Genomic DNA, 52902 nt, shown 5'->3' with positions numbered 1-52902 from the left:
TGCCTACCGATTGGGCCGAGTTTTTCACCAGTGCAAACATTCTTGGCACAGTCTCCCAGTCCGGCGGCATCCCTACCGGCGCCGTGATCGAGCGCGGCAGTAACGCCAATGGCGAGTATGTGCGCTTTGCCGACGGGACGCAGATTTGCACGGAGACTGTTGCGCCCAGCACTACGGCGGCGGACAGCACTTGGTCCTTCCCGGCTGCGTTTACAACAGCCACCGGGCTTACTGTGACCGGCGGGGGGCGGACAAGCGCAGATGCAACCTTCGTTTCAGTTCGGCCACCTACAACCTCAAGCGTTGATTTCAACCACTGGAACACCAGCGGTTCCCGAGTGGGAGGCGCCATCAGCCTGATCGCAATCGGCCGCTGGTACTAAAGGATATCATCATGAAAATTATCTGCATCTGTGTGGCCGGTCTGCCCGGCCAGTCTGAAACCAGCGCCAGCGTGAGCGGCGATGTGATCACTGTCGATGGAACGCCCTTTGATCTTTTCGATGTGCCCGACGGCGGCTTTGCTGAACCAGAGGGTGATAGCCACCCTTTCATAGGGCGCATCGAGCGGATCAACGGCGAACTGCATGTGCGGCTGCGCTGGGTCTATTCCGACGCAACGGCTGAGCCGGACCAGCCTGCTGTCCCGCCTGTGTTCACCGCCACCAGCGGCCCGGTGCCTGATCCGATTGCCCGCAAACCCCAGGCCAGCGAGGCTGAGGCATGAGCTTTTCCCTGAAAATCACCACACCGGAGCAGGTTGCGGCAGCGGCGCGCGCTGCCCTCCTGTCCGTTTTGACGGCCACCCGGTGGGACGTCCAAAACGGCGGCATCACGCTGCCCAACGGCTTCCATGCCCGCACCGACCGTCTGACCCGCGCGGACCTCACCGAAGCGCTGAGCGCTCTGCAACTGGGCATCAAGAGTGAACCGTTCTCTTGGAAAGCCCCTGACGGCTGGGTCAAGCTGACACGCTTGGATCTGGAACAGATCACAGCCGCCGTCGCAGCCCATGTGCAGAGCTGCTTTGATGCTGAAGAAGCGGTTGAGGCGCAGGTTGCGGCGCTTGGTGATGCGGAGCTGGCCGGGTTTGATGCGGTGGCTGCCTTTGCCGCCGCTCTGGCCGGTCCCGCTGCTGAAAGCTGAAACAACCCGCCTCCCGTAAACGGGAGGCCGGGGGGTGTACCATCACCCCCCAAACTCGGGGCCTTAGCTCTCACACCAGACCCCGCCGACCACTACACACTCTTGGCCGCTCCCTGTCCTCGAGGACCCGGCCTCTTTGGAGTGATTCCACTTGAAGCTGCAAGACCAGCGTTGCGGTGAATGCCGCAGATTGTTATTCAAAATTGAGCCTGGCGCCCTCAGCGGCACGCTCGCCATCAAGTGCCCCAGATGCAAGGCACATAATTCCCTGAGGCCGCAGAGCCCTTCACCAAAGCGCCCGGATACTTCCAATGAGCGCGATGGAAAGGACCCACAGTGTGGCTCTTTGTACCCCCAACCGATCTAACGACCTTCTCGGCATCAGCCTTTGCGCCGGTGTCGGAGGACTTGACCTTGGCCTGCACCTTGCAGAACCCGGATACCGAACTGTGTGTTATGTCGAGCGGAACAGTTTCTCCGCGGCCGCTCTCGTGGCGCGGATGGCGGACACGTCCCTGGCTGCGGCTCCTGTCTGGGACGATATCAAATCCTTCGACGGCAAACCGTGGCGCGGCCGCGTTCATCTCCTCTCTGCCGGTTATCCCTGCCAACCCTTCACCCTCAGCGGAGACCGCAAAGGCGACCAGGATCCCCGGCACCTATGGCCGGACGTTGCCCGCATCATCGGCGAGGTGCAGCCGGAATGGTGTTTCTTTGAGAACGTCGCCGGCCATCTCACCCTTGGCCTGCAAGACGTCGTCCGCGACCTTCAAGGCATGGGCTACCGGGTTGCAGCGCGCGTGCAATCGGCGGCTGAAGTCGGCGGGTCTCATATCAGGCAAAGGCTCTTCATTCTGGCCCACGCCGACCTACAAGCAGGGCGGCAACCGGACCTCGATCCGGATGGGGCCCGGCAGCTTCCTGTTTGTAGCCGATCAGAATCAGGCCGGGGGGCAGGTCTCGCTGCGAACGGCGGGGCTTTGCTGGACTGTGATGTGGGATCTGATGAAGGCGACCGGCTGGACGCCGGGGCCGCTGGCCTCTTCCCCCCGATGCCTGGTGACCTTGCTGGCTGGGGACGCGCACTCGAAGGGGACAGCCCTGCTGCAGCAGAACCCTGCCTTCACCGACTGGATAATGGGCTGGCCTGCGGGGTGGACCGATCCGCTGCAGCCGGTAACGGGGTGGTCCCAATGGCTGCAGCGCGCGCGTATCTCGAATTGAAGAAGGAGTTCCCGGCTTAGGCCGGGGCTCCTCCTTACGCTAGCACCGAACTTAGACCGGCCCTTGGTCCATCAGGCAGAGAACGGCGGATGCGAGCCCAATCCGACCGATGCTGCGCCATGCTTCTGCGACAGCAATGCGCAGGAAGCGCCCTTTGCAAACTCGGCGCGACCGGTCATGCCGGAAGCGCCCGACCGGCCCAGAGCTGCCACTGGCCACTAAGTGCAATTGCTGCGACGCAGCCCGTCAAAGCGGTCGTTACTGTATTGCGCAGCATTTGCGCCCGCCTAAATGCGTCACTTTATTTATTGAGAAAGAAAGCGAAGGTCATTCCCAGGCCAACCACAATCACGATAGCGCGCACAGCCTGAACTGGCAGGCGCCGGGCCAGGCGGGCACCGGCGTACCCGCCGATTGTGGCAGCAACCATCATCAGTGCCGCCTCCTGAATGTAAATGATACCTGCCAGGGCGAAGGTCGCTACCGAGGCACCCGACAGGATGAAAGAAAGGGCATTCTTCAGCCCGTTCATCAGGTTAATGTCCCGGAATCCAAGACCAGAGAACAGTGCCAGAAGCACGATCCCAAGACCGCCGTTGAAATAGCCACCGTAGGTGGTCACAGCAAGTGTGGCCGCTGTCCTGCTGAAAGGACCGCTGCCCGTCTCCCGGGTGGTCATTGCCCGCAGCTGCTTATCAAAAGCGAACAGCAGCGTGGCGAACAAAAGAAGCCACGGCACCACGAAACTGAACACTTCGGAAGGGGTCACCAGCAGCAGCAGCGCCCCCGCGATGCCACCGACGATAGACAGCCCCGTCAACGTGAACAGCGCGCGGCGGTCATAGCTGCGCAGTTCTTCCTTGAAGCCCGCGGCCCCTGACAGGTAGCCAGGGAAGACGGCAACCGCGCTGGTGGCATTGGCCGGGATCGGCGGCACGCCGGTAAAAACCAGCGCCGGAAAGGTCAGAAAACTGCCGCCGCCTGCAATGGCATTCAGGACTCCGGCCAGAAAGGCGGCCGTGAACAGGATGGTCAGATCAAGCATTGCTCACCAGGTAGTCATGCGCGGACAGGGCAAAGATATCAACCAGCGCAGTCAGCTCTTCAAGCAGGATATGTTCATCCGGCGCGCCGAGGTTAAAGGCGGTAAGGCCGCAGACCACCGAAGGCACGCCCGCATATCGATAGAGCCGCGCATCAGAGGCACCGACGCGCATGGTCACGGCAGGTTCCTCACCCAGCAGGGCGGCACAATTGGCCCTGACGGTTTCGATTACCGGGTGGTCTGGCGCGGTCCAACTGGGTTCATAGCGGCGGGTGATCTCCAGAGAGACGCCTTCGGCCTCGCCGCAGATCCTCTGCAGCTCGGCCTCGGCGCGGGCAACTGGAACCCCAACCGGCAGGCGCACGTCGCAAGTGAACTCCGCGTGGTCCGCCACAAGGTTGGACAGCCGTCCGCCGCTGATCGTGCCAAAGGTGACAGTGACGGACTTCAGCACCTGCGTTTCACCCTTGCCAGACAAGGATTCAGATTTCTCTGACCAGCGGTCGATCAGCGGCAGGACATTGCTGCCTTCACTATCGGCGGGCAGGCTGCGAATGGACTTGAATGCCTCCATCACGCCTGTCAACTTCTCGATGGCGCTTTCGCCTTTGTGGACATGGGCGGCATGGGTCGACCGCCCCCTGGCGGTGACCTTGGCCCAGATCATCCCCTTTTCCCCGAAGCGCAGCACATGGGGCGAGCCAACATCACCGCTGATCATAGCATCACCTTTGACATGCGGCACTGTATCCAGCAGAAACTGGGTGCCCAGAACCCCCATGGTTTCCTCGTCCCCGGCAAAGGTGCAGACGATTTCTCCGGGGAAGTCCGCGCCGGTTTCCGCCAAGCATTTCAAGGCCATCAGGCTGGCGGCAATCCCCCCTTTCATGTCTGAGATCCCAAGCCCATAGGCCTTACCGCCAACGATCTCGCCTTCCGGGCTGCGGCTCCAGGCGGACAGCTCGCCCGCCGGGAAGGTGTCCATATGCCCGTTGAACACAAGCCTCTTGCCTGGGCGGTTACCGCGCAACCGGAGAACCAAGTTGTGGATCGGCTCTTCCGAGATATACCGCTCGATCTCCACCCCCGGGATCTCTGCGGCGATGGCTTCGATCTCATCCGCCATGGCACGGACATCACCTTCTGGCTGCGGGCTTTTGATCTTCACCAGCCGCATAGTGGTGTCCACAACTCGCTCCCGGTGTTGATCGAGCCAGAACCAGATCCTGTTGCGCAGGTTTGTTTCGGTCAGTTTCACAGCCATTGTCACACTTCCACTGGTTTGGGATTGTTGTTTCTCATCCTGCGCCGCTGCATCAGAATGACGCCCGCATAGGCCAGCAGACCGAAAATATAGATGATCTCCTTGGGCGGCCGGCCCGACTGCTCCAGCCCGACGGCTGTCACATAGTCGCCCCAGGTGATGCCGATCTGTTCGGCAGGTGCGTTAAAGGCAACATCGGTCACGCTGGCACGCCCATCCGGCTCTGCGGTGAGGTCCAGACCGATCGCCGCTGTCATATTCTCCGCCGCCTGCGGAACGGTGACGGTAAAGAGCTTGTAGCGGTCACCGTACTCGGTCTCGCGCGTCACGTAGACGCGGATCTTCTGGCCTTCATCGACGGGCAATGTTCCGTCCACAACGGTCTCAAGCGGCGCATCCGCAAAGGCCGGGCTGAACCGGTCCAGCACAAAATCAGGGCGAAACAGGCTGACGACGACAAAGACCAGCAGCACCGCCTCCACCAGTTTGAGGCGTACGAACATCCACTGCAGCGTCAAAGACGAGAAGGCGAAGATCGCAATCAACGACACGATAAAGACCAGAATGGCGTGCCAAATGCTGTCGACTCCGACCAACAGAAGTTCAGGGTTGAAGATGAAGACAATCGGCAGAATCGCAGTGCGGATCGCATATTTGAACGACTGCACACCTGTCTTCATTGGGTCAGCACCGGAGATGGCCGAAGCCGCGAAGGCCGCCAGGCACACCGGCGGTGTCGCGTCCGCCATCAGTCCGAAGTAAAAGACATAGAGATGCACGGCGATCAGCGGCAGCACAAGGCCCGAGGCATTGCCCAATTCCACCATCACACCGGCCATCAGCGAGGCCACCACGATGTAGTTCGCAGTGGTTGGAAGGCCCATGCCCAGCACGATGCTGACACCAGCCACCAAGCCCAACAGGATATAGATATTGCCCTGCGACAGCGCTTCGACAATTCCCAGCATTGCGTTGTTCAACCCGGTGGACGACACAATGCCGACGATGATGCCGGCAGCCCCAACAGCAGCTGTCACCGCAGTCATCGACTTTGCGCCTGCCACCAGCGAATAGAAGACAATGATGCCACCGGACCGGATTCCCTTAGCGACGGACAGCCCGTGTTCGCGTGCCAGCACAACCTGCTGGGCAACGATGATCCCCGCCATCATCAGGATTGACCAGAACACTGCACTGCCTGGGCTCCAGCGTTCGACAAGCAGCAGGTAAACCAGCATGCCGATCGGGACCAGGAAATAGGCGCCTTCTTTCAGCGTCTTGCGAATTGCCGGCAGGTCGGCTTTGGGCAGGCCTTCCAGGCCCAGCTTCAGGCTCTCCAGATGCGAGATGTAGAACAGCGAGAGATAGGCGATGAAGGCCGGGATCATCGCATGCACGATCACATCGTAATAGGAGATGCCGATAAACTCCGCGATGATAAAGGCCGAGGCGCCCATGATCGGCGGCATGATCTGGCCGTTGATCGACGCGGATACCTCGATCGCGCCGGCCTTGTCGCCAGGGAAGCCGGTCTTTTTCATCACCGGAATGGTAAAGGCGCCTGTTGTCACCGTGTTGGCAATGGATGAGCCCGAGATCATCCCCGTTAGGCCGGATGCCAGAATGGCTGCCTTGGCCGGCCCGCCGCGGTACTTGCCAACAGCAGCAAAGGACAGATCCAGAAAGAACTTGCCGGCGCCCGCGGTATCCATGAAGGCGCCGAACAGCACAAACAGGAACACGTAACTGACGGAGACCGCAATCGGGATCCCGAAGATCGCCTCGCTGGTCAGCCAGTTGTAACCCGTCATCCGCGAAATCGACACGCCGCGGTGGGCGATGATCTCGGGCATGTAGGGACCAAACAGCGAGTAAACCATGAAGATGCCGCAGACGATCACCAGCGGCAGCCCCACGCCCCGGCGCGTGGCCTCCAGCAGCAGCGCCATGCCAACGGCGGACAGGATGGCTTCAAACGGGACGGAGACTCCGAGAATGTCCAGGTCGAGCAGGATGCCCGCCCGCAAGACGATACCATCATACCCCAGCCAGACATACAGCGCACAGGCGGCCGAGATCCCTGCCAGGATCAGGCTGAACCATGCCTTCCCGGCCCGCTCCTGCTCAAATTTGGCAGGAAACAGCAGGAAGCACAGGAACAGGCCAAAAGCCAGGTGAATGCCGCGGGCGGGCAGGTCCACGAAGATGCCCCAGCCAAGTGCATAGGGAACCGGGGACGCGATCCACAGCTGGTAAAGGGACCAAAGGGCGGCAACGGTGATGAAGGTTTTCGGCCAGGGGCCGAAATAGTCGTTGCGTTCGACTTTCAACGCCTCATCGACTGCAGCTTGTTGCAGTGGTTTATCAGACATGGTGATTTCCGGGTTGAAGGAAAATTCGGTCTCTGCCTGAGCGGCAGAGACCAGCTGTTACCGAGTGGGGAGGAGACCGTTACTCGATCCAGCCTTTCTCGCGGTAATAGCGGGCCGCGCCTTCGTGCAGCGGCGCGGAATTACCGTTATGGATCATGCTTTTGGGATCCAGGTTGGCGAATGCCGGGTGCAGCGCCCTGAAGTCGTCCAGGTTTTCGAACACCGCCCGCACGACCTCGTAAACCAGATCCGCATCGACATTCTCATGCGAGACGATGGTGGCATAGCCGCCAAAGGTGGTCACATCCTCTTTCTGAGAAGAATAGACACCGGCCGGGATCGACGTGGCGGCGTAAAACGGGCGCTCCTCGATCAGCTGCTTTTCCACATCGGTGTTCAGGCTGACGATCTGTGCGCCGCAGCCTTCGGTCGCCACCGCAACGCCCGAGTTCGGAACGCCCACAACATAGGTGAAAGCGTCAATGTTGCCGTCGCACAAAGCGTTGGAATGTTCAGATGACGTCATCTCGGTTACCAAGCCGAAATAGTCGCGCCCGGTGCCATAGCGCTCCATCAGAAGCTCGGTCGTGCCGCGCTGCCCGGAACCCGGGTTGCCGATATTGAGCCGCTTACCCTTCAGATCTTCCCAAGATTTGACCCCGGAATCCGCGGAAACAATCAGCTGGAACGGCTCCGGATGCACTGAGAACACGGAGCGGAAGCCGGGATCGTTCACAACTTTTTCGGAGGTGCTGTTCACGGCATAATACTGCCAATCGGATTGCGAGACACCGAACTCGAACTCACCCTGCGAAATTTGGGCCAGGTTATAAGTGGACCCGTTCGAGGATGGTGCCGCACAGCGGTAGCCATGCTGACGCCCCTGCTTGCGGCCTTCGGCTGCTTCTTTGTGGATCATCCGGCAGATTGCGTTGCCAGCCACGAAGTAGACGCCGGTTGGCCCGCCGGTTCCGATTGTCACAAATTTTGTTTCCGCCTGTACAGGCTGTGAAACACCAAACGCCGCAAAGGCCGCCAGTGCAGTGGTTGCCAGGAATTTCTTCATTATTCCCTCCCTTGAGTTCTGAACGAATTCATGGGGGCAGGGTAAATTTGGCAGATCATCAATTCTAATAATTTTACTTCCATTAACTATAATAAAAAGTCATAATATGATTATGCAGGTACGTGAAATTGAATGTTTTCAAGCAATTATGACCGCAGGCACCATGACACGCGCCGCGGAAATCTTGCGGATTTCACAGCCTGCGGTCAGCAATACCATTGCCACCCTGGAGCATCGGCTGGGGTTCAAGCTGTTCCTGCGCAAGTCCGGCCGGCTGCAGCCGACTCCCGAAGCGCTTATCTTCTATGACGAAGCCCAGCGGGTGCTGGAGGCTGTGGGGCGCGCCAGTGATACCGCGCAACGATTGCGTCGTGGGGCTGCCGGCCATTTGACGATTTCCGCCTTTCCTGGCATCTCGATCAAGTTCCTGCCGCGCCTGATCAGCCAGTTCCAGGCCGAGCGTCCCGATGTAAAAGTACGCCTGTTGTCGCGCAGCTCGCACGTCGTGATCGACCAACTGCCCAGCCAAATGTTCGACATCGCTATCGCTGAAAAACCCGCCGAGTTTGCGGGTGTGAGTGCTGAAGAGGTCTCTTTCTCCTGCCAATGCCTGCTACCGCGAGATCATCCCTTGGCGGCGCATGACACACTGACGCCCGAACTATTGGACGGCGTGCCCTTCGCCGCCTTGTTCCGTGACCACATGACAACCTTCCAGATCGCTCGTGCCTTCTCTGATGCTGGTGCGCGCTGGAACGTCGTGCTTGAGGCGCAGTATTTTGCCTCTATTGCAGAATTCGTGAGATCAGGCGGTGGCGTGGCCATCGTCGATCCGGTGAACAGTACAGGGTTCACGGAAGGCTGCATCCTGCGCGAGTTTGCACCGGAAGTCAGCTATCAGATCGGTCTGCTTGTACCCCAGGATAAACCCCTTTCAAAAGCTGCCGAAGCGTTCCTAGCAATTCTCAAACCCGAGCTCCAAGCCTGTTCACAGCTCAAAGCTTAGGGCTAAGAACTCTTGGCATTCTCGGTACTCAACATGCACGCTCTTACCCAATTTGAAGGAGTGGATGAAGTAGTATTTTTGCTTAGGTTTATCTGCAAAAAAACGTCCTGCTGAGTAACGTGCGGCTTATGCCAGACTTTCATCACTACCTTTCTAGCCGCCGCGCAGCGCTCCTGAAGCGGTAGATGACAATCCGGTGCTGCATCAGTGCCAATACTGGGCCAGAGATGACCTTGGTCAGATCCGAAGCGCAAAAATCAGCGTCATCGCGCATCCGACGCAAACAATGATTGTCCTCACTGTGGTGGCAGGCAGCCGTCTTGCCGCCAGCGCCCCGCAATAGCCGCCGATTGTAGCGGTCACCATCATCAGCAGCGCCTGCGGCCAATGCACAATCCCTGCCAAGGCAAATGTCGCGACCGAAGCACCGGACAGGACGAAGGACATTCCGTTTTTCAGCCCGTTCATCAAGTTGATATCCCGCAAGCCAAGCATTGAAAACAAAGCCAGCAGGACAATTCCTAGCCCGCCATTGAAATAGCCGCCATAGATACAGACCAGCAACGTTGCTGCGTTTCCCGTCAGGCCCTCGGCTTTGAGATTCCGGGCAGCCCAGGCGGCAATCCGGCTTCCGCAAGCGAAGAGCAAGGTTGCAAAACCGAGCAGCCAGGGCACCACAAAGGAAAACACTGATGCAGGTGTGACAAGAAGCAGAAGCGAGCCCAATACACCGCCAGCCAGCGACAGCCCGAAAAGGAGTGCAAGGTGCCGCTTAGGCACGCCTTTAAGCTCGCGAAAGAAACCCATTGCGCCGCTCAGGTAGCCTGGGAACACGGCAACTGCGCTTGTCGCATTTGCAGCGATGGCTGGGACGCCTGTATACACCAGGGCCGGAAATGTCAGGAAGCTGCCTCCTCCGGCGATCGCATTTGCAACGCCCGCAAAGCAGGCCGCGCTGGCTAGGAGGATAATATCGAAGACGGTCATGCGCTGAGCCTATCCGGAAGTTGCGGTTTCGATCGCAGCAGTGCCGCCTGTTGCAATAGATTTCCGCTTGTTCAGTGCAACCATGGTGGCGCACTCCAAAGCGACAGTCCCCGCCAGGAATGCAGTCATACCGCCAGCATCGTGGTCCGGGCTGACCGTATTGATATCGACAGCGACGAAATTAAGCCCTGCCAAGGCGCGCAGCAGCTGCAATCCTTCCCGTGCTGTCGGGCCACCCCAGGTCGGGGTGCAAACACCAGGGGCACAGGATGGATCGAAGAAATCCATGTCAAAGCACAAATAGACAGGGCGGTTGCCAACAGTCAGGTGGATTTCATGCGCAACTGCTGAAATCCCCTGTTTGAACAGCATGTCGCCAGTGATCAGGTTATAACCCTGCTGTTCAGTATGGTCATGAGTGCCCTGCAGAGGCAGCGTTCCGCGCCCGCCAACGTGAAAAGAGCCGGATGGGTCTACTAGTCCTTCCTCTGCCGCCCGGGTGAAGGTCGTGGCGGTGTTGTAGCGGTCATAATAGCAGGGCCCGTCACCTGCACTGGTGTCGGTATGCGCATCCAGATGCACAGCCACCAGATCGGGAAAAAACTCACGGACAGCACGCAGCTGCGGCAGCGTAACGGCCCCGTCTCCGCCAAAGGTGATCGGAGTGACTCCTTTGCCCAGGACATAAGCCAGCCCTGCTTCGATCCCGCCGCTAGCCTCTTCCAGCATGCCGGAATTGACATCTAAATCGCCCAGATCCACTGCCTTCAGCTCGCTCAGCGGATCGAAGTCGGCAAAGGGCGGCTGGTAGCGGCGCACGAGGGAGGACTGTGCCCGGATCGCCCTAGGCCCGCCGCGGGCTCCGATGCGGGTAGGGTGCTGCCCGCAGTCAAAGGGGATACCCAGAAAAGCAGCCTGGCTTCCCGCCGGGTCCCCGCTGAAGGGGACCCCCATGAAGGTTGCGGGCTCATTCAGGCCACGCAGAAAGGAGAGAGAATAGGTGTTGCTCATGTTGTTTTCCTAGTCCAGCGACGGGCCCATGATGAGATCGGGCAGCCAGGTCACCCAGTCTCCCCAAAAGGCGAGAAGCACGATAATAAACAGGTACGGGATCAGCAGCGGGATGACGCCGACAGAGATGTCCTCGACCGAGGTCTTGGTCAGTTTGGAGGCGACGAACAGGTTGACCCCGATAGGCGGTGTCAGGAAACCCACCTCGCAGGTCATCACCGTGAACACGCCAAACACAATCGGATCGACGCCGATCTGGGTGGCAATCGGCAGCATGACCGCTGTGAAGATGATAATCTGCGGGATCGACTCCAGCCACATACCGACGAAGATGTAGACGACGCCGATCAGCAGCATCACCAGCCAGGGATAGGCGATGAGGCCCGCAAAGCCGTTGCTCACCATATCGGGAATATCGAACAGCGTGACCAGCTGGCCAAAGGCTTTGGTGGAACCCAGGATGAACAGGATGGAGCCGATGATGATCGCGGTGAACTTCAGCGATTCATAGACGCCGCGCCAGGTCAGGCCCCGGTAAATGAACAGCCCGACAAACAGCCCGTAGAACACTGCTGCCGCAGCGGCTTCCGAAGGTGTAAAGAAACCAGCATAAATCCCGCCAAGAATGAAGACCGGTGCGCCGATGGCCCATTTGCCTTCCCACAGCGCCCACATCAGCGGGCCGAGGGTGAAACGTTCGCCCGATCCGCCATAGTTGTTCTTACGGGCGATGGCGTAGGTCACCACACACAGCAGGAAGCCCAGGAACAGCCCCGGCACGATGCCGGCCAGGAACAGCCGCGGGATACTCTCGTCCGTCACCAGCCCGTAGATAATCAACAGGTTGCTGGGCGGGATCATGCTGCCCATCGCCCCGGCTGCAGCGGCCACAGCACCGGCAAACCGCGGGCGGTATTCTTCCTTCAGCATTGTCGGGATCGTGATAGATCCAATGGCTGCTGTTGTTGCTGGCCCGGAACCCGAAAGCGCCGAGAAGAACATGCAAGCGACAACCGTCACCAGGCCGATACCGCCCTTATAGGCCCCCACCAGCTTTTGCGCGATCTCGATCAGCTTTTCGGACATGCCGCCCTTTTCCATGATCTGACCGGCCAGCACAAAAAGCGGGATGGTGGTCAGCGGGAACGGCTCAAAGGCGTTGTAGGCACTCTGCGCCAGCAAGGCCAAAGGGATGTCAGCGATATACAGGCCGACCACAGTTGCGATACCTGCAGCAAATGGGATCGGAACCCCGATAACGATTGTCAGCAGGAAGACAATCGCCATGCACATTGGACCATTCATAGCGGCAGCCCTTCAGCTTGGTCCCGGACAATCCAGCGGTAATAGACCTGCGCCATCCGCGCGATCATCAGGCAAAGCGCCAGCGGGACGATGGATTGGGGAAATTTCTGATTGATGCCCAAAGCGGGCGAGATGTAGTCGAACTGGATCAGAAGCTGGATCCAAGTGACACTTTCCTTCAGCAGCAGCAGAATGAAGGCCATCCACAGCATGTCAGCCAGGACAACGCAGAACACCTGCCCCCTGTGGGGAAGCTTCTCGACCAGAAAGGTGATCCGGATATGCGCGCGTTCCCGGATCGCCAAGGAACAGCCAAGATAAATGGCGGTCACCATTCCATAGACAGCAATTTCCTCGGCGCCGTGAAAGGCAGTCTCAAAAAACACCCTCAGCACAACTTGCACAAAGATAACCGTGGCCATGACCAACAGGCCGGTGACACAGAAGATCTCTTCAAAGCGGGATTCGAGGGTTCTAAGCGAAGTCAGCATTTTAACCTCCATAAAAAAGGGGCGCGTATGGAGGACGCGCCCCAGGTCAATCCGATCAAAGGATCAGGGGAGGTTGATCACTCAGCGGCTTTGCGGATGTCCAGGATCAGCGTCTTTGTGGCCTCATCGGCGCCATTGGCGATAAAGGCGTCCTGTACTGCGATGCCTGCTTCAATAAACCCGGCCTTGTCCGGATAGGTAATCGTCATGCCGCCGTCGGATTGCAGGAAATCACGGGCCTCGGCCAACTGGCGCGCCATTTCCTCGCGCTGGTGCTGACCGGCATCGCGGGCGGCTTTGCGCACCGCCTCCTGCTGCCCGTCATCGAGCTTGCCCATAATACGGCTGCTGGCGAGCATCGGGGTGAAAAAGGCGAAGTGCTCCAGCACGGCCAGGTTGTCAGCGATTTCATAAAACTTCTGAGACTTAACGAAAGACGCTCCGCTGTCCCCTGCAGATACCGTGCCGGTTTGCAGAGCCGCCAGCGTCTCGGACCAGGCAATCGGCAAGGGAACCGAGCCGAAGGCCTCGTGTGTCTTGATCATCACGTTGTTCTGCGGAACCCGGACCCGGATGCCTTGAATGTCCTCGATACTGTTGATCGGCCGCTCTGTATTGTAGAAATCCCGGTATTCAACGTAACCGAATGTCAGCAGATCCAGCGAGGTTTTCTGCTTGATCTGAGCAGCGATGCCCGCCCCAACCTCACCGTCGAGCACCGCATAGGCGTGATCCGTGCTTTGGAAGATGTAGGGCAGAACAAACGCTTCCATGGGGGCAAAGTGCGGCGAGATGTTGTTGTGGGTCATGATGTACATGTCCACGGTGCCCAGCTGCATTGCCTTGAAGGCCTCGTCTTCGGTGGCCAGCTGAGTGCAGCAGCGCACTTTGACATCAATGCTGCCGCCGGAATACTCCTCCGCCAGCTCTTCGAATTTGGCAGCCAGAACGCCGTAGGCGCTGTCTTCCGGGGCTGCGAAACCGAGGTTGACCGTAACTTCGTCTGCCAAGGCGGCTCCGCCTCCAAGCAGACTGGCAATGGCCGGGATTATGAGTGTGTTCTTTGTTAGCATGAATGGCTCCCTGGTGGTTCTGGCGTGTTTTGACGCGTTCAGGGTAGATCACCCATCCATACAAAAATAATAATATTACTTGCCCTATCTATACGATTTCAAAATACTTATTTTGAGCAGATTCGGAGCGGCTATGAACCTTAAGCATCTTCAGTGTTTCCGAATGGTGATGCTGCACAAAACCGTTTCCAAGGCAGCAGAGGTGTTGAACATGTCCCAGCCGGGCGTCAGCACCATGATTGCCACACTGGAGCACCAGCTGGGCTTCAAACTGTTTGAACGCCGGTCAGGCCGGCTGCACCCGACGGTCGAAGCCCGGTATTTCTCCGAAGTTGCGGAGCGGCTGCTGAATGACGTGGACCTTGCCAACCAGGTTGCCAGCCAGATCCGCCGGGGCAAATTCGGCGCGATAACAGTTGCGACGCTGCCGGGATACGGACTCACCGTGCTGCCGATGGCCATAGCCCGCATGCACAAGCGCCACCCGGATGTGACCTTCGACATTCAAACCCGAAGCTCGCATATGGTCCGCAATCTGTTCCCCTCCCGCCAGTATGACATAGCGCTGGTTGAGCCGCCGGTGGAGCCTTCCGGGAACACTTACCAAAGCCTGCATCTGCGCTGTGTATGCGTGGTTCCGAAGGATCATCCCCTTTCGGAAAGGGGCTGCCTGTCGGTTTCAGACCTTGCGGCGGAGCGGATCGTCGCCTTGTACAACGGACATTCCACCAGCCGCCAATTGGCCTCCCTCTTTGCCGCGGAAGGCAAAGACTGGTCACCCCTGATCCAGACGCAGTTCTTTGCCACCAATTGCGAGCTGGTCGAAAAGGGCGTTGGCGTCTCCATCGTAGACCCCGTTACGGCCGAGCACTTTCAGAGCCGCGGTTTGAAGAGCATTCCTCTCGAACCGGAGGTCTTTCACGAGGTGGCATTGCTATTTCCGACAAAGGACAAGATTTCGGACTTGGTAGCAGAGTTTGTGGAAGAGTTGCTGGAAGTAGTTTCATCTTACCAACCGTAACCTTTGCCTATTGCACTTTCGGCCTGGGACGGCCGCTTTAACAGATCAAGGAAATTGCTCTCGCGGACGCGGTGAATTCACGCTTTCCGCCGGGGACCTGCATGAGCACCCGTCTCGGCTGAGAGGCAGGACAGATGTCCGGTTCGGGATGGGAGCGGTCATAACCCCATTATTGACGAACGGAAGCTTCGTCCGGCCTTGCGTGAGTTCGCTTGCCACCAGGCAAGGGTCCCGCAGTTGTCAAACTCACCTGTTCCCACCCAGAGAGAGCTTAAAGCCTGCCTTTAAACACCCTTTAAAACCCTCTGCCGCCCGGCGTTTTTTTACGCTTCGGGCGGCGGATTGCCCGGTATTGAAACGGGAAGTGTCCCTTACTGCAACGGGAAGTGTCCCAAAACCGCAGTGTCAGATCGGGGAAGCCGAAGCTCTCGGAGCTGGCTAAGCGTCGGGTTTTGGCCTAAAAATCAGAGAAATCATGAAAATGAGTTGCTGCAACGGGAAGTGTCCCACACTGCAACGCGAAGTGTCCCGCTACATACAGTCCCGCTACAAGCAAAGTGTCCCGCTGCAGTGTCGGCGATGCGCGAATGTAAAATAGTTTTACATCCCCCTTGAACCCAGGCCGTCGGCTTCCGATATGCTATGATGTGAAAGGGATTTACATTCACCGACAACCTGGAGGACCCCGATGACGAGTTTCACCCCTACCGCCGCCCATGCACCTGTGCAGGGCTGGTTTTCCCGCAGCGAAGCCTGGCTGGACAGCAAGGGCAAAGGCGCCTGGATCGCCGCCATGGTCTTAGGCTTCGTGTTCTTCTGGCCGGTGGGCCTGGCCCTTCTCTTTTACATGATCTGGAGCAAACGCATGTTCAGCAAATCCTCCTGCCGCCACCGCAAGTCCTGGGCGCGCCACGGATATTCCGCAATGAAGCCCTCGGGCAACAGCGCCTTTGATGCCTATAAGGCAGACACCCTGAACCGCCTGGAGCAGGAGCAGCACGACTTTGACGCCTTCCTGCAGCGCCTGCGCGAGGCCAAGGACAAGGCTGAATTCGACGAGTTTATGGATGAGCGCGCGCAAGCCGCCGCCCGCAGCGATGATCCGGAAGATGAAGCCGGCAACGGCGGCCCCAAAAGCCACTGATCTGCCCGGACCGCGACCTTTCCGGCTGCCCCGCCCCGACCCGGGCGGGGAAACTGTTCAGCCCATCCGCCCCCCAAATACCCCCGCAGCACAAAGGACTTCCGCACATGACCGCCCTGCCCGACCCCGACTACCAGGCAGAATTTTATACGTCCGTGCCCGCCAAACGGCTGATCGCCTGGATCATCGACAGCATTCTGATCTTTGCCATCAGCGCCGCCGCAGTGGTGCTGACGGCCTTTACCGGGCTGCTGATCTGGCCGCTTTTGTATCTGGCTGCGGGGTTTGCCTACCGGACTGTGACCATCGCCAATGGCTCCGCCACCTGGGGTATGCGCTTTGCCGGGATCGAACTGCGCGACGGTTCCGGCCAGCGGCTCGACAGCGGTTTGGCCGCGCTGCACACCGCAGGTTACTCGCTGTCGCTGGCGCTGCCGGTCTTGCAGGTGATCTCGGTCATCCTGATGCTGACCTCCTCGCGCGGCCAAGGCCTGACTGACCACTTCCTCGGCACCGCAATGCTGAACCGCCGGGCGTAACGCCTCCCTGTTTTGGAACACAGTGCAAGGTTTGCACATGCAGCATATTGGAAACCTGTCCGTGAAGCATAGCGGGCAAACCGAATTTCCAGAACCGCTGCGAAGCATGCCGATTGGGCCGAAGAGGAACGCCCGCCGCCTTAGAAAGAGCTGGACGCGATATTTGATCCGGTAAAGCGGGCGGGCGTCGTCCAGCAGTAGACGCTTCAGGCAGAAAGATCAGACACGCCCGGATGCAGGCTTAAGCGTGCAACGGTGCCGCAGTCTGCGCGAGTGTTCTTACCGAAGCTTGCAGCGGCGCAATTCCTGACAGATGTTGGACAATCGGGGCCGTCTGCCCGCCTTCCAACGCAAGACACCGTTAAACCATTTTCCACATGTCCACTTGGCGCACTGGGACCGCGTTGCTATCATCATGGGACCACGTTGCGAACCGTTCCATCTGTCCTGTGAAACTGCTGAAGAGTTCTGATGCGCCATACCCTTCCTATTGCACCGCAGTTTTATGTGACGGCGCCCCAGCCCTGCCCCTATTTGGAGGGCCGGATGGAGCGGAAGCTGTTCACTGCGCTGCAGGGCGACGGGGTGGAGCAGCTGAACAACAGCCTTAGCCAACAGGGTTTCAGACGCTCGCAGAACGTGCTTTACCGGCCGTCCTGCTCGGAATGCTCTGCTTGCCTGTCGGCGCGGATCGATGTGGCGGCCTTTACCGCCACCCGCAGCCAGAAACGCACGCTCAAACGCAACGCGCATCTGGAACGGCGTGCAACGTCGCCCTGGGCAACCGAGGACCAGTTTTCGCTGTTCCGCAGCTACCTCGACAGCCGCCATGCCGATGGCGGCATGGCCGATATGGATGTCTTCGAATACGCCGCAATGATCGAGGAAACCCCGGTGCGCAGCCGGGTGGTGGAGTATGCTGTGCCGGGCAGCAACCAGCTGACGGCGGTGTCGCTGACCGACGTGCTGGAGGATGGGCTCAGCATGGTCTATTCCTTCTACGCCCCGGACCAGCAGCAGAATTCGCTGGGCACGTTTATGATTCTCGACCATATCTCCATCGCGCGCGAGGCCGGGCTGCCGTATGTCTACCTCGGCTACTGGGTGCCTGGCAGCCAGAAGATGAGCTATAAGGCCAAGTTCTCAGGCCTGGAAATCTATCACCGCAGCGAATGGAAAAAGATGTCTGACCCGTCTGAGTTCGAAGCCGCCGGCCATCCGCTGTCCACCGATCCGATTGCCGAACAGGTCGCCAATATCCAGTTGCCTGAACAGCCTATCCACCGCAGCCGCTGATGCAGCATCTTCATGCCATTTCCCTGGTAGTGCCGGATTACGACGCTGCCATCGCCTTTTACTGCGGCCGGCTTGGCTGGCAGCTGGCCGAGGATATCGATCAGGGCCGCAAACGCTGGGTCCGCATCCTGCCGCCGGGTGCCAGCCAGGGCAGTCTGATCCTGGCCCGTGCCGAAGGACCGGAGCAGGAGGCCGCTATCGGCAACCAGTTCGGCGGCCGTGTCGGCCTGTTTCTGGCGACAGACGATTTCGTCCGGGATCATACCGCAATGCTGGCCCAGGGCGTCACCTTCGAAGAAGAGCCGCGGCATGAGCCCTATGGAACCGTTGCCGTCTGGCGCGATCCCTTCGGCAACCGCTGGGATCTGATCCAGTTCGCCTGATCCCCAGCTTCTTTCTGGTCAAAAATACTCCGGGGTGAATGCGCCAAAGGCGCAAAGGGGCAGCGCCCCTCCCCCGGCACAAAAGCAAAGGGGCCCGCTTGGGGCCCCTTTTCCGTTTCTTATCACGCGCCTTGATCAGTTCGGGATCAGCGCCGGCACGATGGTCACGATTGCCGGGAACGCCCACAGGATGGCGATGCCCACCACCTGGATCAGCACAAAGGGCACGATCCCGCGGTAGATATGGGCCGTGGTCACCTCTTTGGGTGCCACCCCGCGCAAGTAGAACAGCGCAAACCCGAAGGGCGGTGTCAGGAACGAGGTCTGCAGGTTCACCGCCACCATGATTGTCACCCATTTCGGATCGAAAGATCCGCCATAGATCACCGGCCCGACGATGGGGATCACGATGTAGATGATCTCCAGGAAATCCAGCACGAACCCCAGGAAGAACAGCACCAGCATCACGATCAGGAAGACCGTCATCTCGTTGTCAAAGCTCTTCAGGAACTGCTGGATATAGTGTTCGCCGCCAAAGGAGATCACCACCAGATTGAGCAGCTGCGAGCCGATCAGGATGGTGAACACCATCGAGGTCACCTTGGCGGTCTCCCGCACAATCGGTGACAGAACGCCTGATTTGAACAGCACCCAGCAGCCGTAAAGCAACCCGAATAGCGCAAAGAGATAGGCGCCGTAGGCCACAAAGAAAGCGATCCAGCTTTCCAGGGAAACGCCGCCCTGATTGACCCGCAGGTCAAAATTCATGCCGACAAGAATGCACAGCATAACGGCAAAGGTGGACCAGATGATGATCTTGCCGGACCGCCCCTCATCCTGCAGCTTGCGGTAGGCCGCCAGCATGATGGCACCGCCTGCCCCCAGCGCCGCAGCGGGCGTCGGGTTGGTGATACCGCCCAGGATCGACCCCAGCACTGCAACGATCAGCACCAGCGGCGGGAACACCACCCGGATCAGATCGTTGGTGGCGCAGCGCGCGGCGGCCTCGCGGCAGCCCCACAGCGCCAGCAGCAGCGGCAGAGCGATCCACAGCACGGTGGCACCTGCCGAAGTGGCCGGCGCAATGGCCACCAGATCTACCAGCGCAATCAGCAGCACGCCGATGGCGCCCAGGATCAGCGGCTTGGCATCGCGCGACGGCGCCACACCGCGGCCAAAGGCCAGCACCAGACCCATAAGGATCATGATCACAGCGATGCCGGTTCCGATCGGCGCGGCGGCGGCAATCTTGGCATCACGGGCGGCGATGATTTCATCCTCGCTCAGCCGTTCTGACAATGTCACGCCGCCAGCGGCGTCGATGGCCTCCTGTTCTGCAACAGCCTCGTCCCAGTCCTCCTGCCCGTGCAGGTCGATCATCGCGGCCTTGCATTCGGCACCGACATTGGTGCGCAAGGAGGCGGTCTCGCCTGCGTCCGAGAAGGTCGAGACGGTGATGTTCTGGCTGCCGATGACGTTGAAGCTGCCCAGCAGGATGGCTCCGCCGATCACGGCCGCCGGCACCGCCAGAAACCAGGTCAGGCCTTCACCGCGGGTGATCACTTCGCCGGTGCCGGGCTCCATCGCCACCGCCGGCGCCTTGTGCGGGTTCAGCAGCGCATAGCCAAAGGCATAAGTGGCATAGAGCAGCGCCAGCAGGATACCCGGCAGCAGCGCCGCTTGGAACAAGGTGCCGACCGATACCACCGCAGGCTCACCCAGATAGGTGAGTGCGTCGGAACAGCCCGCCTCCATCGCGCGGGTTTCCTGCGCAGTGGAATAGAGGTCGCCCGCCAGGGTGCCGAGCAAAACGATCACAATCGACGGCGGGATGATCTGGCCCAGAGTACCGCTTGCCGCGATAACGCCGGTTGCCAGCTCGGGCGAGTAGTTATTGCGCAGCATGGTGGGCAGTGCCAAGAGGCCCATGGTCACCACGGTGGCGCCGACAATACCGGTGGATGCCGCGAGGAACGCGCCCACAACCACAATCGACACCGCCAGACCGCCGGGCAGCGGGCCAAAGACGCGCGCCATTGTGGTCAGCAGATCGTTGGCGATCTTGGAGCGCTCCAGAGTGATGCCCATCAGCACGAACATCAGAACCGCCAGCAGGGTTTCAATCGAAGCACCCGCCAGCACCCGCTCGTTCATCCGGTTGACGATGAAGGAGATGTTGCGGTCCAGCGCCACTTCCCAGCCTTGCGTGAACACAGGCTCGGCCAGTCTTGGCAGATCCGGGTAGCGGAAGACCGAGACCTTGTCCGGCCTGATGCCGGAGTTCAGCAGATCGCGGTAGGCCTGCGACGAGGTGTCGATGGCCTGGTGGATCAGGATGCCGGAGCTGTCCAGCGCGGCGATGATCCCGAAGGAAATGATCCCGGCACCGCCGATGGCAAAGGCCACCGGAAAGCCGGAGAGGATACCCCCGAAGAGGCACATGAATACGATGAGCAGGCCGATTTCGACGCCATCAAGTCCAAACAACATTTTCTGACGTCCCTTTAGTGCGTGCCTTCGTAGGCTTCTTCACCCTCTCCAAGGCTGTCCTTGTCGAGGTATTTGTTTTCGCTGCCCTGGCCTTCGACAAACTCGAGGTATGAGCGGTAGAAGAAAGCGATGGCGTGCAGGAACACGAGGCCCGCAAACAGCACCAGCAGGATCTTGAACAGGAAGTAGGCATTGAACCCGTTGGGGCTGAAGCCGATGGTTTCCACATTCCAGCGCAGGGCGCGGGACTTCATCACCAGCCGGTCGAGGCTGTCCGAGGCCGAGGGCTTCGGCACGATCAGGTGGCGCCACAGGAAGAACCAGCCGTACATCCAGGTCAGCACCGCGGCGGGCATCATGAACAGCAAGGAGCCGACCATGTCGACCACGCGCTTGGCGCGGAAGCTGATGCCGGAATAGATCAGATCCACCCGCACATGGCCGCCCTGAACGAATGTGTATGTCACACAAAGGCAGACGACCAAGGCATTGTAAAACTTCAGCTCTTCAGCAAACCAGCTGATGTCCTGGCTGAACGGGATGCCAAAGCCGAAACTGATGTCGGGCCGGGCAAACACACGCTGCATGAAGACAATGATGATCTGTTGCAAGACCATCAGAAGGCCGGCCCAGGCGAAGAAGCGGCCGACGGTGTTGGCCATCCCTTCCAGCCCGCGGACCATGCCCCACATGACGTTGCGGAAATACAGGCCGATGGCGGTCAGCACCAGGAAGGCGGTGAAGACGACAAAGAAGAACTCCACCGAGCCGCCATAGTAGACAAAGCGCATGACCGAGGCCTTGTCGGACCAATCAAGCCAAAGCTGCGGATGGGTGACGGCATAGCCGAAATTGTAAAAGGCGCCGGCGATGTTCTGGATCAGCCAGACAAGCCCGCCCCAGATTGCGCCAAAGAAGGTGATGCCACTCTCTTCCTGCATGTTTCCCCCGGGAAGATTGCTGCGAAGCTGCCGCTAGCGGGTTGGGCGCGCGACGTCTGCCGGCCGTCCCGCTGTTTCAGCAACTGCATGTGGATCCCCCGCGCGGCGGCGGAGGATCCGATTGATGCCATTCAGGCAGATTAGCCCAGGACGCGGTCGCGCTGAACGCGGTAGGCGCCTTCGGATTTGGTGATCCAGCCCGAGGAGGCCTTCATCGAGGCTTCGACGCTGCTGCGGATTTTCGCAAACAGTTCGTCGCCCATGAACTCGTCCAGGGTTTCCTTGGTGGCCGCACCGAAGGCATCCCAGACGCTGTCCGGGAACTCCAGGGTTTTCACGCCGCCGGACTGCAGGCGCTGCAGCGCTGCACCGTTGTTGTTCATGAACTGCGCCAGGCTCCACTGGTGGCCGGCACCGGATGCGGTTTCGATGATCTTCTGATGCGCCGGCGACAGGCTGTCGAACACATCGCGGTTGGTGGCAACCGACAGCGCCGCGCCCGGCTCGTGGAAGCCCGCGGTGTAGTAGGTCTTGGTGATTTCCTGGAAACCGGCTTTTTCATCCGCCCAGGGGCCGATCCACTCGGTGCCGTCGATCGCGCCGGAGGACAGCGCCTGATAGACTTCGGAACCCGGAATGTTCTGCACCGAGGCGCCCAGTTTGCCCAGCGCCTTGCCGCCCAGGCCCGGCATCCGGAACTTCAGGCCGTTGAAATCTTCCGGGCCTTTGATTTCCTTGTTGTACCAGCCGCCGGCCTGCGGGCCGGTGTTGCCGCCGATGAACGACTTCAGGCCGAAAATCTGGCCCAACTCGTCATGCAGCGCATGGCCGTCGCCGTGGTAATACCAGTTGGTCAGCTCCTGCGGCGTCATGCCAAAGGGCACGGCGGTGAAATAGGCATAGCCGGGGTGCTGGCTGACGAAATAATAATCAGCAGCGTGGTACATGTCGGCCTGGCCGGCGGTCACGGCGTCGAACACTTCGAACGCGCCTACCAGCTCGCCTGCGGCTTTCAGGTCGATGGTCAGGTCGCCATCGGACATGGCGGTGATGGTGTCGGCGACGTACTGTGCGGAATCATGCACACCCGCCAGACCGCGGCCCCAGGTGGTGACCATGGTCAGGGTGCGCTTGCCCTGGGCATAGGCCGGTGCCGCCAGGGTGCTTGCTGCTGCTGCGGTTCCGCCCAGCGCGGAAGTCCTCAAGAAAGAACGGCGATCCATTAATTATTCCTCCCATTATCAATTCGGATTGCCCGGAAGGTCCCCCCGGGCGGATCGGTTCGAGTGCGGCCAGCCTAGCGGCGATGAATTTTATGTGAATACCTAGTACTGCGTAGAACGGAACGTTTTTGAGGGCATTCGCCGCAAAGTTCCTGCATTCCCGGCGCGAAGCTGCAAAGGCGAACTCCCGCCTTAAGAGCAAATGCTGCCTGCCGATGTGATTCCTCTGGGCGGCTGCAAAATGATTCGGTACAAGAATCTGACCAATTCCGGGGGCCTGCTGATGCGCCTGTTCCAATCCCTACTGCGCCCGACCTATGCGCAGAAACTCTCGCTTTTGATGACCCTGCCGCTGATCGTGGCGGGCACCGCGATTGCGGTGCTGGTGGGGTTTCAGTCGCGCAGCCTGGCCGAGCGCGAGATCCAGGCGCTGGAACTGCAGCTTCTGGAGGCCAAGAAAGCGGAGCTGCGTAACTACGTGACCCAGGCGCGCAACGGTTTTGCCCATATCTATGGGCTGGCGGCGCCCGATGATGCCCTGGCCAAGGAGCAGGTGACCCAGATCCTCAGCGCGATGATCTACGGCAAGGACGGGTTCTTCTTTGTCTATGACTACGACGGCACCAATCTGGTCAGCCCGCGGCAGACAGAATTCATCAACCGCAACTGGGCGGGCCTGACCGACAGCGCCGGGGTGCCGGTGGTGGATCAGTTCATCCGCCTCGCCCGTAACGGTGCGGGCTGGCATACGTTCACCTGGGAAAAGCCTTCGACCGGGGAAGAGGCGCAGATGATTGCCTATGTGCTGGGACTGCAGGACTGGCAGTGGGCAATCGGCACCGGGGTCTTCATCGACGATGTACTCGCCACCGTAGCGGCCTCGCGCGCCGAAGTAGAGGCACGGGTGCAGCGCACATTCATCTATATCGGCGGCATCACATTGGTGTCGCTGGGGCTGGTCTTTGCATCTGGTATGTTTCTGAACATCCGCGAACGGAGGCTGGCGGATGCAAAGCTGAAGGAGCTGACCCAGCGGGTCTTCGACGCCCAGGAGGAGGAGCGCGGCCGGGTTGCCCGCGAGCTGCACGACGGCATCAGTCAGCTGCTGGTGGGCGTGCGCTATGCGCTGGACAACACCCGCCGCCGCCTGTCGCGCGGCGATGGCGAGGGGGCGGCAGCACCCCTGGAGAAAGGCACCGAGAACCTGCTGACCGCCATCACCGAGGTGCGCCGGATCAGCCGTGACTTGCGCCCCGGCGTACTGGACGATCTGGGGCTTGGCCCGGCGCTGAAGGCGCTGACCGATGATTTTGCCGCCCGCACGGGGATTGTGACCGAGTTTTCCACGGTGGTGTTCCGCAACCGGCTGGATCAGGACGCCAAGATCGCGCTGTACCGGATTGCCCAGGAGGCGCTGACCAATATCGAACGCCATGCCGGGGCCAGCAAGGTCAGCATCGACTTGCGCGGCCACACCAAAGGCGCCACCATGCGGATCACCGACAATGGCCGTGGATTGCCGCCGCGCGATGCGCGCTCGGGGCCGGGGATCGGGTTGCGCAACATGCAGGAGCGGATTGAGCAGCTTGACGGCACCCTTCGCATTCTGTCATCACGTGGCACCCAAAGCGGCACGGTGATCGAGGCAAGCCTGCCTCTGAGCCATCTGCTGCCGCCTGGGGAAGAGGGTACGCCTGTGCAATTGCCGTGACCGGGGAGGATGCGGCGGCTTGCAGGCCTCTCAACTGATGGAAAGCTGCCTTGTGGGGGATGATGGCTGATCCGGTGAAAGTTCTGATTGTGGATGACCACCCGATGGTCGCCGAGGGCATCCAGTCGATCCTGGAAAGCTATGACGATATCGAGGTCGTCGGCTCCTTGACTGATGGGAGCCACGCGGTGGAGCAGATGGGCCGCCTGGCGCCGGATGTGGTGCTGATGGACCTGAACATGCCCAATCTTGGCGGCCTGAGTGCGACCGAGATCATTCTGGAGCAGCACCCCGGCACCCGCATCCTGATCTTGTCGATGCATGACAGTGCGGAATACATTTCAACCGCACTCAGCCACGGCGCCATGGGTTATATCCTGAAAGATGTGCCGACGGAGGAAATCAAACAGGCCATCGACGCGGTGATGCAGGGCAAGACATACTTATGCACTGGCGCTGCCGGCTCTTTGAAGCCCAAGGACGGAGACAGCCGCGAGGCGCTGACCGGGCGCGAACAAACAATTTTGCTTGAGCTGGCACAGGGAAAATCCAACAAGGAGGTCGCTCAGGCGCTTGATATCTCTGTCAGAACCGTCGAGACACATCGCAAGAACATCAAACGCAAGCTGGGCATATCCTCAACCGCCGGGCTGACCCGATACGCGCTGGAACACGGCGTGCTGCAGGGAACTGGCGCCGGGTTCTGACCGCTCTCCCAGAAACTTCTTTGTGAATGGCAACGCCTGCCCTAGCCTTTCGGGCCTAGGAGCCGCGCCATGACTTTTGCCAAACCCCCGATCCCACCCGAAACCCAGGCCAAATGGCAGCGGGTGGTCGATCTGGTGGCGGAGCTCACGGATGTGCCCGCCGCGCTGATCATGGCGACCGTGGATCTGGATCATCGGGTCAAGGTTTCGAACTCCGCTGACAACAATCCCTACTATCCGGGCCGCAAGTACCACCTGAATGAAAAGCTCTATTGCTTCGGTGTGTTCGAGGCCGATGGCGAACTGGTGGTCGAGGACGCCCAGTGCGACCCCCGCTGGCAGGACAATGAGGACATGGAGCACGCCATGTCTTTCTACATCGGCTATCCGATCAAATGGCCGGACGGCGAGGTTTACGGCACCATCTGCGTGCTGGACACACGGCGCAACAAGCGGGCGCTGATGTTCCGTAAAGGGCTGCAAGAGTTTTGCCGGGTGGTTGAGGGCGATCTGGCACTGCTGCTGGAAGTGGCGCAACGCAAGCAGGCCCAGGCGGAGCTGCGCGAGACCGTGCGGGCGCGCGAAGACACAATCAAACGCCGCACCACTGCGCTGGAGGATGCCAATACCGCGCTGCGCGTGCTGATCGACAATGTCGAAGCCTCGCGCCACGAGACCGAGCAGCAGATCGTGCAGCAGATCAAGGGGATGGTGCTGCCATATGTGGCCAAGCTGCGGCATCTGGATGCGGACCGGGAGTTGCAAAGCGCCTATTTGCAGATGGTTGAGGACAACCTGAAGAACATTACCTCAAGCCTGTCCTCCAAGCTGGCCGAGACACTGGAGCAGCTGACGCCTGCGGAGACCGAGATCATGCAACTGATCATGATGGGCCGCACCACCAAGGAGATCGCAGCCACCCTGGGGCGCGAGACCAGCACCATCGACTTTCACCGCAATAACATCCGCCAGAAGCTGGGCCTCAGCCGGCGCGAGAACCTGCGCCAGCATCTGATTGCGCTGAGCACGGCGGAGTAGCCGTTACCTAAGGCTGTTCAGCAGTGCCTGCGACGGATCGCCGGTTGCGGGCAAGCTGCGGCTGGACTGGTAGGCGCTGATCGCAGCACGGCTTTTCGGGCCCAGCACCCCATCAGCACCGCCGGTATCGAACCCTTTGGCCGTCAGGCGGTTTTGCAACAGGATGCGGTCGTCCTTGGTCAGCCCGTATTTGTCTGGCGGAAAGCTGGCGCGCAGCGGCCCGCCGCCGGCAATGCGGTCGGCCAGATGGCCCACACCGATCGCGTAGGAATCCGAGTTGTTATAACGCTTGATCGCGTTGAAGTTTCCAGTGACCAGGAACTTCGGCCCGCCTGCCTGCGGCTCCAGGGCACGTCCTGCGGGGGTGCCCGGTGCTCCGGCCTCGCCGCCCCATTTCTGCCCGCGGGCCCAGCCGTTGCGCTGCAGATAAGCAGCGGTGGAGGCCAGCGCGTCGCTGGGATCCTCCGACCAGATGTCGCGACGCCCGTCGCCGGTGAAATCCACTGCAAAGGCCTGATAGGAGGTTGGGATGAACTGGGTGTGCCCCATGGCGCCGGCCCAGCTGCCGGTCATGCGGGCGGCGGTGATGTCACCGTTTTGCAGGATCTTCAGAGCGGCAATCAACTGCTTTTCAAAGAACGCCCCGCGCCGCCCGTCATAGGCCAGCGTCGAGGTGGCCGAGATCACCGGCACATTGCCGCGGCGCTCGCCATAGAAACTTTCCAGTCCCCAGATCGCGCAGATGATTTCCGCATCGACGCCGTAAGCGCGTTCCAGCGCCCGCAGGGTGGCGCCATGGCGGGCAAAGGCGGCGCGGCCCTTGGACAGGCGCTCATCCGAGACGGCGATGGAGAGGTAATCCTCCAGCGTGCGCTTGAATTCGGTCTGATTGCGGTCGCGTTTGACGACGCCGGAAAGATAGCCAGCACCGCGGAAGGCGGCACGCAGGGTGGACCCCGAAATGCCGCGCGCCTCTGCCCGTGTGCGGAAGGAGGCTACCCAGGCGTCATAACCCGCATTTGGTGCGGGACGCAGGTCAGCCGGAAGGCCAGAAGTCCCGCTGGGCCCGCTGACCGAGGGCACTGTGCTGCTGCAGGCAGTAAGCCCTGCAGCAGCAAGACCAAATCCAAAGTGACGCCGTGTGATGCTCATGCCGCTGCCCGCTTTTTGTGATTGCTCTGCGCCCCGGATACATGGGGTCTGTTACCGGACAAGCTGCCAGAAACCGGAGGGAGCGCCAAGGCCCGGAATTCCGCCACAGCAAAGACCTGCCGCCATGTCCTTTCGCTCGATTGCGGGGGCGTTCCCCATATTACCCCCATAATCTTCCGGGGCACCCCTTGGCGTATTCCCTGCCTAACCTGTTGGCATCGCTGCAGCCAGCGGCGGACGGAACAACAAAACAGGGAGTTGAGACCAATGGACGGGAAGAAGAATCTGAAACCGGCACGGCTAGACGGGCGTTTGGACGATTTGGCATCGGGGCTGTCGCGGCGCAGCTTTTTCATGGCAGCAGGCGCTGCTGGCGTGGGGTCGGCGGCCAGCCTGCTGGGCAGCACCAGCGCGCAGGCGCAATCCACCGATTGGCTGCAGCCCGGCAACAACAATCATGTGGTAGACTTGCAGAACGCAGGCTCATTCGCGGACGGCGAAGTGAAGATCGACTTTTACGGCCATTGCGCATTCAAAATCACTTCACCCGGCGGGGCGTCAATCCTGTTTGACCCCTGGCGGGATGATCCGTCGGGCGCGTGGGGGCTGTGGTTCAAGCAGAAATTCCCGGAGACACTGGTGGATATCACGATGTCCACCCACACCCACTTCGATCACGACGCCATCGACCGGCCGCAATCGACCATGGTGCTGGACCGGATGGTGGGCACGTTTGAATTCGCCGACCTGAAGATCACCGGCTACGCCGACAAACATGCCTGCGTGGCGCCGGGCTGGTATCCTTGGACCGATGCACTTGCCGAGTTCGGTGTCGAGGCCTGCCCGCCCAACAATCCCGGCCATATGGATATGGTGACATATGTGGTGGAAACCGGCGGCATACGCACGCTGATCTGGGGCGACAACCGGCCCGACCCCGCGGATGGGTTCTGGGACGCCATTGGCCAGATTGACGTGCTGACCCTGCCGGTGGACGGCTCGGAACACATCCTGTCTTATGAACAGGCCAATGCACTGGTTGAGCGGATCCAGCCCAAGGTGGTGATCCCCACCCACTACCTGTCCGAGACAACCACCTATACGCTGTCGACCTTGCAGCCCGCCGATGCCTGGGTGAAGGATCAGAAAAGCTTCAAGATGCTGGACAGTGCATCGCTGTCGCTGGCCGCGGCGGACGTGCAGGGCATGGACAAGGAGTTCCTCTATTTCGGGCACAACGCGCTGACGGAGTAATCCTCGGCATTGCCGCAACAATGTTGTGCCCGGCTGGCCGGGCGCTCCCCCCCAGAGCGCCCGGCATCGGCCCTTTGCCAATTCACCCCGATGCGAACCGCTGCCGCGGAAAACCTGCCCCGGCTAAGATCTCCCAGATCTTCTGTTCCAGGTCCGGCGCACCGATCTCCAGGCAATTGCGCCGGAAGTACCAAGTCATAAACTGCGCGTAGCCGCCGGTGCAGGCCAATGCGCGTTCCAGCGCGGCAGCAAATCGGCCCGGCCGGGTAATAGTTTCCGCCATGTGGTGAAGATCCGAGCTGCCATAGAGAATGGCAGGCGTGCGGTGCAGGAACCCTTCGACGGCAACACCCGAATTCACCGAAACCGAAACACAGCTTACGGCCAGGATATCATGTATGTTTGCCTGGGTGAGGATGACACGGGAGTTCTGCCGGGCGATCTCCAGCAGGGCTGATAAACTTTCGACATCTGCTGTCAGCGGATGCGGTTTAACCAGAACCGCCCGGTCTCCGGCACCGTCCAGAACATCATGCAATATGCCCAGATCACTGAATTGGGTGGCGCCGGTCTCACGCGGGTAGCTGCCCTGAAAGAAGACCGCGACCGCACCTGCAGGAAGGCTTGTATGTTCCTGCTCCTGCCCGTGGCGGGACCGCCGCTGATCCTTGAAATTCTGCTGCAGCCGCCCATAGAAACGCTTGGCGTATTGGAACGGAACCATGTCTGACCGGAACGGGCGGCTGCCAATCGAGCTCAAACTGCGGATCCCCTTGGGATCAAGATGCCAGAATCCCGGCAAATAGGCGGGGGCCGCATTCAGCACATTGGGCATATACACATGCCGGTCATCAATGATGTGCAGGTTGCCGTCCTCGAACCTGCTGTCGGTGACTTGCCGGGTGCCGATCCGGATATCAGCGTCCCGGACCCGCCATTCCGTCTCCGCGCCGGCATCCGCAATCATCCGCTCGATCACCCGGTAAAGATCAAAGCCCCGGTTTGAGGAAATCTTGCCTATTTGCCGCTGTTTCAGGTGAAAAATGACCTTCGGCAAATGTTGGTTTCCTTTGGCGGCAAAAGCGATGACCTGCCGCAGTTGTGCAGCCCTTGCCGCCAAAGGGTCAAGCAGCAATCAATCCCGCAACGCGTCGGCGCGCAGGCCTTCACGCTCGTAATGGCGCGGCAGCACCCGGCCATACAGCTGTTTGGTCCGCTCAACCCCGCCGCACATGCCTTCTTTCTCGACAAAGGAGAAGATACCAACATAGCGCCTGCGCGGGCCTTCGACCGGGGCGACCCGGTGCAGCGAATATCGGCCGCGGAAAATCTGCAGGTCGCCGGGCTGCAGCACCAGTTTGCGCACAAGGGGGGAGCCGCCCGCCAGCACCCGCGCCACCCCGTCATAATTCTCATCCGCGGGGGTGCGCAGCATCGGGGCATATTCGAAATCTCCGCCCGCCTCGCCGTTCTGGATCGCCAGTGTCACCGTGTAATTGTTGGTGTCGAAATGCCAGGGAAAGCCCTGCCCCTCCTCAACCATATTGATGATCACATCGGCCAGCGGGTCGTCATAGCGGAAAAAGCGGTCCTCTGGCTCCCCCAGGGCTGTGCGGATGAAGGGCATGAAGCCGGAAAACTCATAAATTGCCCGCAGCGGGCTGTCCGCGCCGAAATTGTCCGCAGGAATAAAGGCATTGGAGCGGTCATAGAATTGGCGCACCGGGTGGCCTTGCGGCAGCGTAGTGTCATCCTTGCTGAAATATGCATTGGTCCGGCTGAAGGATTTATGGCCGTTCTCGGCAACCCCCTCGGCTTCGGCCGCCAGCCTTGCAATACCATCCTGATGCACAAACCCCGGCAGCACCGCACAGCCATCGGCTCCCAGATCGCGCTGCAGATCCGCAATCAGCCGCGCATAAGCTTCGGAGCCAGGCCGGTCGATCGGATACCGCCCCAAATCGACCAGATCAGAAAGTTGAACCATATTTGCATCCTTCCCTGTGAACTCTTTTGAGTTGAGCTTGCCTGCGGAAAACCCGCTGATCTGGCATAATCGGGACACCGGCGTGCCGGTTTTGAACGATTCCGCATCACTGTGGCCCCCTGCATTCCCGGAAATGTCGCCGCACCCAGGGTTGCGAGCAAGAAAATGTCTCTGCACAGCGCTTTTTTGATACCTTTGGCGGTTGACGCCCCTGTCCAGCGCCCATAATGTCGCCCGCAACGCAAGAAGGAGCCTGTGGCCGTGACCACCCTAGTCGTAATCGTAGGAACCAAGCGCATGGGCCGGTAACGGTAAACCATAATCGAACCCATGCGCCTCCGACTTGAAATCGGGGGCTTTTTTTATGCGTAACGGACGATGCCGCCAATTGGAGCAAAAAGCAGATGACACGTGAAATGACCGGCGCAAAGATGGTTGTCCAAGCCCTGAAAGATCAGGGTGTGGACGTGGTCTTCGGATACCCAGGCGGCGCCGTGCTGCCGATCTATGACGAGATCTTTCTGCAAAATGACATCCGCCACGTGCTGGTGCGGCACGAGCAGGGTGCGGTCCACGCCGCCGAGGGCTATGCCCGCTCCACCGGCAAGCCCGGCGTTGTCCTGGTGACCTCCGGCCCCGGCGCCACCAATGCGGTCACCGGCCTCACCGACGCGCTGCTCGACTCGATCCCGATCGTGGTTCTGACCGGCCAGGTACCGACCTTCATGATCGGCTCGGACGCGTTCCAGGAGGCCGATACCGTCGGCATCACCCGCCCCTGCACCAAGCACAACTGGCTGGTAAAGGACACCGACGCGCTGGCCGGCACTTTGCATGAAGCATTTCATGTCGCCACCTCGGGCCGCCCGGGTCCGGTGCTGGTCGACATTCCGAAGGACGTGCAGTTTGCAAACGGCACCTACAACGGACCTAAGCCCGCTGCCTCCCACTACCAGCCGCAGGTCAAAGGCGATATGGAGGAGATCACCGAACTGGTTGCAGCTCTTGAGACCGCCAAACGCCCTGTGTTCTATACTGGCGGCGGTGTGATCAACTCCGGCAATGCCGCCAGCCAATTGCTGCGCGAGCTGGTGGACGGCACCGGCATTCCGGTGACCTCGACCCTGATGGGGCTGGGCGCCTATCCGGCCTCGGGCAAGAACTGGCTGGGGATGCTGGGGATGCACGGGCTGTACGAGGCCAACATGGCGATGCACGGCTGCGACCTGATGATCAACATCGGCGCCCGCTTTGACGACCGGATCACCGGACGCCTCGACGCCTTCAGCCCGAAGTCGAAAAAAGCGCATATCGACATCGACCCGTCGTCGATCAACAAAGTGATCCGGGTCGACATTCCGATTGTCGGCGACGTGGCGCATGTTCTGGAAGACATCCTGAAGGTCTGGAAATCACGCGGCCGCAAGGTGAACCGCGAGGCGCTGGCCAAATGGCACAAGCAGATCGACGAATGGCGTGCGGTGAACTGCCTGAACTTCAAGAATTCGGAAAAAACCATCAAGCCGCAATACGCGCTGCAGCGTTTGGAAGAGCTGACCAAGGGCCATGACCGTTATATCACCACCGAGGTGGGCCAGCACCAGATGTGGGCGGCGCAGTATCTGAACTTTGACGATCCGAACCGCTGGATGACCTCGGGCGGGCTTGGCACCATGGGATATGGTTTTCCGGCCTCAATCGGCGCGCAGATGGCGCATCCGGATGCGCTGGTGATCAACGTCGCGGGGGAAGCATCGTGGCTGATGAACATGCAGGAAATGGGCACCGCGGTGCAATTCCGCCTGCCGGTGAAACAGTTCATCCTGAACAACGAACGCCTGGGCATGGTGCGCCAGTGGCAGGAACTGCTGCACGGCGAACGTTACAGCCACTCCTGGTCCGAAGCGCTGCCTGATTTTGTGAAACTGGCCGAGGCCTTTGGCGCCAAGGGTATCTGCGTCAGCGATCCCAGGGACCTGGACGATGCGATCATGGAGATGATCGAATACGACGGGCCGGTGATCTTCGACTGCTTGGTCGAGAAGCACGAGAACTGCTTCCCGATGATCCCGTCGGGCAAGGCGCACAACGAGATGCTGCTGGGCGAGGCCGATACACAAGGTGTTATTCAGGCCGGCGGCGCAGTGCTGGTGTAACCGCGGCAGCGCCGCAAATTTCTTCAAAGAAATTTGCCAGGAAAATTCGAATTTTCCTGGCAGCGACATACGAGAGGAAGACCACGAATGTCTGCCCTGCATATTAAAAAAGGCTCCACCCGCCACTCCGCCTACAACCTGCGCCCGACGTTTTCGGATGTGCAGGAGCGGCACACAATTGCGGTGCTGGTGGAAAACGAACCCGGTGTTCTAGCCCGCGTCATCGGGTTGTTCTCGGGCCGCGGTTACAACATCGAAAGCCTGACAGTGGCAGAGGTGGACCATACCGGCCACCTATCGCGGATCACGATTGTCACCACTGGCACGCCGCAGGTGATTGAACAGATCAAGGCGCAGCTGGGCCGGATCGTTTCCGTTCGCGATGTGCATGACCTGACTGTTGAAGGCGAGGCTGTGGAGCGCGAGCTGGCGATCCTCAAGGTCGCCGGTGAAGGCGAAAAACGCGTCGAAGCGCTGCGGCTGGCGGATATCTTCCGCGCCAATGTGGTTGACAGCACGCTGAACAGCTTTGTTTTCGAGATCACCGGCGCTCCGGAGAAGATCGACGCCTTTGCCGATCTGATGCGCCCGCTTGGCCTGTCCGAGATTGCCCGCACCGGCGTCGCTGCGCTGCTGCGCGGCAATTGACTCTGCAGCCGGCCCGCGGACGGGCCGGCAGTATCAGCCCCGGCTTACATGAAGCGGCGCCGCAACGCGCCGCTTTTTCACAGATTGCTGCGGAAAGGGAACTACAGTTCCGTTTTCCTGCCCGGCATCCGCCGCTTCGGCGCCGCGGCTTGCCGCCGCACACAGCCGGTCCGCCAGGCCCGGGCTGCCCTGTTCCAGCATTACCGCAAGATTTTCCGCAATCCTGCAACTGCCGCTCAAAGTTAATTCAAACTCAACCCAATCGCCTGGATTCAGTTCCTGGAAGTCTTCCCCTGGCTTTTTAGTGTAAAAAGCCAGGTCACCCTGATCATCGCACCAAATAACGGCTTTGTTCAGGGATTCATCACTCCACAAAACGACTCCAATCATACCAGTCCTCGCATTGCCGCATTCCAATTCTGAAACAATTGAGGTGACGCCAACATGGTAAAATACGCGCTGCGCTATTGCATTTTGTGTCGGCTTGACTAGCCTTGTGACGTGAACTAGCAACAGATGTGACGCCAAACAGGCTCAACACTGCGCAGTCCTTTGCCAACCTCTCGCATAAGGCGTTGCCAGATAGTGCTAAAGTACCGCAATCAGCCACGCCATCAGAGGCAATGATGACCAGCCATACCCGATCCCCCGCCGATCTGAGAAACATGTTTGGCGCCAATTTGCGTCAACTGTCACGGCAATATCCGTCGATTTCGGAACTGTCACGGCAGCTGGGGATCAACCGGACCCAATTCAACCGGTATCTGTCCGGCGAGAGCTTTCCGCGCCCGGACGTTCTGGACCGCATCTGCCAGTTTTTCGAAGTGGATGCCCGCATTCTGCTCGACCCGGTGGAAAAGCTGTCAAAAACCGGCCAGGTCATCAACGGCGCCTTTCTCGCCGATTTCCTGGGCCGCGGCGTCCAGCAGCTGCGGGAAGAGTTTTTCCCGTCCGGTTTCTACCGCTTTACCCGCCGCAGTTTCATCAATGACGACAAATTCGTCATTGGTCTGGTCTATGTGTTCCGCGACGCAGGTGTGACATACATAAAAGGCTTTGAGGCCAAGGAGGCGATGCAAAGCCAGGGCCTGCCCGCCAGTCCCGGTGTCCGCGAATTCCGCGGCTACATCAGCGGACACGAGGACGGCGTCGCCTTTGTTATCGCCCGCCGCAATGCAATGACCTATTCCTTCAACTACCTGGCCCGGGTGGCCTCGCTGGAGAATAATTTCTGGTCCGGATATGTCGCCCGCACTGTCCGGGAAAACGAAACCGGCGAGCGGGTGACACGGATGGTCTATGAACATCTGGGCCGCGACACCAAACAGGTTCTGGCGGCGGCACGCAGTGCAGGGTTCGCCAATGAGGCGGAGCTTCTGCCCTTTCACCAGCGGCTGCTGCACACTGGCCAGCCCTTTCGCTGACCCTATTCAGCGGCAGCCTGGCGGTAGATGTGCCACGTGGCGTGGCCAAGCAGCGGCAGCACCAGAAACAGCCCCAGGAACCACGGCAGCAGCGCGGCAAAGGTCACGGCCGCAATCAGGCCGGCCCAGATCATCATCACCAGAAAATTCTGCTGCACATATTGAAAGCTGGTGATCATCGCAGTGACAAAATCCACCTCGCGGTCCAACAGCAGCGGCAGTGAAATCACCGTGATCATGTAAAGCAGCAATGCAAACAGCGCGCCGACTGCGGTGCCGACGGCCAGCATGGCCAGCCCGTTGGCGGACAGGAACACCTCGGCTGAACTGGAGATATTGGTCATCGTGGCATGGCCCATGAACAGGGCAAAAATCATATGGCCAAGGAAAAACCAGAACAGGAACACCACAATGATGATGGCGCAGATTGAAGGCAGCTGACGGCGGCTTTGCTGCAGAACCACGCCAAGGATCCTGCCAACTGCTATTCCCCTGCCCTGTTCCAATCGGTGCGAGACCTCATAGAGGCCCACCGCTGCAAAAGGCCCGATCAGCGGAAAGCCGATCGCTGCAAGAACCAGCCAAAAAGTGGTGCCGGTCTGAAGCGTGATCCAGGCCATGGCCCAGCCTGCCAGCACATAGAAGCCCGCAAAGAACAGCCCATACACAGGTTTCGCCCGGAAGTCCGCCCAACCCCGCCGCAGTGCCTCAAACAGCATCTGCGTCGATATCGGCCGCAGCGGCGGCACCCCAAAGGGCTTTTCGGTGGTCATCGCGGCTTGTCCTCCCATTTGGTGTTAATGCCAGCCTAGCCGCGATTCCGATGTTAAAAAATGCCTTCCGGATGTATATTATCAATTACTCTGCGGGATCAGCCATTCGGCCAAGCCTGCCAGTTCCCACCCCGTGCAAAGGAAAGACGGGCCTTCCGGCCCGCCTTCTGTCCCGGAAAACCCAATGTGCAGTCAGACGAACATAAAATCGTCAGAGGTCAGGCCAAGCCCCGCCTCGCCGTCCAGCCGGATTGTTCCGCCGTCATGTGTGATCAGACGGTCGCTGCCGTCATCTTCGATTACCAGGCTGCCAAAGCCGCCGCTGTGGCCCTTGATTTGCAGGATATTGGTGCCATCCGTGAAATCCCTGACCAGATCATCGCCGCTGCCCGGCGCAAATACAAATGTGTCGGCCCCGCCGCCGCCCTTCAGCGTGTCATTGCCGCCGCCGCCGTTCAACCTATCCGCGCCGCCGCCGCCATTCAGCCTGTCCGCACCGCCGCCGCCGTTCAGCGTATCACCGCCAGCCAGGCCAAACAGCCGGTCATTGCCGCCCTTGCCTGTAAGCAGATTGGCCCCGCCATCCCCGGTCAGCCTGTCTCCCTTCGAGGTGCCGGTCAGATTTTCGATGCTGGTTTCCTGAAAGAACCCGGCGCCCTCCGCATCCAAATCGCCGCCCGGCGCTCCCGGATTCTGCCAGGCGCCACCCGAGTCGAGCGTAAACCGCACACCGGTTGCGAAATTCGAGAAATCAACAGTGTCTCTGCCGCCGCCGCCGTTGATGTTCAGTCCGAAACCGGGATCAGTCTCCGAGACTTTCACGACGTCCTGCCCGCCTCCCAACCGAACCATGCCAGCGCCGCCAGATCCGATTTCAACCGTATCCCTGCCGTCGCCGGCCGAGATCAATTCGACCCATTCCTTGCCGGTGCGGATATTGTCCTTGCCATCCCCGGTGCGGACGATGCCGGCGCCATGTTTGCCAATCACAACGGTGTCGTCGCCGCCCGATGTGCTGAGATATTCAACGCCCCCCTTGCGGACCACGACCTTGTCGTCACCTATGCCGGTTCGAACTGTGCCGGCCCAGCCGGTCCCGATGGTGATCACATCCCCCTTGGCGCGGTCTGCATCACTGCTGCCAAGGCCGGTTTCGATGTTGGACACAAAGGCATTGCCAGTGGTGACGATGTTTTCCTCGGCAAACAGAAAGATGGAAAACGTGCTGCCGTCCTGATTGTTGCCCAGTTTGACCTCGTGTTTCTCCCCGTCCCAGCCGTTGATCTGGCGTATGCGGGTGGAGTCCAGATCCACCACCGAATTGAAACCAACCTCCAGGTAATCAATCCGGCGGCCTGCGCCGCTGTCCATATCAGTGATCGTCGTCAGGTTGTCTTCGGCGTCATTTCCAAACCGCACGATCTTGGCCGTCCATTCCTCGTCCGTAAGTTCAAGGTTCGCGACAAGGCGGTTGTCCGGGTTCCCCTCAAAAACATTGTAGGTATTCATGAACCGGTCGAACCATTTGACGTCAGGTTGACCTTCAAGCCGGGGGATCGCGGTTTCACCGTCAAAGGTCAGATTCAACTCTACCGTGGCCATGGCAAAGTCCTCCTCGTTAAATAGCTGAAATTGTTAAAACGGGGTTTCACTACCGGAAACAATGCCCGGAACTCCCAGGGTTTAGTGTATCATAAGTTGACAGTAAAATGAACGCTCTCGGAAAAAGAGCCTCAGGGCAGGCACCCTGAGGCTCTTCAATTTTTTAGCTCGTGCGCGGTTTCCAGAACCGCTTCCGGTCAGTCCTCGCCCTGCGCCTCCGAGCGGCTTTTGCCGGCGACATTCATCGCCAGCGTTGCGCCCATAAACCCGTCCAGATCGCCATCCAGAACGCCCTTGGTGTCCGAGGTCTCATGGCTGGTGCGCAGGTCTTTCACCATCTGGTAGGGCTGCAGCACGTAAGAGCGGATCTGGTTGCCCCAGCCGGCATCGCCTTTAGCCTCGTGGGCGGCGTTGATCTCGGCATTGCGGCGGTCCAGCTCCTGCTGATACAGGCGGGATTTCAGCGCCTTCATGGCGATGTCGCGGTTCTGGTGCTGCGATTTCTCGGAGGAGGTCACGACAATGCCGGTCGGGATGTGGGTGATCCGCACCGCCGAGTCGGTGGTGTTCACGTGCTGACCGCCCGCGCCCGAGGAGCGGTAGGTATCGACGCGGATATCCGACGGGTTCACGTCGATCTCGATATTGTCGTCCACCACTGGATAGACCCAGACCGAGCTGAAGGAAGTGTGCCGCTTGGCCGCCGAGTCGTAGGGTGAGATCCGTACCAGCCGATGCACGCCGGACTCGGATTTCAGCCAGCCATAGGCGTTGTGGCCGGTGATTTTGTAGGCGGCGGATTTGATGCCCGCCTCGTCGCCTGCGCTTTCGGACTGCAGTTCGACCTTGTAACCCTTCTTCTCGGCCCAGCGGACATACATCCGCGCCAGCATCGAGGCCCAGTCGCAGCTTTCGGTGCCGCCCGCACCTGCATTGATTTCCAGGAAGGTGTCATTGGCATCGGCCTCGCCGTCCAGGAGCGCTTCCAGCTCCTTCTCGGCGGCCTTGTCTTTCAGCGCGCTCAGCGCGGCCTCGGCATCCTTGATGACCTCTTCATCCTCTTCCATCTCGCCCAGTTCGATCAGCTCGATATTGTCGGAAAGGTCCTGCTTGATGCCTTTGTAGGTGTCGATGGCATCCACCAGCGCCTGACGCTCGCGCATCAGTTTCTGGGCTGCGTCGGGATCGTCCCACAGATTCGGATCCTCAACCCGCGCATTGAACTCCTCCAGGCGGAATTCGGCGGTCTCCCAATTCAACCGCTGGGCCAGCAGCTCCAGCGATTTCTCGATGTCCGCCACGATGTTCTGGGTTTCCGCGCGCATGGGGTATCCTTGCAATATCCGGGCAATCTCAGGTCAGGCCTGCGTGATAAACCACCCGTGCGCCGCGGGCAAGCGGCCAGGCCCTGCCCGGCCGCCGCGGGTGCTGCGGAAAAACCATCTAAAATACCGGATGTTTTCCAGGCCGGAAAATACGTGGAATTAACACGGCCTGTTCGATCCTGAGCTTCAGAAAGTTCGCCGGCGGCCTGCCGCCTTGGATTTAGGGAATTGGATCATGCCCAGCGGGTATCTAGTCCAGCTTGGAGACGGATCGCTGGATCACGGCGATACGATCACGTCCACCTATTCCTCTTTCACCACGGATCAGAACCTGGGCGCCGGCAATTGGAGCTGGACCGGCTCGCACGGCGGCACGCCCTATACCAACGAGGTTGAAAGCGGCGTCTACTATCTCGCCACCAACGGCAACGTTTACTTTGTGCCTGATCTGGGCCCGCCAGACTCCTTCAGCTCAGCCAGCGCCGACAGCCCGCCCGCCTATACCGATACAGACGGCGAAATTGACGGCACCAGCGGCGCGGATAACATCGACAGCAGCTACACCGACGGCGATGGCGATCAGATCGACAATGGCAGCGGCGGCGGCGCCTCGGGCGATCAGGACACGGTTGAGGCCGGCGCCGGCGATGATACTGTTGATGCCGGTGCGGACGACGACATGGTGTTCGGCGGTGAAGGCGGCGACAGTCTGGAAGGCGGCGCCGGCGACGACACGATCTATGGCGACAGCAGCACCGAGGCCGGCCTGGCAGATTCCCAGGAAAGCATCGATGATTCCAATGTCACCGACACCAGCAGCGGCTTTACGGTCACTGCCAAGGATCTGTCGGGCACCGCCAATGCGGCCAACATCGACTATTACGATGGCGCCTTTGGCGTTGCCGGAGCGGTTTCAGATTCCGACAGCGGCGTTGACGCGCAAATTGGATATGACAAGGCATCGGGCATTTCCGAAGAGCTGATCGTCGACTTTGATCAGGATACAACCGACGCCAGCTTTACCTTCAAGCACCTGTTTTCCGATAGTCACGGCGAGGAAGGCCATTGGGCGATCTACAAGGACGGCGTCCTGGTCGCCCAGGGAGATTTCACCGAAGATGTCGCCGGAACAGGCACCGGGACTGTCGACATCAACGGCTATGGCGCGTTTGACCAGCTTGTTCTGTCCGCCAACCTGCAGACCGACGGCACCGACGGCTCCGACTATACGATCTCAAACATCACTTTCACGGTTCCGCCTGAAGACCCCGCAGACGGCGATGACAGTATTTCCGGCGGTGCCGGCGACGACCTGATCTATGGCCAAGGCGGCGATGACACGCTGACCGGCGGCAGCGGCGCCGACACGCTGGACGGCGGCGATGGCGACGACAGCCTGAACGCGGGCGAAGGGGATTCCGCCACCGGCGGCGATGGCGACGACACGTTCACCATCGTCGATACCGGCGATAGCGGCAGCAACAACATCACCATCGTGGGCGGTGATGATGGGGAGACCACTGGCGACACGCTGGATTTCAACGGCCAGCTCGACAAGGGCACGCTGAACATCACCGACAATACCGGCGGCAGCCTGACCGGCACGGCAACACTGCTGGACGGCAGCGTGGTCAGCTTCTCGGGTATCGAAAACATCATCTGCTTTGCAGCCGGAACGCGGATTGCCACCACCACCGGCCTGCGCGCCATCGAAACGCTGCAGCCGGGCGATCAGGTGGTCACCCGCGACAATGGTTTGCAACCGGTGCGCTGGATCAGCCAATCGACGGTGCCTGCAACCGGCAATCTGGCCCCGGTGCGGATCCCGGCCGGGTGGTTCGGAGCTGAACGCGACCTGCTGGTGTCACCGCAGCACCGGATGCTGTTTTGCGGTGCAGCCGCAACCCTGCTGTTTGACGAAAACGAAGTTCTGATCCCGGCGGTGCATCTGGTCAATGGCAGCACTGTCCGCCAGGAGACTGGCGGCACTGTCACCTATGTGCATCTCCTGTTCGACCAGCATGAAATCATCTATGCCGAAGGCGCACCCTCGGAGAGCTTTCATCCCGGCGCCCAGGCGGTCTCAGCCCTGGACACTCCGGTGCGCGAGGAACTGTTCCGGATCATGCCCGATCTGCGCTGGAGCACAGGAACCTATGGCGCCACCGCGCGCCAGGTCGCAGCGCGCCACGAGGCCGCGCTTTTGCTTCAATAAAGCCCGCCGGAGCTGATGGTGCCAAAGGTCGCCTTGGGGCCCAGCACGGCGGTGCCGCCGCTGGAGGTGGTCACTTTGCGCCCCGATTCCTGCACTTCTTCGATCAGCGGCAGGTTCGACCCCATCGCAAAACCGCCATCGTAGGTCAGGCCAAAGATTGGCTCGGCCCCGTCGCGGAAGTACTCGGCCACCACATAGGCGCCTGACGCATTGTCGGGCAGCCGCGCACCGGTATAGCGGTCGATCTTGATGAAATGGCCGCCCTCCGGCACGTCAAAGGGCCCGCCGCCGAATTTCTCGGTCGCTTTCTTCATGAACTGCTGGAACACCGGGCCGCACATGGTGCCGCCATAGGCGCCGCGGCCCATCGGACGGGGCTGGTCAAAGCCCATATAGCAGCCGGCCACGATGTTGGAGGTGAAGCCGACAAACCAGACATCGCGGGAATCGTTGGTGGTGCCGGTCTTGCCCGCAGTGGGCACCGGCAGGTTGATCACACTCGACGCTGTGCCCCGGTCAACCACACCCCGCATCATCGAGGTCAGCTGATAGGCGGTGATCGGATCCATCACCTGTTCGCGGTCGGTGACAATCCGCGGCGCCTGGCCTGGGACCAGGTCGGGGTCTGCGCACTCAACACAATCGCGATCGTCGTGCCGGTAGATCGTGCGCCCGAAACGGTCCTGCACCCGGTCGACCAGCGTCGGCTGCACCCGCTCGCCTCCATTAGCAAACATCGCATAGGCCGCCACCATCTTGTACAGGGTGGTTTCCTCTGACCCCAGTGAGTTGGCCAGGAAGGCGCCCATGTTGTCATAGACGCCAAAGCGTTCGGCATAACCCGCAACCACCGGCATCCCGACTTCCTGCGCCAGGCGGATGGTCATCAGGTTCCGGCTCATCTCAATACCGGTGCGCAGCGGCGTTGGCCCATAAAACTTGTTCGACGAGTTCTTGGGCCGCCACAGGCCCTGCGGCGTGTTGATCTCGATCGGGGCGTCCACCACGATGGTGGCCGGGCTGTAGCCGCTGTCGAGCGCCGCCGCATAAACAAACGGCTTGAAGCTGGAGCCCGGCTGGCGCAGCGCCTGGGTCGCACGGTTAAACACCGAATGCTGGTAGGAGAACCCGCCCTGCATCGCCAGCACCCGGCCGGTGTTCACGTCCATCGCCACAAAGCCGCCCTGCACTTCCGGCACCTGCCGCAGCGACCAGTGGCTGAAAGCGCCGTCCTTTTCCTCGGCCCGCACCAGCACCACATCGCCGCGCGTGAAATTGTCCTCGAAGCTGCCCTTCATCCATTTGATGTCAGAGCGCGGCACGGTGCCAGTGCCCTCGTTGTCCTCAACACCAACCGTCAGGGATTTGCTGTCAACCTCCAGCACCACCGCCGGATACCATTTGCCGCCCAGATCGGTATCGCGGGACACATCAGCATTGGCCAGCGCCGCACGCCAGCTGGCCTCATCAGCCAGCTGCACCTCTTCCAGGGTCACGCCCGTACCACGCCATTTCCCGCGGGAGCGGTCATATTTTTGCAAACCGCCGCGCATTGCCAGCGCCGCCTCGGCCTGCATCTCGTGGTCGATGGTGGCGCGCACGGTAAAGCCGCCGGTGAAGAACTCGCCCTCGCCAAAATCCTGGGTCAGCTGGCGGCGGATTTCATCGGTGAAATAATCACGCGGCGGCAGCGCGGTGCGGAAGCCTTCAAAATCGCCGTTCTGCACCGAGCGCAATGGCTGCGCCACTTCTACATCATAGACGTCTTTCGAAATATAACCGTTCTCGCGCATTTCCCGCAGCACGTAGTCGCGGCGTGCCAGCAACCGTTCCTTTTGGCGCACCGGGTGGTAATCCGACGGCGCCTTGGGCATCGCGGCCAGCGTTGCCGCCTCATGCGGAGCGAGTTCCCCCAGGGTCTTGTTGAAATAGGTCTGCGCTGCCGCCGTCACGCCATAGGAGTTCTGGCCCAGGAAGATCTCGTTCAAATACAGCTCCAGGATCCGTTCTTTATCAAGCGTCTCCTCCAGCCGGGTGGCGAGGATGATCTCCTTGATCTTGCGCTCGGCGCGGCGGTCGCCGGACAGCAGGAAATTCTTCATCACCTGCTGGGTGATGGTCGAAGCGCCACGCACGTTGGCCCCGCGCGAACGGACCGCCTCAACCGCCGCCGCGGCGATACCGCGGGCGTCATAACCGGCGTGGCTGTAGAAATTCTTGTCTTCGGCCGAGATAAAAGCCTGTTTCACCAGGTCCGGAATATCCGCCGACGGCGTGAACAGGCGGCGCTCCTTGGCAAACTCGTCAATCATATGGCCTTCGCCGGAATAAATCCGGCTGATCGTCGGCGGCTGGTACTGGGCCAGGGATTCATGGCTTGGCAGATCGCGCCCATAGATCCAGAACACCGCGCCAATGGTCAACGCCACCATCGCCACCCCAAGGGTGATGGTGCTGAAGATGGAACCAAAGAAGGAGAGTATGAACCTGAGCACGGGTTTGGCCTTTCTCGCGGGGTGCCGCCTATATAGGTGCGGCAGTCCCCCGGGTCAAAACAGGAAACAGCGGATATATGCCAGAGAGATGGGAGAATTCTAGCACAATTCCCCGCCCTGTGCGGTGCCTTACGCAGCGGGAGCACCCAAGCCGTGGTCACAGAACTGGCATTGCTGCAGGGTCAGCCCGCCTGCGGAGTAGTCCAGTACCGTCAGCGCCGGAGCCTCAGCAGCGGGCAGAAAGCTGCTCCAGGCCCATTCGGGACGCGGGCCTGGAGCCTGGTACAGCACTGATTTTGCTGTGGTAAAGGGGATACCCCGCGCGGTGCCGGAACAGGGCCGGTGCACGTGCCCCGCCAGCAGATGCAGCACGTTGGGGTGTTCAGCAAGCAGCGTCAGCAGCGCGTCCCCGTTCCGCAGATTGTCCGGGTCCTGCATCGGCAGGCCCAGCGTCATTGGCGGGTGGTGCATGGCCACGATGACGGGCCGCCCGTTCAGCGCGTCCAGTTCTGCCTTCAGCCAGCCCATCCGCTCTGCGCAGAGGACGCCGGCAGCCGCACCCGGAATCAGCGTATCCAGGCAGAGGACAGCGAGGCCGCCGAAATCGCAGCGGTATTGGATGAATTCAGGCATTGCGGCAGCCGGCAACGGCAGCACCGCACGCAACGCAGCGCGGTCATCATGATTGCCGGTCATCGGCAGAACCGGCATCGGCAAGCCGTCAAGAAATCCCTTCAACGCCTGATAATTCCGCACGGTTCCGGTTTCCACCAAGTCACCGGTGATCAGACATGCGGCGGCATCCGAATGGTGCTCGGCGATAAAGTCTACGGCAGCCTGCAGCCGCAGACGCGGGTCGTGGCCCAGCACCAGCCCCTCAGCCTCGAAATGCAGATCGGACATCCAGATCAGTTTCACCGCAAGCCCCTATTGCCGCACCAGCGCGCGGCGGGCGTCGTCCTGCGCGCGCCAGGTAATCAGCCCGTTCAAAATGCCGCGCGCGGCCTTGGCCCGCCAATCCGGATCCACAAGGTTCTCAAGGTCCCGCTTGCTGGACAAAAAGCCGATCTCGACCAGTACAGAGGGGATATCAGCGGATTTCAGAACCGAAAACCCGGCCGAGCGCAGCGGCCTGTTATTAATCGGCCGCCCCTGCCCCCGCAGCCCGTCGATCAGCGCCACTGCCAAGGCATCGCTGCGCGGCTGGGTCTCCTGGCGGGCCAGATCCAGCATCACAGCCGTCACCTTGTCGTCCGCTTCACTCAGGTCGGTGCCGGACAGAAGATCGCCACGCAGGTGCCGCTCGGCCAGCTTGGCCGAGGCCACGTCAGAGGCTTCCTTGGACAGCGTGTAAACCGTGGAACCATGCGCCCGGCCCTCGGAAATCGTGTCGGCATGCAGCGAAATGAACACATCCGCCCCGGCCTGATGCGCCATGGCGATGCGCCGTTCCAGCGAGACAAAGTAGTCATCGTCGCGGGTCAGCAGCACGGTGAACTGGCCGGACCGCAGCAGCGCCTCGCCCAGCTCACGTGCGAATTGCAGCATCAGGTGTTTTTCTATGACATGCTCAGTCTCCGCCCCCGGGTCGATGCCGCCGTGGCCCGGGTCCAGCATCACCAGAAGCGGCGCATTTTCATCGCGCGCGCCCTTGCCTGGCATGGTTTGCGGCGCAGGCAGGTCCCAGCGCGGATCCTGCGGTGCGCCGGCACTGGCGGCAAATTCTTCCGCGGTTGCCGGTTCCAGCGACACTGCCAGCCGGGCCGCTGCAGTCACCTGATCGACTGTCATTGCTGCCGTGGAAACCTTCATCGGCTCTGCCAGCTGCAGAACCAGCCGCGACCAGCCCGGCACATAGGTGCCGAATTGCGCCGCGGTGATTTGCTCGCCCTGCAGCAATGTCTCCGCCCTCAGCCCGGTCCAGTCGACTTCCTGGAAATCCAGCACCAGCCTTGGCGGCTCCGCCAGGGTGAACAGCCGGTACGGCACCCCCTGGCTGAGCCCAAGAACCACCTCGGCGCCCCGCCCCGAATCGCGGACCTGGCTGATCTGCGCATCAATGCGTGCCAGCCCGCTGAATCCCTGTGCCCAGGCGCCGCCTGCCAGCAGCCAGATCAGCGTGATGAAGGTAAGCAGTCTGCCCATGCCTGAACCCCGGTTCTTGGTTTTCGGCGCAGACTAGGCAATTCCACCGGAATTGAAAATCCGCCTTCTGTGGTCAGCCGCGCGCGGCCATGAACTTCTCCAGCCGCGCCAGCCCTTCTTCGATATCCGCAGTGGAGCGCGCATAGGAGAACCGCAGCGTCGTGGCGCCGCGCACGGGGTCAAAATCCAGCCCCGGCGTGACGGCAACGCCAGCACTATCAAGGATTTCCGCGGCAAAGCTGCGGCTGTCGGCGGTCAGGTCCGACACATCGGCATAAACATAAAACGCCCCGTCCGGCGGCGCGATCTTGGTGAAGCCGGCCTTGGGCAGCCCGTCCAGCATCAGCTGGCGGTTCCTCGCGTAAACAGCCAGGTTCTCGCGCAGCTCCTCCTCGCAGTCCATCGCCGCAAGCGCGGCCACCTGGCTGGCGTGCGGCGCGCAGATGAACATGTTCTGGGCAATGCGTTCGACCACCCGCACATGATCCTCCGGCACCACCATCCAGCCGACCCGCCAGCCGGTCATGGAGAAGAACTTGGAGAAGGAGTTGATGATGTAAGCCTCATCCGTCAGCTCCAGCGCGGTGACGGCCTTCGCCTCATATTCAAGCCCGTGATAAATTTCGTCCGAAATGAAACTGGCCCCCTCGCCCCGCGCCGCATCAATCAGCGCGCCCATCGCGGCATGGTCCAGCATGGTGCCGGTCGGGTTGGCGGGCGAGGCCACCATCAACCCTGCAAGATCCTGCCCGGCAAGGTCCGCAGCGACTGGCTGCAGCCGGTTTTCCGGTGCGGTCTGAATGTCCACCGGCGTCAGCCCCAGCGCCTTGAGGATCTGCCGGTAGGACGGGTAGCCCGGCGCGCCGATCCCCACCCTGTCGCCGCTGTCAAACAGAGCAGTGAAACTCAGCAGAAAGGCGCCGGAGGAACCCGGCGTCACGATCACCCGCTCCGGGTTCAGATCAACATTGTACCAATCGCCGTACAACCGTGCGATGCGCTGGCGCAGCTCCGGCAGACCCAATGCAACAGTATAGCCCAAAGCGTTGTTTTTCAATGCATTCCCCAGCGCCTTCAAGGCACCGGAGGGCGCTCCGGTCGATGGCTGCCCCACCTCCATATGAATGATATGGCGGCCGGCGTCTTCGGCCTGGCGGGCGGCCTCCATCACGTCCATCACAATAAACGGATCAACGCTGGATCGGCTTGAGTTTCGCATTCTGATCTCCCATGGTGCGCGCATGAGTTTTGACCGTTTCTTCCGGCTGGCGTCAATCCCGGCTTTTGTGCTTTGCGCGCTGTTTCAATTTGCAGCGGCGGCGCAGGCGGCGTCGATCTCGCTGTTGCGCGATCCGGATGTGGAATACGGTCTGAACAAGCTGGCCGCACCGGTACTGCGGGCCGCGGGGCTGAATGCGAATCGGGTCCGGATCCTGCTGGTCAACGATTCCGCCTTCAATGCTTTTGTCTTGGATTCGCGAACGATATTCGTGAATTACGGGCTGATCCTGAAGGTGACCTCCCCCGAGATGCTGCAGGCGGTGATCGCCCATGAGGCGGCCCATATCACCAATGGCCACCTGGCACGGCGGATGCAGAACCTGCGCTCGGCAAACAGCGCTGCCGGTTTGGGCGTGGCTCTTGCGGTTCTGGCGGCTGCGGCTGGCGCGGGCGACGCGGCGGGCGGCATTGCCATCGGCACGCAAAATTCCGCACTGCGCGGTTTTCTGTCTCATACCAGGGCCGAGGAAAGCTCGGCCGACCGGTCCGCTGCGGACTATCTGAACCGTGCAGGCGTCAGTCCGCAGGGGCTGGTCGATCTGCACCGCGCCTTTGCCGGTCAGGAAGTGCTGAGTGCGGGCAGCCAGGATCCCTATACCCGCTCGCATCCCTTAAGCCGCGACCGCATCCGCGCCGCCCAGGCCTATCTGGCGGCGCATGGCGACAAGGGCCAGACCAGTGCCGAGGCCGATTACTGGTTCGCTAGGGTGCGCGGCAAGCTGTCGGGGTTTACCCGGTCGCCGAAGTGGACCCTGCGCCGGGTGCGCGAGGAACAGTACAAGGACGTGCGCCTGATGCGCGAGGCCGCCGCCTATCACCGGCAGAGAAATCTGAAAAAGGCGCTGAGGGCGGTCAATGGCGCGCTGGCAATCCGGCCTGCCGATCCCTTCTATCACGAACTCAAGGGCCAGATTCTGATTGAAAACCGGCAATGGTCCGCGGCCCTGGCCGCCTATGGCAAGGCTGTCAGCCTTGCCCCCAAGGATCCGCTGATCCTTTCCGGCTATGGCCGTGCGCAATTGGCAGCGGGCCAGCCCAGGGCAGCGCTCAAATCCATGGAACGCGCCCGCGCCATTGACTTCCGCAACCAGGTGCTGCTGCGCGACATGTCGCTGGCCTATGCCAAGACCGGGCAACGCGGCCTGGCGGCGCTGGTCACTGCTGAACGCTATGCCTTGCAAGGGCGTCTGGATGACGCCGGAATTCATGCCAAACGGGCCGTCGCCCAGCTGCCTGCAGGATCCGCCGCCGCGCGGCGGGCTCAGGATGTGCTGGTGGCCTATGAACAAGCTCAGAAAAGGAAAAGACGAAAATGAAACCCTTTACCCGCGCTGCCACAGCGGCTGCCACCGCCCTCGCCCTGCTGAGCACCCCGGCGCAGGCGCTGGACCTCGACAATATGTCCGAATCCGAACGCGAGGCTTTTGGCGAACAGATCCGTGCCTATCTGCTGGAGAACCCTGAGCTGATCCTGGAAGCGGTTGATCTGCTGGAACAGCGCCAGCAGCAGGCCGAGGCTGTCCGCGATGACACGCTGGTCGCCGACAACCTGGCAGAGCTGCAAAACGATGGCTATTCCTGGGTTGGCGGCAACCCCGACGGCGACATCACCCTGGTAGAGTTCATGGACTACCGTTGCGGCTATTGCCGCCGGGCAGCCCCCGAGGTGGAAAAGCTGGTGAAAGGCGACGGCAATATCCGCCTGGTCATCAAGGAATTCCCGATCCTGGGCGAAGCTTCGGTTCTGTCGTCACGGTTTGCTGTGGCCGCCAAACTTGTGGCTGGGGGCGAGGCCTATAAACAGGTGCATGATGCGCTGATCGAATTCGGCAGTGAACCGAACGAGGTTGCCCTGCGCCGTCTGGCAGAGGGGTTATCCCTGGATGCCGAGGCGATCTTTGCCAAAATGGACAGCGAAGAAGTAACGGCTGAGCTTCGCCAGACCCGCGCGCTGGCACAGAAGATGGCAATCTCCGGCACCCCGACATTTGTACTGGGAAATGAGCTGCTGCGCGGCTACCTGCCCGCCGATCAGATGGAGATCATGGTCGCCGAGATCCGCGACCAGCAAAGCTGAAGCCGAAAATGGGACCGGCGGAACCGGGGCGCTGCCCCGGACCCCGGAGTGTTTTTTCAAAGGTGAAGAGTTGAAGGGCGTTTTGAGGCGCCTTACTCAGCTGCCTCTTGGGCCGCCTCGATCTGGGCGGCCTTTTTCTCGACTTCTTCAACGATGTGGTCGACCATCTGTTCGTTGGACATCTTGTGGCTGGCCTTGCCTGCCAGATAGACCATGCCGGAGCCGGCACCGCCGCCGGTGAAACCGACATCCGTCATCAGTGCCTCGCCGGGGCCGTTCACTACGCAGCCGATGATCGAAAGGCTCATCGGGGTGTGGATGTGGGCAAGCCGTTCTTCCAGCGTTTCCACCGTCTTGATCACGTTGAATCCCTGCCGGGCGCAGCTGGGACAAGAGATGATGTTGACGCCGCGGTGGCGCAGGCCAAGGGATTTCAGGATCTCAAAGCCGACTTTCACTTCCTCCACCGGATCAGCAGAAAGGCTCACGCGCAAGGTGTCGCCGATGCCCATCCACAGGAGTTGCCCCAGACCGATCGCGGATTTGATGGTGCCGGAGACAAAGCCGCCCGCCTCGGTGATCCCTAGATGGATCGGCGCATCGGTGGCCTCGGCCAGTTGCTGGTAGGCGGCAGCGGACATGAAGACATCTGAGGCTTTCACAGAAATCTTGAATTCGTGGAAATCGTGATCCTGAAGGATGCGGATGTGGTCGAGGCCGCTCTCCACCATCGCCTCAGGGCAGGGTTCGCCGTATTTATCCAGGAGGTGCTTTTCCAGAGAGCCGGCATTCACCCCGATGCGGATCGAGCAATTGTGGTCGCGGGCGGCCCTGATCACCTCGGCCACGCGTTTTTCATCGCCGATGTTGCCCGGGTTGATGCGCAGGCAGGCGGCGCCGGCCTCGGCAGCCTCAATCCCGCGTTTGTAGTGGAAATGGATGTCGGCCACGATCGGCACCGGGCTTTCGCGGGCAATCTCCTTAAGCGCTTTCGAGGACGCCTCATCCGGGACCGACACCCGAACCAGATCCGCGCCGGCCTCAGCCGCGGCCTGGATTTGTGCAATGGTGCCGGCCACATCGGTGGTCAGCGTGTTGGTCATGGTCTGCACCGCAATCGGGGCGTCGCCGCCGACCGGCACATTGCCGACATGGATCTGGCGGCTTTTGCGGCGCTCGATATGGCGCCAGGGGCGGATATGGTTGATCGACATGAGGAATGCGTCCCGGCTGGTTCCTGTTAGCAGCTAGATACGTGCTGAAAGGCGGCGCCGCAATGGCAGCCCGCCCCTTCCGGCGGGATTCGCCGGGCACAAATCCGGGAACAGTTACTCGGCGGGCTGGTCCGCCTGCAGCTCGGCCACCAGGGTTGCCAGTGCTTCGTTGCGGCCATCAGCGAGATCGGCCAGCGCAAACCGGCCGGTGATCGCATCCATCGACAGGTCGATGTTCTTGGACACCTGGCCGCGTTCGCCGACGGGGCCGAAATGTTCACCGTTCACCGCAAAGTAGATCGCGCTGCTTTCGCCGGTGCGCAGGCGCGGGGCGTCTTCGGTCAAAGGCACTTCGAACCGTTGGCCCGCGTCCATGATGGTTTCCAGGATCACGCTGCCGTCCGCAGCGGTAACCTGCACCCAGGACGGGCGCACCGCAACCATTTCAACGCCAGGCTCGACCTCAGCCACCACCTGCGGCACCTGCTGCAGAGAGCCCTCGCCCTCATAAGGCAGGCTGGCTTCGGCAAAGCCCAGCGAGGGCACTTCGGGCGCAGCAAAGTTGCCCAGCGTGGAGGGGTCCAGGGTCGAGATCGGCGCATCGCGCGCCACCAGAACCGGCACATCCAGCGCCTGCGGGCGGTAGAGCCGGTCCAGTGCCTCAGCTGCCGGATCCTGGGTGCCTTCGGCAATCTCCAGAACCGCGCTGTTGAGCGGGTCAAGATCAGCCAGCACCGCCGGGGTCTGATCCACTGGTGCAAACTGCACCTGCTGCACTTCCTTCAGCACAGCCCAGCCGCCATAGCCAATGCCGCCGATCAGCGCCGCCAGCACCATCAGCGAGCCGACTGCACGCGGTTCGATCTGGCTGAGAAAACTGCTGGGGGCCGGAATAAACGGCGCATTGGGCGAGGCAAAGGCATCGCCGCCCAGCCCGGTGGACGTCACCGCCGTGGCGGCGCCGCCTTTGGTCCGGCTGGACGCTTCGGCAGACATGCCATGGGCAACAGTAAAACCGCTTTCGGTGCAGAAATCCTGAAACGCCTCTTCTGCATCCATGTTCAGATAGCGTGCATAGGAACGCACATACCCGGCAATGAATCCGGGTGTGTCAAAGGCGGAAGGGTCTGAATTCTCGATCGCGGCGATGTAGGACGCCTTGATCCGCAACTCGCGCTGGACATCAAGCAACGACTTTCCCATCGTTGCCCGCTCACCGCGCATCACGTCGCCGAGCTTCAGCTCAAAATCGTCAAAACCCTTCGGTTTTGCCGTTCCGCCATGCTCTTCTTGCTTGCGCTGGGTGAAGCGCCCGATCATGCCTGCTGTCCCATTTTTGCCTGCCGCAATCTGTTCAGAGCGGTGAAAGAATCACAGTTGCGACTCAGATCCGCTCATTGATTGACAACAGCGTAACACACCGAAGGTAAATTTACACTGATCAGTATGTTACCCGGCAAGTTCGGCACGATTCAGCGCACAATGCGACCACAATGAGTCCATCGCCTGGACCAGCGCGTCGATCTCCTTGGGCCCGTGCACCGGCGACGGCGTGAACCGCAGCCGCTCGGTGCCGCGCGGCACCGTCGGATAATTGATTGGCTGCACGTAGATGCCGTAGTCTTCCAGCAGATGGTCGGACAGCACCTTGGTATGAACCGGGTTGCCGACAATCACCGGAACGATGTGGCTGCCATGATCGATGATCGGCAGCCCCAGGCCTTTCAGCCGCAATTTCAGCACCTTGGCCTGATCCTGATGTTTGTCGCGCAGATCCTGTGCGCCTTTCAGATAAGCCACCGAAGCCGCCGCCCCCGCCGCAACCGACGGCGCCAGCGAGGTGGTGAAGATGAAGCCCGGCGCATATGAGCGGATGGCGTCGCACATCTTGGCCGACGCCGCGATATAGCCACCCATCACACCGTAAGCCTTGGCCAGGGTGCCATTGATGATGTCGATACGATGGGCCAGGCGGTCGCGCTCGGTGACACCGCCGCCACGCGGGCCGTACATGCCAACAGCGTGGACCTCGTCGATATAGGTCAGTGCGCCGAATTCATCGGCCAGATCGCACAGCGCTTCGATGGGGCCAAAGTCACCGTCCATCGAATAAACCGATTCAAAGGCAATCAGCTTGGGCGCCTTGGGATCGTCCGCTTCCAGCAGTTCGCGCAGATGCGCCACGTCATTGTGGCGGAAGACGCGCTTGGCACCGCCATTGCGGCGTACGCCCTCGATCATTGAGGCATGGTTCAGCGCATCGGAATAGATGATCAGACCCGGGAACAGCTTGGGCAGCGTCGAAAGAGTCGCGTCATTGGCGATATAAGCCGAGGTGAACAGCAGTGAGGCTTCCTTGCCGTGCAGGTCGGCCAGTTCGGCCTCCAGCTGCTTATGGTATACTGTGGTGCCGGAAATATTGCGGGTGCCGCCGGAGCCTGCACCGGTGGAATCGATGGCATCATGCATCGCGTCCAGCACAACCGGATGCTGGCCCATGCCCAGATAGTCATTGCCGCACCAGACGGTGATGTCCTGCTGGCTGCCATCGGGGCGGGTCCAGACCGCATGCGGGAAATGGCCCTTCTTGCGCTCGATGTCGATAAAGGTCCGGTAGCGGCCCTCGTCGTGAAGGCTGGCAATCGCTGCATCCAGTTTCGCGGTATAGTCC

General features: G+C 60.7%; 46 protein-coding genes and 1 pseudogene. 21 read left to right on the top strand and 26 right to left on the bottom strand.

What is annotated here, in order from left to right:
- The 5 genes and pseudogenes from A2I95_RS17950 to A2I95_RS17935 all read left to right on the top strand — a co-directional run.
- Nucleotides 1-383 (top strand): annotated as a pseudogene (locus A2I95_RS17950) (hypothetical protein); the annotation flags it as partial.
- A gap of 11 nt (nucleotides 384-394) precedes the next feature.
- The gene (locus tag A2I95_RS17945) at nucleotides 395-727 is read left to right on the top strand and encodes a hypothetical protein (RefSeq protein WP_291731771.1); all 333 of its coding nucleotides are present in this window, start codon (nucleotides 395-397) and stop codon (nucleotides 725-727) included.
- A complete protein-coding gene (locus A2I95_RS17940) occupies nucleotides 724-1146 on the top strand; it encodes a DUF4376 domain-containing protein (protein WP_291731769.1) in 423 nt (140 codons plus the stop codon). Before A2I95_RS17945 ends, A2I95_RS17940 begins: the two co-directional genes overlap by 4 nt.
- A gap of 151 nt (nucleotides 1147-1297) precedes the next feature.
- Nucleotides 1298-1513: a Com family DNA-binding transcriptional regulator gene (locus A2I95_RS42575; RefSeq protein WP_367151894.1), complete on the top strand. Its 216-nt coding sequence runs from the start codon at nucleotides 1298-1300 to the stop codon at nucleotides 1511-1513.
- The gene (locus tag A2I95_RS17935; RefSeq protein WP_291731767.1) at nucleotides 1458-2390 is read left to right on the top strand and encodes a DNA cytosine methyltransferase; all 933 of its coding nucleotides are present in this window, start codon (nucleotides 1458-1460) and stop codon (nucleotides 2388-2390) included. Before A2I95_RS42575 ends, A2I95_RS17935 begins: the two co-directional genes overlap by 56 nt.
- 281 nt (nucleotides 2391-2671) lie before the next feature.
- Here the strand turns inward: A2I95_RS17935 and A2I95_RS17930 are convergent, their stop codons facing one another.
- From A2I95_RS17930 to A2I95_RS17915, 4 genes are all read right to left on the bottom strand, one after another.
- Nucleotides 2672-3415, bottom strand: a complete 744-nt coding sequence (locus A2I95_RS17930; RefSeq protein ID WP_291731765.1) for a sulfite exporter TauE/SafE family protein — start codon at nucleotides 3413-3415, stop codon at nucleotides 2672-2674.
- Nucleotides 3408-4679, bottom strand: a complete 1272-nt coding sequence (locus tag A2I95_RS17925) for a M20/M25/M40 family metallo-hydrolase (protein ID WP_291731763.1) — start codon at nucleotides 4677-4679, stop codon at nucleotides 3408-3410. The genes A2I95_RS17930 and A2I95_RS17925 overlap by 8 nt, the downstream gene beginning before the upstream one ends.
- A 2-nt stretch (nucleotides 4680-4681) precedes the next feature.
- Nucleotides 4682-7051, bottom strand: a complete 2370-nt coding sequence (locus A2I95_RS17920; protein WP_291731761.1) for a TRAP transporter fused permease subunit — start codon at nucleotides 7049-7051, stop codon at nucleotides 4682-4684.
- Nucleotides 7052-7130: 79 nt separating this feature from the next.
- Complete coding sequence (locus A2I95_RS17915) at nucleotides 7131-8117, bottom strand: TAXI family TRAP transporter solute-binding subunit (RefSeq protein ID WP_291731760.1); 987 nt, start codon at nucleotides 8115-8117, stop codon at nucleotides 7131-7133.
- Nucleotides 8118-8223: 106 nt separating this feature from the next.
- On the opposite strand from A2I95_RS17915, the gene A2I95_RS17910 reads away from it, so the two are divergent.
- Complete coding sequence (locus tag A2I95_RS17910) at nucleotides 8224-9123, top strand: LysR substrate-binding domain-containing protein (protein WP_291731758.1); 900 nt, start codon at nucleotides 8224-8226, stop codon at nucleotides 9121-9123.
- Nucleotides 9124-9360: 237 nt separating this feature from the next.
- On the opposite strand, the gene A2I95_RS17905 is transcribed toward A2I95_RS17910, so the two are convergent.
- The 5 genes from A2I95_RS17905 to A2I95_RS17885 all read right to left on the bottom strand — a co-directional run bounded on the left by A2I95_RS17905 (nucleotide 9361) and on the right by A2I95_RS17885 (nucleotide 13990).
- Nucleotides 9361-10110: a sulfite exporter TauE/SafE family protein gene (locus A2I95_RS17905; RefSeq protein WP_291731756.1), complete on the bottom strand. Its 750-nt coding sequence runs from the start codon at nucleotides 10108-10110 to the stop codon at nucleotides 9361-9363.
- A 9-nt stretch (nucleotides 10111-10119) separates the two neighbouring features.
- Entirely contained in the window at nucleotides 10120-11121 is a 1002-nt protein-coding gene (locus A2I95_RS17900) for an arginase family protein (protein WP_291731754.1), read from the bottom strand.
- A gap of 9 nt (nucleotides 11122-11130) precedes the next feature.
- Entirely contained in the window at nucleotides 11131-12414 is a 1284-nt protein-coding gene (locus A2I95_RS17895) for a TRAP transporter large permease (RefSeq protein WP_291731750.1), read from the bottom strand.
- Between the two features lie 8 nt (nucleotides 12415-12422).
- Complete coding sequence (locus A2I95_RS17890) at nucleotides 12423-12917, bottom strand: TRAP transporter small permease (protein WP_291731747.1); 495 nt, start codon at nucleotides 12915-12917, stop codon at nucleotides 12423-12425.
- A gap of 77 nt (nucleotides 12918-12994) precedes the next feature.
- Entirely contained in the window at nucleotides 12995-13990 is a 996-nt protein-coding gene (locus tag A2I95_RS17885) for a TRAP transporter substrate-binding protein (RefSeq protein WP_291731745.1), read from the bottom strand.
- A 133-nt stretch (nucleotides 13991-14123) separates the two neighbouring features.
- Between A2I95_RS17885 and A2I95_RS17880 the strand changes: the two genes are divergently transcribed.
- The 5 genes from A2I95_RS17880 to A2I95_RS17860 all read left to right on the top strand — a co-directional run bounded on the left by A2I95_RS17880 (nucleotide 14124) and on the right by A2I95_RS17860 (nucleotide 18373).
- A complete protein-coding gene (locus A2I95_RS17880; protein WP_291731742.1) occupies nucleotides 14124-15011 on the top strand; it encodes a LysR substrate-binding domain-containing protein in 888 nt (295 codons plus the stop codon).
- 688 nt (nucleotides 15012-15699) lie between these two features.
- A complete protein-coding gene (locus A2I95_RS17875; protein ID WP_291731739.1) occupies nucleotides 15700-16155 on the top strand; it encodes a DUF2852 domain-containing protein in 456 nt (151 codons plus the stop codon).
- Between the two features lie 107 nt (nucleotides 16156-16262).
- Nucleotides 16263-16694, top strand: coding sequence for an RDD family protein (locus A2I95_RS17870; RefSeq protein ID WP_291731736.1), 432 nt, complete (start codon nucleotides 16263-16265; stop codon nucleotides 16692-16694).
- A gap of 471 nt (nucleotides 16695-17165) precedes the next feature.
- Nucleotides 17166-17990: an arginyltransferase gene (locus tag A2I95_RS17865; protein WP_027258554.1), complete on the top strand. Its 825-nt coding sequence runs from the start codon at nucleotides 17166-17168 to the stop codon at nucleotides 17988-17990.
- Nucleotides 17990-18373, top strand: a complete 384-nt coding sequence (locus A2I95_RS17860) for a VOC family protein (protein ID WP_291731734.1) — start codon at nucleotides 17990-17992, stop codon at nucleotides 18371-18373. Before A2I95_RS17865 ends, A2I95_RS17860 begins: the two co-directional genes overlap by 1 nt.
- A 135-nt stretch (nucleotides 18374-18508) precedes the next feature.
- Here A2I95_RS17860 and A2I95_RS17855 read toward each other — a convergent pair whose 3' ends face one another.
- From A2I95_RS17855 to A2I95_RS17845, 3 genes are all read right to left on the bottom strand, one after another.
- Nucleotides 18509-20863 (bottom strand): TRAP transporter large permease subunit, encoded by a 2355-nt coding sequence (locus A2I95_RS17855; protein WP_291731732.1) that lies wholly within the window; start codon nucleotides 20861-20863, stop codon nucleotides 18509-18511.
- A 14-nt stretch (nucleotides 20864-20877) separates the two neighbouring features.
- On the bottom strand, nucleotides 20878-21804 hold the full coding sequence (locus tag A2I95_RS17850) for a TRAP transporter small permease subunit (RefSeq protein ID WP_291731730.1): 927 nt from the start codon (nucleotides 21802-21804) through the stop codon (nucleotides 20878-20880).
- Nucleotides 21805-21944: 140 nt separating this feature from the next.
- A complete protein-coding gene (locus A2I95_RS17845; protein ID WP_291731728.1) occupies nucleotides 21945-23027 on the bottom strand; it encodes a TRAP transporter substrate-binding protein in 1083 nt (360 codons plus the stop codon).
- A 283-nt stretch (nucleotides 23028-23310) separates the two neighbouring features.
- On the opposite strand from A2I95_RS17845, the gene A2I95_RS17840 reads away from it, so the two are divergent.
- The 3 genes from A2I95_RS17840 to A2I95_RS17830 all read left to right on the top strand — a co-directional run bounded on the left by A2I95_RS17840 (nucleotide 23311) and on the right by A2I95_RS17830 (nucleotide 26483).
- The gene (locus tag A2I95_RS17840; RefSeq protein WP_291731779.1) at nucleotides 23311-24738 is read left to right on the top strand and encodes a cache domain-containing protein; all 1428 of its coding nucleotides are present in this window, start codon (nucleotides 23311-23313) and stop codon (nucleotides 24736-24738) included.
- Nucleotides 24739-24800: 62 nt separating this feature from the next.
- Nucleotides 24801-25445: a response regulator transcription factor gene (locus A2I95_RS17835; protein WP_291731777.1), complete on the top strand. Its 645-nt coding sequence runs from the start codon at nucleotides 24801-24803 to the stop codon at nucleotides 25443-25445.
- Between the two features lie 69 nt (nucleotides 25446-25514).
- A complete protein-coding gene (locus A2I95_RS17830) occupies nucleotides 25515-26483 on the top strand; it encodes a LuxR C-terminal-related transcriptional regulator (RefSeq protein ID WP_291731725.1) in 969 nt (322 codons plus the stop codon).
- Nucleotides 26484-26486: 3 nt separating this feature from the next.
- On the opposite strand, the gene A2I95_RS17825 is transcribed toward A2I95_RS17830, so the two are convergent.
- Nucleotides 26487-27635 (bottom strand): lytic murein transglycosylase, encoded by a 1149-nt coding sequence (locus A2I95_RS17825; protein WP_291731723.1) that lies wholly within the window; start codon nucleotides 27633-27635, stop codon nucleotides 26487-26489.
- A gap of 267 nt (nucleotides 27636-27902) precedes the next feature.
- Here A2I95_RS17825 and A2I95_RS17820 point away from each other — a divergent pair, with 267 nt between their 5' ends.
- On the top strand, nucleotides 27903-28889 hold the full coding sequence (locus A2I95_RS17820) for an MBL fold metallo-hydrolase (RefSeq protein ID WP_291731721.1): 987 nt from the start codon (nucleotides 27903-27905) through the stop codon (nucleotides 28887-28889).
- Between the two features lie 82 nt (nucleotides 28890-28971).
- Here the strand turns inward: A2I95_RS17820 and A2I95_RS17815 are convergent, their stop codons facing one another.
- Nucleotides 28972-29946 (bottom strand): hypothetical protein, encoded by a 975-nt coding sequence (locus A2I95_RS17815; RefSeq protein WP_291731718.1) that lies wholly within the window; start codon nucleotides 29944-29946, stop codon nucleotides 28972-28974.
- Between the two features lie 78 nt (nucleotides 29947-30024).
- A complete protein-coding gene (locus A2I95_RS17810; protein ID WP_291731717.1) occupies nucleotides 30025-30876 on the bottom strand; it encodes a hypothetical protein in 852 nt (283 codons plus the stop codon).
- Nucleotides 30877-31280: 404 nt separating this feature from the next.
- Here A2I95_RS17810 and A2I95_RS17805 point away from each other — a divergent pair, with 404 nt between their 5' ends.
- Both A2I95_RS17805 and ilvN read left to right on the top strand, forming a co-directional pair.
- Nucleotides 31281-33032: an acetolactate synthase 3 large subunit gene (locus A2I95_RS17805; protein ID WP_291731715.1), complete on the top strand. Its 1752-nt coding sequence runs from the start codon at nucleotides 31281-31283 to the stop codon at nucleotides 33030-33032.
- An 87-nt stretch (nucleotides 33033-33119) separates the two neighbouring features.
- A complete protein-coding gene (gene ilvN / locus A2I95_RS17800; RefSeq protein WP_027258541.1) occupies nucleotides 33120-33680 on the top strand; it encodes an acetolactate synthase small subunit in 561 nt (186 codons plus the stop codon).
- Between the two features lie 33 nt (nucleotides 33681-33713).
- Here ilvN and A2I95_RS17795 read toward each other — a convergent pair whose 3' ends face one another.
- Nucleotides 33714-34208, bottom strand: a complete 495-nt coding sequence (locus tag A2I95_RS17795; protein ID WP_291731712.1) for a hypothetical protein — start codon at nucleotides 34206-34208, stop codon at nucleotides 33714-33716.
- Between the two features lie 98 nt (nucleotides 34209-34306).
- Between A2I95_RS17795 and A2I95_RS17790 the strand changes: the two genes are divergently transcribed.
- On the top strand, nucleotides 34307-35104 hold the full coding sequence (locus tag A2I95_RS17790) for a helix-turn-helix transcriptional regulator (protein WP_291731774.1): 798 nt from the start codon (nucleotides 34307-34309) through the stop codon (nucleotides 35102-35104).
- Nucleotides 35105-35106: 2 nt separating this feature from the next.
- On the opposite strand, the gene A2I95_RS17785 is transcribed toward A2I95_RS17790, so the two are convergent.
- From A2I95_RS17785 to prfB, 3 genes are all read right to left on the bottom strand, one after another.
- Complete coding sequence (locus tag A2I95_RS17785; RefSeq protein ID WP_291731707.1) at nucleotides 35107-35877, bottom strand: DUF2189 domain-containing protein; 771 nt, start codon at nucleotides 35875-35877, stop codon at nucleotides 35107-35109.
- Between the two features lie 192 nt (nucleotides 35878-36069).
- On the bottom strand, nucleotides 36070-37479 hold the full coding sequence (locus tag A2I95_RS17780) for a hypothetical protein (protein WP_291731704.1): 1410 nt from the start codon (nucleotides 37477-37479) through the stop codon (nucleotides 36070-36072).
- A gap of 197 nt (nucleotides 37480-37676) precedes the next feature.
- Nucleotides 37677-38804: a peptide chain release factor 2 gene (gene prfB / locus A2I95_RS17775; protein WP_291731701.1), complete on the bottom strand. Its 1128-nt coding sequence runs from the start codon at nucleotides 38802-38804 to the stop codon at nucleotides 37677-37679.
- Between the two features lie 235 nt (nucleotides 38805-39039).
- Here prfB and A2I95_RS17770 point away from each other — a divergent pair, with 235 nt between their 5' ends.
- Nucleotides 39040-41019: a Hint domain-containing protein gene (locus A2I95_RS17770; RefSeq protein WP_291731699.1), complete on the top strand. Its 1980-nt coding sequence runs from the start codon at nucleotides 39040-39042 to the stop codon at nucleotides 41017-41019.
- Here A2I95_RS17770 and A2I95_RS17765 read toward each other — a convergent pair.
- From A2I95_RS17765 to A2I95_RS17750, 4 genes are all read right to left on the bottom strand, one after another.
- On the bottom strand, nucleotides 41013-43514 hold the full coding sequence (locus tag A2I95_RS17765) for a penicillin-binding protein 1A (RefSeq protein ID WP_291731696.1): 2502 nt from the start codon (nucleotides 43512-43514) through the stop codon (nucleotides 41013-41015). The two genes, A2I95_RS17770 and A2I95_RS17765, sit on opposite strands and share 7 nt — an antisense overlap.
- Before the next feature lie 129 nt (nucleotides 43515-43643).
- Entirely contained in the window at nucleotides 43644-44432 is a 789-nt protein-coding gene (locus A2I95_RS17760; protein WP_291731694.1) for a phosphodiesterase, read from the bottom strand.
- A 9-nt stretch (nucleotides 44433-44441) separates the two neighbouring features.
- Nucleotides 44442-45659, bottom strand: coding sequence for an N-acetylmuramoyl-L-alanine amidase (locus tag A2I95_RS17755; RefSeq protein ID WP_291731692.1), 1218 nt, complete (start codon nucleotides 45657-45659; stop codon nucleotides 44442-44444).
- Nucleotides 45660-45732: 73 nt separating this feature from the next.
- Entirely contained in the window at nucleotides 45733-46878 is a 1146-nt protein-coding gene (locus A2I95_RS17750; RefSeq protein WP_291731689.1) for an aminotransferase class I/II-fold pyridoxal phosphate-dependent enzyme, read from the bottom strand.
- Nucleotides 46879-46900: 22 nt separating this feature from the next.
- Between A2I95_RS17750 and A2I95_RS17745 the strand changes: the two genes are divergently transcribed.
- Complete coding sequence (locus tag A2I95_RS17745; RefSeq protein ID WP_291731687.1) at nucleotides 46901-48256, top strand: M48 family metalloprotease; 1356 nt, start codon at nucleotides 46901-46903, stop codon at nucleotides 48254-48256.
- Nucleotides 48253-49017, top strand: coding sequence for a DsbA family protein (locus A2I95_RS17740; protein WP_291731685.1), 765 nt, complete (start codon nucleotides 48253-48255; stop codon nucleotides 49015-49017). Before A2I95_RS17745 ends, A2I95_RS17740 begins: the two co-directional genes overlap by 4 nt.
- Before the next feature lie 92 nt (nucleotides 49018-49109).
- Here A2I95_RS17740 and ispG read toward each other — a convergent pair whose 3' ends face one another.
- The 3 genes from ispG to hemA all read right to left on the bottom strand — a co-directional run.
- Nucleotides 49110-50231 carry a flavodoxin-dependent (E)-4-hydroxy-3-methylbut-2-enyl-diphosphate synthase gene (ispG, locus tag A2I95_RS17735; RefSeq protein ID WP_291731683.1) on the bottom strand — a complete coding sequence of 374 codons (1122 nt, stop codon included), beginning with the start codon at nucleotides 50229-50231 and terminating at the stop codon, nucleotides 49110-49112.
- A 114-nt stretch (nucleotides 50232-50345) separates the two neighbouring features.
- The gene (locus A2I95_RS17730) at nucleotides 50346-51551 is read right to left on the bottom strand and encodes a helix-turn-helix domain-containing protein (RefSeq protein ID WP_291731681.1); all 1206 of its coding nucleotides are present in this window, start codon (nucleotides 51549-51551) and stop codon (nucleotides 50346-50348) included.
- 129 nt (nucleotides 51552-51680) lie between these two features.
- Nucleotides 51681-52902, bottom strand: a 1222-nt coding sequence (gene hemA / locus A2I95_RS17725) for a 5-aminolevulinate synthase (protein ID WP_291731679.1), incomplete at its 5' end; no start/stop codon positions are given.

The sequence above is a fragment of the Leisingera sp. F5 genome, from assembly GCF_001593695.1.
Note: the sequence above shows the minus strand (reverse complement) of the source record. Positions and strands in the feature narration are given on the sequence as shown.

Bases quoted from the DNA above. Each gene is read 5' to 3' on its own strand.
- A2I95_RS17945 (WP_291731771.1), top strand. From the start codon at position 395: ATGAAAATTATCTGCATCTGTGTGGCCGGTCTGCCCGGCCAGTCTGAA.
- A2I95_RS17940 (WP_291731769.1), top strand. From the start codon at position 724: ATGAGCTTTTCCCTGAAAATCACCACACCGGAGCAGGTTGCGGCAGCG.
- A2I95_RS17935 (WP_291731767.1), top strand. From the start codon at position 1,458: ATGAGCGCGATGGAAAGGACCCACAGTGTGGCTCTTTGTACCCCCAAC.
- A2I95_RS17930 (WP_291731765.1), bottom strand. From the start codon at position 3,415: ATGCTTGATCTGACCATCCTGTTCACGGCCGCCTTTCTGGCCGGAGTC.
- A2I95_RS17925 (WP_291731763.1), bottom strand. From the start codon at position 4,679: ATGGCTGTGAAACTGACCGAAACAAACCTGCGCAACAGGATCTGGTTC.
- A2I95_RS17920 (WP_291731761.1), bottom strand. From the start codon at position 7,051: ATGTCTGATAAACCACTGCAACAAGCTGCAGTCGATGAGGCGTTGAAA.
- A2I95_RS17915 (WP_291731760.1), bottom strand. From the start codon at position 8,117: ATGAAGAAATTCCTGGCAACCACTGCACTGGCGGCCTTTGCGGCGTTT.
- A2I95_RS17910 (WP_291731758.1), top strand. From the start codon at position 8,224: ATGATTATGCAGGTACGTGAAATTGAATGTTTTCAAGCAATTATGACC.
- A2I95_RS17905 (WP_291731756.1), bottom strand. From the start codon at position 10,110: ATGACCGTCTTCGATATTATCCTCCTAGCCAGCGCGGCCTGCTTTGCG.
- A2I95_RS17900 (WP_291731754.1), bottom strand. From the start codon at position 11,121: ATGAGCAACACCTATTCTCTCTCCTTTCTGCGTGGCCTGAATGAGCCC.
- A2I95_RS17895 (WP_291731750.1), bottom strand. From the start codon at position 12,414: ATGTGCATGGCGATTGTCTTCCTGCTGACAATCGTTATCGGGGTTCCG.
- A2I95_RS17890 (WP_291731747.1), bottom strand. From the start codon at position 12,917: ATGCTGACTTCGCTTAGAACCCTCGAATCCCGCTTTGAAGAGATCTTC.
- A2I95_RS17885 (WP_291731745.1), bottom strand. From the start codon at position 13,990: ATGCTAACAAAGAACACACTCATAATCCCGGCCATTGCCAGTCTGCTT.
- A2I95_RS17880 (WP_291731742.1), top strand. From the start codon at position 14,124: ATGAACCTTAAGCATCTTCAGTGTTTCCGAATGGTGATGCTGCACAAA.
- A2I95_RS17875 (WP_291731739.1), top strand. From the start codon at position 15,700: ATGACGAGTTTCACCCCTACCGCCGCCCATGCACCTGTGCAGGGCTGG.
- A2I95_RS17870 (WP_291731736.1), top strand. From the start codon at position 16,263: ATGACCGCCCTGCCCGACCCCGACTACCAGGCAGAATTTTATACGTCC.
- A2I95_RS17865 (WP_027258554.1), top strand. From the start codon at position 17,166: ATGCGCCATACCCTTCCTATTGCACCGCAGTTTTATGTGACGGCGCCC.
- A2I95_RS17860 (WP_291731734.1), top strand. From the start codon at position 17,990: ATGCAGCATCTTCATGCCATTTCCCTGGTAGTGCCGGATTACGACGCT.
- A2I95_RS17855 (WP_291731732.1), bottom strand. From the start codon at position 20,863: ATGTTGTTTGGACTTGATGGCGTCGAAATCGGCCTGCTCATCGTATTC.
- A2I95_RS17850 (WP_291731730.1), bottom strand. From the start codon at position 21,804: ATGCAGGAAGAGAGTGGCATCACCTTCTTTGGCGCAATCTGGGGCGGG.
- A2I95_RS17845 (WP_291731728.1), bottom strand. From the start codon at position 23,027: ATGGATCGCCGTTCTTTCTTGAGGACTTCCGCGCTGGGCGGAACCGCA.
- A2I95_RS17840 (WP_291731779.1), top strand. From the start codon at position 23,311: ATGCGCCTGTTCCAATCCCTACTGCGCCCGACCTATGCGCAGAAACTC.
- A2I95_RS17835 (WP_291731777.1), top strand. From the start codon at position 24,801: ATGGCTGATCCGGTGAAAGTTCTGATTGTGGATGACCACCCGATGGTC.
- A2I95_RS17830 (WP_291731725.1), top strand. From the start codon at position 25,515: ATGACTTTTGCCAAACCCCCGATCCCACCCGAAACCCAGGCCAAATGG.
- A2I95_RS17825 (WP_291731723.1), bottom strand. From the start codon at position 27,635: ATGAGCATCACACGGCGTCACTTTGGATTTGGTCTTGCTGCTGCAGGG.
- A2I95_RS17820 (WP_291731721.1), top strand. From the start codon at position 27,903: ATGGACGGGAAGAAGAATCTGAAACCGGCACGGCTAGACGGGCGTTTG.
- A2I95_RS17810 (WP_291731717.1), bottom strand. From the start codon at position 30,876: ATGGTTCAACTTTCTGATCTGGTCGATTTGGGGCGGTATCCGATCGAC.
- A2I95_RS17805 (WP_291731715.1), top strand. From the start codon at position 31,281: ATGACACGTGAAATGACCGGCGCAAAGATGGTTGTCCAAGCCCTGAAA.
- ilvN (WP_027258541.1), top strand. From the start codon at position 33,120: ATGTCTGCCCTGCATATTAAAAAAGGCTCCACCCGCCACTCCGCCTAC.
- A2I95_RS17790 (WP_291731774.1), top strand. From the start codon at position 34,307: ATGACCAGCCATACCCGATCCCCCGCCGATCTGAGAAACATGTTTGGC.
- A2I95_RS17785 (WP_291731707.1), bottom strand. From the start codon at position 35,877: ATGACCACCGAAAAGCCCTTTGGGGTGCCGCCGCTGCGGCCGATATCG.
- A2I95_RS17780 (WP_291731704.1), bottom strand. From the start codon at position 37,479: ATGGCCACGGTAGAGTTGAATCTGACCTTTGACGGTGAAACCGCGATC.
- prfB (WP_291731701.1), bottom strand. From the start codon at position 38,804: ATGCGCGCGGAAACCCAGAACATCGTGGCGGACATCGAGAAATCGCTG.
- A2I95_RS17770 (WP_291731699.1), top strand. From the start codon at position 39,040: ATGCCCAGCGGGTATCTAGTCCAGCTTGGAGACGGATCGCTGGATCAC.
- A2I95_RS17755 (WP_291731692.1), bottom strand. From the start codon at position 45,659: ATGGGCAGACTGCTTACCTTCATCACGCTGATCTGGCTGCTGGCAGGC.
- A2I95_RS17750 (WP_291731689.1), bottom strand. From the start codon at position 46,878: ATGCGAAACTCAAGCCGATCCAGCGTTGATCCGTTTATTGTGATGGAC.
- A2I95_RS17745 (WP_291731687.1), top strand. From the start codon at position 46,901: ATGAGTTTTGACCGTTTCTTCCGGCTGGCGTCAATCCCGGCTTTTGTG.
- A2I95_RS17740 (WP_291731685.1), top strand. From the start codon at position 48,253: ATGAAACCCTTTACCCGCGCTGCCACAGCGGCTGCCACCGCCCTCGCC.
- ispG (WP_291731683.1), bottom strand. From the start codon at position 50,231: ATGTCGATCAACCATATCCGCCCCTGGCGCCATATCGAGCGCCGCAAA.
- A2I95_RS17730 (WP_291731681.1), bottom strand. From the start codon at position 51,551: ATGATCGGGCGCTTCACCCAGCGCAAGCAAGAAGAGCATGGCGGAACG.